Below are 57671 nucleotides of genomic sequence, written 5' to 3' on the forward strand. Positions count from 1 at the left end.
GCATTGCTCCGAGGAGTTATTGACATACCATTCTTCCTCTTTAGGCTGACTAAAATTTATGCGTAATATTTTCTTTCCCCACTATTTATCGGGTGAGCCAATATAACTTTAAAAGTGTGACCCGGAAAAATTTTCAGTGCCAATATTATCCGGCCACAAACTCGCCCGACAAGACACCTTACTGTTGTTACATAAAAAAGATGCAACCCTTAGGCTGCATCTTTTTGTTGGGATACCCGGACTCGAACCAGGAATGACAGGACCAGAATCTGTAGTGTTACCATTACACCATATCCCAATTTTATGTCTGCAATCGTTTTGTTTCCTGATTGCGATTGCAAAGGTACGCATTTTTTTTTAACTGACAACATTTTTACCGACTTTTTTCTAAAAAATCTCAAAATAATACGTTTTTTTACCCGAATTACGATAAATCAGTGTACCTTTGCATAAAATAAAATACATTTTTAGGGGTAAAAACAGAATGAAAATTCTTTTTCCTCAGAGATAAAAAAATTCAGAAAATAAATAACACCTTATTTTATTAATGGAACAAACAAAAAATTTAGTTGAGACAATAACTAAAGGTATTCAAGAGAAGAAAGGGTCAAACATTAACATAATCGACCTGAGCGGCATTGAAGGCACAATTTGTCATTATTTTATAATATGTCAGGGCAATTCGCCTTCGCAGGTAGAGGCGATAACAGACTCTGTTGAAGAATTTGCCCGGGTTCACGCCGGAGAAAAGCCGGTTCACGTTGTAGGACTCAACAATGCCCAGTGGGTGGCAATGGACTATACAGACGTAATGGTTCATATATTCCTGCCCGAAGTGCGCGAATATTACAATCTGGAAAATCTTTGGGAAGACGCAAAACAGACCCGGATACCTGATTTAGACTGATTGGATTTACCCAAAAAATTTTCAAAAACATATTTAAGTTAGTTTAGACGAACAAATTAACAGAAACAACATGGAGCAAGATAAAAACAACAAGATGCCCAAATTCAGCATGAGCTGGATTTACATGCTTGTGATAATCGGCCTCATAAGCGTCTACCTCATGGGAGGAGACTCTATCGGCGGAAGCGCAAGCAAGAAGGTGTCTTACGATGAGTTCAGGGCATACGTCACAAAAGGCTATGCCTCGGAGATTGTGCTCAACAAGGACGAAAGCACCTTGAAGATGTATGTTAAGGCCGAGCACATACGCGACGTGTTTAAGGCTGGAACGAAAGAAGTGGGCAAGACTCCTTTTGTAACCAGCGAGTTCGGAAGCGCCGACAAGGTTGAAAGCTTTGTCGATGCGGAGCGTCAGGCCGGCAAGTTTAAGGGCAACCTTAACTACGAGAACAAGAAAGGGAGCGACCTGCTCACCATTCTTTTCAACATTGCACCTATTTTATTCTTTGTGTTCATCTGGCTGTTCTTCATGCGCCGCATGGGCGGAGGCGGAGGCAACGCCGGAGGCGTGTTCAACGTAGGCAAGAGCAAGGCAAAGATGTATGAAAAAGGAGCCGAGATTAACATCACATTTAAAGATGTTGCCGGACAGGCCGGTGCCAAGCAGGAGGTGCAGGAGATTGTTGAGTTCCTGAAAAATCCAAAGAAATATACCGACCTTGGAGGTAAGATTCCTAAAGGCGCACTGCTCGTAGGTCCTCCGGGAACCGGTAAGACTCTTTTGGCAAAGGCTGTTGCAGGCGAGGCCGGAGTTCCGTTCTTCTCTATGAGCGGTTCTGACTTCGTAGAAATGTTCGTGGGCGTCGGAGCAAGCCGCGTGCGCGACCTGTTCCGCCAGGCAAAAGAGAAATCGCCATGTATCATATTCATCGACGAAATTGATGCCGTGGGACGTGCAAGAAGCAAAAATCCGGCAATGGGAGGAAACGATGAACGCGAGAACACGCTCAACGCCCTACTGACAGAGATGGACGGATTCGGCACCAACAGCGGCGTAATCATCCTTGCAGCCACCAACCGTGCCGACATGCTCGACTCAGCACTGCTGCGTGCCGGACGTTTCGACCGTCAGATCAATGTAGACCTGCCCGACCTCAATGAGCGTAAGGAGATATTTAAGGTTCACCTAAGACCTGTAAAGACCGACCCGTCTGTAGAGATTGACATGCTTGCACGTCAGACTCCGGGATTCTCTGGTGCCGACATAGCCAACGTATGTAATGAGGCTGCGCTGATAGCAGCCCGCCACGACAAAAAGTTCGTCGGCAAGCAGGACTTCCTCGATGCCGTAGACCGTATTATCGGCGGTCTGGAGAAGAAGACCAAGGTTATGACCCAGGGCGAGCGCCGCACCATCGCACTGCACGAGGCAGGACATGCCACGATATCATGGTTCCTCGAGCACGCCAACCCGCTGGTAAAGGTGTCTATCGTTCCGCGCGGAAGAGCGCTCGGTGCAGCATGGTATATGCCTGAGGAAAGACAGATAACGACAAAGGAGGAGATGCTCGACGAGATGTGCGCCACACTTGGCGGACGTGCTGCCGAAGAGCTGTTCACAGGCCACATATCAACAGGAGCTATGAACGACCTTGAGCGCGTTACAAAGAGTGCTTACGGCATGATAGCTTACGCAGGTATGAGCGACAAGTTGCCCAACATCTGCTACTATAACAACAACGAGTATAACTTCCAGCGTCCTTACTCAGAGACAACCGCCAAGATAATGGACGACGAGGTTCTGAAGATGATCAACGAGCAATACGACCGCGCGAAGAAGATCCTTACGGAGCACAAGGATGGCCACAACAAGCTGGCCGAAATGCTGCTTGAGCGCGAGGTGATATTTGCTGAAGACGTTGAGACAATATTCGGCAAGCGTCCGTGGGTTAGCCGCTCTGAAGAGATTATGGAGGAAGAGGGAAAAGACTCTAAGGCTGAAGGCGAAAGCGACAAGGCTCTGCCCGAAAACAGCGAGACTGACAACAACGCCGTAAATCAGGAACCGGCATCTGAAAGCAATGCTGAAACCGGCATTTCTGACGGCAATGACAATTCTCAAGAAACAAAATAGATGAGATATGAGTGACAAGATGAAGAACCTTATTGTAAGAAGCATCACGGGCGTGTTCTTTGTGGCAGCCATCGTGGTATGCTTCATGAGACCCATCGCCATGGAGTTTCTGTTTGCTCTCGTAACAGGACTGACGATATGGGAATACTGCGGACTGGTGAACGAAGTAAAGGGCGTACAGGTAAACCGCTTTATAAGCACTGTTGCCGGTGTATATTTCTTTCTTGCCGTAGGAGGCTTCTGCAGCGGAATGATTCAGAGCGGTGCCGTGTTCATACCATATCTGCTTACAATAGTATATCTCTTCATCAGCGAGCTTTACATGAAGACGGAGAACGCGATAAACGACTGGGCTTACACCATGCTCGGACAGATGTACATCGCCCTGCCCTTCTCTACCATCAACGTGCTCGCATTCAATGCCACTCCCGACGGCAATGTTGCCTACAACTATATGATACCGCTCTGCGTGTTCATATTCCTCTGGGCCAACGACACCGGCGCATACTGCAGCGGCTCGCTCTTCGGCAAACATAAGCTGTTTCCGCGCGTATCGCCCGGCAAGAGTTGGGAAGGCTCCATAGGCGGCGCCATCATCGTTCTGGCCGTGGCATGGCTGATAGGATATCTCGACGCACAGAACGGCAACACATCAGGACTTACCATACCGCAGTGGATGGGCCTTGGTCTTGTTGTAGTTGTATTCGGCACATGGGGCGACCTTGTTGAGTCACTCTTCAAGCGCACCCTTGGCGTAAAGGACAGCGGCAACATTCTGCCCGGTCACGGCGGAATGCTCGACCGTTTCGACTCGTTGCTCATGGCCATGCCTGCTGCCGTTATATATCTTTACTCACTGACGCTGTTCTGATTAGCTGACAAATCAGTTGCGATATAAACATAAACCGGCGTCATGCTTTCATCTGACATGGAAGGATGACGCCGGTTTTAATTTGAAAAACACATATTAATGCTCACAACTGCATGCCATAAAATACAGAATACGACAGACTCTCCATACAAAACATCTGTAAGAAAAGTCACATCTACAAACAACAAAAACATAACAAGCCATGAAACACAAAGTAAACAGAGAAAAGACATTTACAGTTATAACCATTTTGTGCGCAGTAATAATCATCGGAGCAATAGGTCTATGCCTTTATACGGCAATCGGACATCCTGAAGATGCCGTTTATTATGCCATCGTAATCGCCATAATGGCATTTACGATTCTCTATGTCTACCTCATTTCGCCAAAGTCAATAGAGCTTAACGACACTTCGCTCATAATGCACAAAGTTGTAGGAAAAATAATAATACCACTCGAAGACATCAAGGAAATAAGACCATACGACCAAAGCGGACTCCGCCTGTTCGGAAGTGGCGGTCTGTTCGGAAGCATTGGCCTGTTCACCAATAATGACATAGGCAGACACTACGAATATGTAGGCGACTTCTCCGAGGCATTTCTCGTAGTATTAAATTCCGGCAAGAAATATGTTTTCAGCTGCGAAAACAGCGACAAAGTTATAGAACAGGTACGCAGCAATATCCGGAACTGAAAAGATGTGAATGAAATTTATCCGCAAACAAAAATATTAGACAGCATTACAAAGACGGCATTCATATAAGATTCGTTATCATCCCATATAGACTTTTACAGATTTCACACAAATAAGCTCTTTATTTACGCAATACATAAAGTCCCTTCCGTATGCCTCATAAAAGCATTTGGAAAGAACTTTATGTTTACCCAAAATCAGCCATTAGACCGCACATCGCTTTATCCATTTTGTGCATTCATGCTTTCAGACTGAATCCTAATAAACAGATTCGGGGTTATTGAATCCTGTGATGCAGCCGCATTAGCCGGTTGTCATCAACGCCATCAGAGAGAGTATTTTGTTACGGCACAGGCATTACGGTCAATAACCGTCCATTATATCAGAATCGGCTCTTTATGTCGCTGTTGCTGTAGGTCTTTCTCTTGCTGCGTATCTCCTTGCCGAAACTATACGAGAAGCCCAAAGTTACAGACAAAGGCGAATAGTCGTTGTTGAAATGCATGCTCATTCCGTTGTTTGAAATACTTACACCCTTAACATTTCCTGCAAACAAGTTGCTGACTCCCAACTTCATATTAAGGCGTCCTTTAAAACACGAATAAGCCATACCGCAACTCATTGAGAATCTTCCATCAACGGTATGAACCACATTTTTGTCTTTCCCCGAATAAGTGGCGGTAACATATCCTGTAAGATTACGGCGTCTGTCGAAAATAAACCTCAAGTCGCCCATGGCAAAAGCCTTGAGAACATGCTCGCTGCTCAAGCTATAACGGCTGTCGGCAGTGGTTTTACAATAAAACAACTCTCCAAAGACATAAGCCCTCAGCCATGAGAGCTTTGTGAAATAGAGACTAAGGTCCACTCCGCAGCCTTCCTTGTCGTAAGCATTCTGCCATTGCGTGTTCGAAGAGCCGTCGGCAGCATTCATCTGTGTAACCTGTCCTATACAGTCAAACTCCTTTGCAGCCCTCAGCTCCAGCCCGAGTTCAAGTCCGCTGCAAAGCACTATGTTGTTGGAAAATCTTACTCCATACCAGTAGTTTGGCTTTATTGTAGGGTTGCCCTGGGCTGTTGAGTTGGCACTCAGATAAGCCGTAAACGGATTGACCACCTGTATGCCCGGACGTCTTATTCCGCTGAAAATGCTGACGCCAAAGGTTGACCCGTTGCCCGACCTGTACATCACATTCACAGTCGGAAACAGTCTGCCGTAGTTGTCTGTTGCCAATGTCCCGTTGCCGTTTTCCGACTTTGTATGCGTAAGTTCATATCTTCCGCCGAGCACCATGTCGAAGTGTCCCAATGACTTGTTGAGCGACAGATATCCGGCATAGATGTCTTCCGAATATGTAAAGTCGTCATTTTGCACAGGAAGTGTGGAATAGTCATATAGCGAGGAGTTTCTCGTCTCTGTGAGAGACGCCTTTATTCCTGCATAAAGCTTGATGTTCCAGGGCAACAGAGTTGAATAGTCGAGCGCAAAGCTCAGTCCCTTAAGATGCGCGCCCACCTGATTGCGAAGATAGTCAACGCTGTCTGTCTGCACGCTGTTTTCATAATAGTAAGAGTTGAAACTGTAGTCACGGTCGTTATCAAACTTAAAAAGGTCCATTATGAAAGATATCCTGTTGGTGCTGCTCCAGTTTCTGTCGATATAAAAGTTAAGGTTCATGTTTCGCCCGTCACGCAGTTCAAGCGACGGCGAGCGGCTCTCCTCTGTCATCACCCCGGCCATGTCGTATGTGTTCTCAAAGGTCGTGCTTGGATAATTTCTGTATGTATCTATATAATAAGCCTCAATGCCTACTGTTGAAAGCGAATCAATCATAAAGTCCAACGAGCCGGAAATGTTATAGTTGTTGTTTCGCCAGCCCATGTCCGTATGGCTCTTTCGCGTCATGTCTGTAAAATATTTCACATTGCTTTCAGTATATGCAACGCTGCCGTAATTCCAGCTTGCATTAAGCGATGCCGTAACGCGCTTTCTCTGATAATTAAGGTTCATGCGGGCTGCGTTGCTCCACTTGTCGGCATAGGTTACATCGTCGCCTACTTCGCCGCCTATATAGTCGGCACCTCTTTCTGTTATTATGTTTATGATGCCGAAATCGCTTCCTGCATCATACTTTGCGCCTGGCGATGTTATCACCTCTATCTTTGCCACATTTGACGCCCTGTGCGACTTCAGTATATTGATCAGTTCACCCTCAGGAATGGTTTTCATACGTCCGTTAAACATAACCCTTACGCCGTCACGTCCCGGTATTCTGATGTCGTTGTCCGTAACCAATATACCTGGCACATTGCTCAGCAAGTCAAGCAGGTCAGTTTTGCCCTTGCGCAGCCTTATTGCGTCTACTATAAATTTGTCGGCTTCGCGCTTTATCAATTTCTCGCTCACCACTACTTCCTGAAGGTCTATCTCGTCAGACACAAGTGAATCAGACTTATTTACGTTTTGAGCAAACGTATTTAAAGCAGAAAACATTGAAAAGACAAATATCAACTTTATATTTTTCATAGGCTAAGCATAGTTTTATTTCAAAATATATTCAGATATATTCCTTGGAGCCTTTGCACGTCTTAAACCAATAGTAATCACAATGCTCCTCTCCGTATACCTTACAATGTATTGGTGTATCAGCTATTTTTACATCAATCAGATGTGCCTTAATTTCAGCATGCTCCATCTGGGCAACATTATTCTTACCGCCCATATTCAGCTGCCATTTTCAAGGGCACGTCATTTCACAAATTTAATATATCATTATCATAATTTATGACATCGCAAAATAAAAAAAAAAAAAATGAAACCAGCAAACTATTTCGCAAAAATATTCTAAATTTATTCCTTTTTCTAAAGCGATTGTATAAATTCGTCCCACATCTTTGGCTCAGCATCCTTGCCGAAAGCCTTCTTATACAAACGTTTACGCGCTGATGACACCGAATTGCGTTCTTTGTTAGTCAGTATTGATATATCAGCCGGCCTTACTCCTATTTTCAGCAACAGACACAGACGATATTCATATTCGCTTATCTTGCATAATTCTGTCAAACGATCCTTAAAACCTGCATAATGTCTGTTGACCTCGGCATCTAGCATCAGCCAATAGTCTTTAGGTATTTTTTTATCACACCTCTCGCAGGTGTTATCATTCAATACAGCCCTTATCTTTCTACATATGTCAGAATTAGCGAGTTTGCTTTGCGACAGCTCTCTGTTTGCAATCTGCATATTGGCTATTCTGTTCTGATTCTCAAGCTGTTCCCTGCTGGCCTTCAGCTCGGCTGCAAGACTTTCGTTACAGTCTACGACTCTGGCAAGACGGACATTCAGACTTTCTATCTTACGCTTGTTTTCATCAACAAAAGCACTGCTTTGCTCATACTTTTCTTTCAGATACTTTGTCTCATTCTCATATTTTATCCGCTCAGACATACGCTTTTTCTTTAGATGAGATATAAAAGCAAAAAAGGCAAAAATCAACGAAATGCACATAAAAACAAATATATAAACAATATACCTATTTTCAGCCAATTCGTATTTTAACCTGATATTTTCTTTCTCCTTTTCTGTATAATTATAAACTGCATCAATTCTTGCAACATCTTTTGTCTTTATTATATTTTGGACAGAATCTGAATATGTTTCATATTTGTCAAAGAAATATGCCGCCTTAATCAAATCATTTTTTCGTAAATAATAATGTCCAAGCCATTTTGAAGCCCCATATTTGGCATAAACATTATCTAAATCATAAACCTTTTCATACAGATTCACAGCTTCATCTGTTCTGCCGACCTTATCATATATCTTCGCAACAATAACCAAAACAGCCCTGGCATTTATCCTGTTAACACGGCTCAACGCACGGTTAGCATACATCAACGCCTTACCATATTCACTTTGCTTATAATAATGCTTCGCTATTTGAGCAAGGATATCGGTTTCAAGCAAACTGTCATTTGCTTCCTTAGACAAGTTCAAGGCCTGTTCAAAACATTCTGCTGCCTGACTTTCATTTTTAACACGCTGATAACAATACGCCATACCACACAATGAATATGCCTGACTTTTTTTGTTCTCTATTTTTTTATTATACAAATAAGAATGTCTGAACGCCTTCAATCCTTTATAATACAATCCTTGATAAAGAAAGATATATCCCATCTGCGAATAAGCCTTATATCTCAACGGACTAGCCGTGTCAGCCAATTCTATCGTTTTCTGAAAATATGGTAAGGCACGCGTGTCATCGTTCATGTCGTTATACACACGTCCAGCATAATAATATGCCATAGGCAGGAGCCGTTTGTCGCCCTCATTCTCATAATAATCAAGGAGACGAAGCATCAGCGTGTCGGTTGTATGGGCTACATACAACTTATCTTCAGTCTTAATGCGCAGCAGATCATAATAGTTTCGGTCTGCCTTGTCGGCAGCATTTATCTTCGGAACTATGCTGTCGAGCATTGCCAAGGCCCGGTGCGGGGATATATCGGCTACACTGTCTATTGCAGGCAACATTTCATTGTGAGGCGAACGTTCGGCATCACAGCCGGCCGTTATAAGCACGCATAGCACTATTATTATACAGTTAAATATATTCATGAGTTTTAGATGATATCATTCATTACTTATAAAAACAAAAGATTCTGCCGATATTTCTTGCGCTGATGCTTTTTGAGGAGAAGCTGCTCCTAAACCAATAGCCAAAGCTAAAATCAAAAATAATTTCTTCATTTTCTTTTGTTTTTATTAATTACTATTTAAAGTCCGGACTATTTCGTTTTTTATAAACTAAATTCAACCCTCACCATACATTCACGCGGCCTCAGCTTTGTAACGGTGTACATCTGCTGAGTGTCGGTTATCTGGCGGCGCTCATATTCATCCTTTCCCAAAATATTGCTGCATGTCAGGCTCACTTCATAACGTTTGGTGCGATAAGAGACTGATAAGTCGGCAAAATAGGTGAACGAAACGGCCTTATCGTTGCCGTGGTATATCTCGTTGCTTAACTCTATGTTAAAGCGTCCGGGCATGAAGTAGCACTTCAGACTGTGACTGAATGAACTTAGCGACGACGGCAACGAGGCGCCCGAACGGCACTCCTGTCTGACATAGCTGAACTGACTCTGCTCTTCGACAGAGAACCAGCTGCAAGGCTGGAGCGAGACTGTTGCCGTGGCTCCGGCCATCTGCGTCTGAAACGGCGTAAGCACATTCTGCAAGAGCATGTTATAATCACTCCACTGCCATCGCCCCGACAGCGTAGTAACCAGATGAGCCACGTTCCAGCTCTCGCTTACACGGAAGTTTAATCCGTGCATAACGCTGTTTGATGTAAGGTCAGTGGCCCGCGACTCATACACATTGCCGTCCACATTCATTGAGTAAAGCCGCTGATTGCGCATATTGGTAAAGACATACCCGACAGTGGCAAACAGGCCTTTTATAACATTCTTATATTCTATATTAGCGCTTGCCGTGTGCATCAATGTGTTGCTGAGTTTACCCTGTCCTTCTGTCATCGAGATATAGTCGGTAAACACAGGTATATCGAGCACTGACAAAAAGCCTTCGGGCTTCCACGAGTAGTTATACGTTGCCGTTATGCCGAAATCGGAAACTGGCATAGCTCTGAAAAACAGATTAGGCTCAAATGTAATGTTGTCCTTATGCTGTACGCCATACGTCCGGCTTGTCCAGTAAACAGGCGCCGATGCAATAAAATTAATAATGGCGGTCTTATACGACAGCGACGGTTTCATGAAAGTGCGCCATTCGGTGTACTTCCTTACGGCATCCACGTCCTGCCGGCTTACGCCTATATGCTGCGCCTTCAGGTCTGTGCCTATATTATAATTAAGATAAAACGCACCAAGCTTTTGTCCGAAATAGGCGTCACATCCGGCAAGGACGCTGCGCTGGCGAAGGCGCTGCATGGTTGAGTCGGCAAGCAGCAGACTGCCCGGCAGCCAGTTGAGTGAAAGGTAAGCGTTGACAGAAAACGAATAGCGACGGGTGATGTTGCGCACAAACGACAGTTTGTCCGTGATGTAGCCCTGACGCGGCTTAACCATCTCTCTTGTCTCAACGCCGTTCAATACCGACAAACCGCTGCTGCGGTCGAAATCGACATATCCCCTGACATCGTTTGTAAGATACTGTCTTTCGGTGTTCTGCCTGCAAAGCACCTCTGCCGACAAGGCGTCGTGACGGCTCTCAGCCGATATGTCCTGCACAATGGCCGCACCGCCTGCCGCCGTATATACCGTGGTGGATGTCTGGCGCTGTTCAGTCATGTCAGTCATGCCGTCGAGCTGTATCCTCAAATCATTGCCGCCATGCGTCTTCAGCAGCCAATTAGTTGCAAACAGGTGAGTATGGTTAAATCTGCTGCGCGAGGCGTCAATGGCCGGTGCCGGCAGCGATATGTTGCCAAGCATACCATCGTCCACGGGTGCCGAGTCGTCGAGATATGCCGACATAGGCGTTACTTCCTGTCCGATGTTCTTACCGGTATTGTTGTTCTTATACATGCTTATGCTCTGCACCTTGCGCGAAAACAGCATTGAGACGATGCGATTGTCATAAAGCCAGTCTGGACTGTCGGTCAACGCAGCTCCCATTGACAGGTCGAAGGTGTGACTCCACACATTTTTTGCGCTGTCGGTCAGCACGATGTTGAGTGCTGCCTGATCGCTGAACTTTGTATCCTTCAGCGCACGTATGGGCTGATGCCGTTCAAGCACCTGCACCTTTTTCACCTTTCCTGCATCAATGTTATCTGACGCCTGCGCATACTTACCACCAAGCAAATCCATGCCTTCAATATAGAATTTGTTTATCTTCGTGCCCTGATATTCTATCGAGCCGTCATCATTTACGGTAAGTCCTGGCATTTTTCTGATAACGTCGGCTATGGTGCGGTCTTGCTTGCCGCGAAAGGCGCTAACAAGATAGTTGAGCGTGTCACCCTCCTGTCTGATGCGCTGCGACTTAACAACCACCTCCTTAAGTTCTGTGGCATGCTCGCTGAGCACTATAGCCTTGTCGCTGCTGTAATGCCTAAGAGCAATAGACAGTTTAGAGTAACCAATCTTGCGCACCTCCATCGTGTCGCACTGCCGGCCTTTACTGTCTACGGCAAACATGCCTTGCTTGTCGGTGAATCCATAAGCCACTACCGACTTGCCGTTTTTAATATACACAGAAGCCTTGTCGACAGGACTGTTGTCCGAGTTGACAACACGTCCCGTTACCACCTGTCCGTAAGCCGTTGCTGCCAAAAGCCACGCAAACAGGACAAGCGCCATGCGTATGGTTCTGCCGTCACTCACAGTCATTGTCTTCTATAAGTACCGGCGTAACCTTTCTTTGCTTTGTTCTGCCCTTACTGACAGACGGAGCAAGACCCGTCAGCCTCGTCATCAGCCCTACAGGATCGGTAATCTCCATTTCTGTAATCTTTTGCAGCTCTTTCGGCTCAACAGATTTATATTTTGTCTTTTCCATCGTAATGCTTTCTCCCCTGCCCTTTCTTACAGCCGTGCATACAAACGAGAAACAGCCGTTGTCTGTTTCAGCCTTCATTATAAGTCCCGGCAGTCCGCACAATTTCCATGGACCGTCGCTCACGGCGATGTCAGGCGCATACCACACAGTCCATGTCTGTCCGCGAAACTTTGTCCTTGCCTTGTTGCAGTGGAACTCGGCTATTATCGAGTCGCCGTCGGCCAGTTGCCAGTCAAAAGCAGGCATATCTTCTTCAGACTTAAGGGCAAAACCATGCAGACTAAGTGTATAAGTAAGTTTGCCGTCAACAGGATAATTCTTCATCACCATATATTTCTGCCCAAGCCTTCCACTTCCTCTCATCCGTGTGCTTGCAGCCAAAGCCTGTTGCAGTTGTCCACCCGTGGCCTGCACCACGCTGTCAAGCACATGCTGCTGTCGTATGTTTGCCGAAGAATAAAACTTGCTCCACTTATTGCCAATAAGCAGTTCCATCTCGTCTTTCATTGCCGGTCTTTCAACACAAGTCTTAAACCTAGCGTCATAACTGATACGCATGACAGCCGTGTCCGACTGAGCTGCCGACGGTACATGACTGCACAAAGCAAGAAGAAATAAAGACAAATAATGTATAACACAAATTCTCTTCATAAGTTCAAACAGTTTAATTTTATTATTTTTATAAGCAAAATTACTCGATTTAGCACAATGCACAAAAATCTGCTGTTCGCAAAAATGTTCGCAAATCATTCCACATTAAGCCTAAGTCATTAGACCGTATATAATTTTGGTATGCTCATGCTTTCAGCCGTCTTTTTGTCTTTTATTGGCGACTTTTCCTCTGGCCTTTCTTGACATAGCCCGCTATGACTGCGAAAAATCAAACGATAATCCACTTAATATAAAGCAAAAATACAGGCTAAATCATAACGTCTAATCTGGGGTTAAGTCTGTAAATCTGTTTCATTTCGGTTGATGTTTTTCATCATTAGCCGATACAAAATTAGTAAAAATTTCAATACGTTCAACCGGCATGATAATTTTTAGTCGAAAAATCGTAAGCAAAACAGACTCCGTACATAAACATTTTTCAATACAGACATACGCCATAGTGTATACTGTAAGCAATAATAAGGCATTTAGTTATAAATCAAAAGTGACCGAGTTACGGGTCAAAACTCGGCCACTTTTGAGGCGTAAACCGGCCACTTTTTAATCAGAAACGGCCGTGTTATTTTAAGCAAATAAAAGAATTTTATTCAATAGCACATACAACTGCACTAGTGAAGACAGAAATGCCGTGGCAAAATATTCCACACGGGCTATTCGTCGACCTCTTTCTTCAGCAGACGCACCATAATCTCAGCCGCATTGTCGGGAGCTATTCTGTCGCCGAGCCTCCTGCGCACTTCGGCATATCCATCAATCATGCTGCTGCGACAAGCTCCGTCGGGCAGCAGACGCGACAGTTCTGCTGCAATGTTATCCACAGAAAATGTGTCAGCAACAAGCTCCCTGACCACCTCACGGTCGGCAATAAGATTGACAAGCGAAACGTATTTCACCTTCAACAGATGCTTACGGAGAAAGGCGATGACCTTTGGTATAGGGGTTTCGTAGCACACCACCTGCGGCACGTTGAACAGAGCCGTCTCAAGAGTGGCCGTTCCGCTGGTTACAACAGCCGCACGCGAATGGGCGAGCAGTTCGTAAGTCTGTCCGTAGACTATCTTTACGGGCTGTCCGGATATGAACCCGGCATAATAGTCTGCACTTATCGACGGCGCTCCCGCCACCACGAGCTGATACTTGTCGGCAAAACGCGAGGCAGCCTCTATCATGGCCGGCAGATTGTCCTTTATCTCCTGCTTGCGGCTTCCGGCCAGCAAAGCAATGACAGGACGGCGTGAGTCGAGCCCGTTTTTAGAGCAGAACTCGTCGTAAGAATCGGTGTAGGTCTTCAAGAATCCGCTCACCTCGTCGGCCGTAGGATTGCCCACATAGTGTATCTTGTAGCCGTGCTTGCCTTCAAAGAAGGGCACCTCGAAAGGCAGAATGGAGAACAGCTCGCTGACATCACGCTTTATGTTCTTTATGCGGTACTCCTTCCATGCCCAAATCTTTGGCGAGATGTAATAATACGCAGGTATTGAAGTCTTGGCATGCAGAAACTTGGCTATGTCGAGATTAAAACCTGGATAATCAACCAATATCACCACATCAGGGTGCCACTCGATTATGTCGCGCTTACAGAAAGCCATGTTTCTGAATATGGTTCTGAGATGCAGCAGGACAGGCACAAAGCCCATATATGCCAAGTCGCGATAGTGGCGCACACGCATGCCTCCGGCAGCCGACATAAGGTCGCCTCCGAAGAAACGGAACTCAGCCTCGCCGTCGACTCTTCTGAGCGACTGCATAAGCCGCGACGCATGAAGGTCGCCACTCGCCTCACCGGCAATAAGATAATATTTCATCTGTAAACAAATATGATGTTTCTAAATCCACAGCAGGGCACACGACAGATGCCGAAAACCGACAAGACCGCAGCCCCGGCACATCAGCAAAACTCGTCGGCACAATCCTTCAGACGTTCGAACATGGCATAGTCGGTAACGTCGATTGTGGTGGGCGTTATGGCCACATAACCATGGTTGAGAGCCCAGTTGTCGGTGTCGGTTGCTTCAGGCTCATCGTTGGTATATTCGCCCACAAGCCAATAATAGTCGTAACCCCTGGGATGACGGGCGCGAACAACCTCGTTTCCCCATGTACCCTTAGCCATTCGGCACACCTTTACGCCTTTAAATTCAGCAGCCTTGGGGAAGTTTACGTTAAGGCACGTTCCCTTGGGCAGACCTTCGGCAAGCACCTTGGCCGTAATCTTTCTGACGATGCTGCGCAGAGGCTCAAAGTCGGCGTCGTCTCTATAGTCGCAGAGAGAGAAAGCTACTGAAGGAATATACTTCATGCAGCCCTCGCGCGTAACGCCCATAGTGCCCGAATAATGAGAATTGACAGAGCCGTTGTCGCCGTGGTTGATGCCGCCGATGACCATATCGGGACGGCGCGGGCAGAGCTGGCTCAGCGCCAGTTTGACACAGTCGACGGGCGTGCCGTTGCACGACCACACCTCAACGCCCTCGCGCTTGCGGCGCAGCTTGAGCCTCAAGGGAGTGGTTGCAGAGAAGGCTGTGGCAAATCCTGAACGTGCCGACTCGGGCGCGCAGACAAGGATATCGCCTAAATCAGAGAGCATGTCTATCAGCGAGTTAAGTCCCTTGGCATGGTAGCCGTCGTCGTTAGAAATAAGTATTAATGGTTTCATAATTTTCATAAAAATCATTTTCTTTCGGCTACAAAAGTACGAAAAAAGGTTTAAAACAACTATTTCTCACATAAAATATGTATTTTTGCAAAATATTTTTGGAAGGAGCAATTCTAAAACGAGCAAATAAAGACATTAGATTTAGGACACCAATATAAGACAAATGGGAAAAATTATCGCATTAGCAAACCAAAAAGGAGGCGTGGGAAAGACAACCACGACAATTAACTTGGCTGCATCCCTCGCCACACTGGAAAAAAAGGTTCTGGTAATCGATGCCGACCCGCAGGCCAACGCTTCGAGCGGCCTCGGAGTCAACACGAAAGACGTGGACTGCTCGCTGTACGAATGTATCATCGACCATGCAGACGTACATGACGCCGTCTATACCACAGACATTGACGGACTTGACATTATGCCGAGCCACATTGACCTTGTGGGAGCCGAAATAGAGATGCTAAACCTTGAACACAGAGAGCAGGTGATAAAAAACCTGCTGCAGCCGATAAGGGGCGACTACGACTATATTCTGATTGACTGCTCGCCGTCGCTCGGCCTGATAACGGTGAATGCCCTCACTGCCGCCGACTCTGTAATAATACCTGTTCAATGCGAATACTTTGCCCTTGAGGGAATAAGCAAGCTGCTGAACACGATAAAGATAATAAAGAGCAAGCTGAACCCGAAACTGGAGATTGAGGGATTCTTGCTGACTATGTATGACAGCCGCCTGCGCCTGGCCAACCAGATTTATGACGAGGTGAAGCGCCACTTCCAGGAGCTTGTGTTCAAGACCGTCATACAGCGTAACGTGAAACTGAGCGAGTCGCCAAGCCACGGACTTCCGGTTATTCTTTACGATGCCGACTCAACAGGAAGCAAGAACCATCTGGCACTGGCAAAGGAGATTATAAACAGGAACAAGTAAGAATATTATGGCCATTAAGAAAAGATACAGCAATCCGCTCGGACGCGGACTCGACGCTCTGATATCTACCGAAGCCGTGCGCCCGCAGGGCAGCTCGACCATCAGCGAGATATCTATTGAGCAGATAGAAGCCAACCCAAACCAGCCACGACGCGAATTTGACGAGGAAGCTCTCAACGAGCTTGCCAACAGCATACGCGAGATAGGCATCATTCAGCCGATAACGCTGCGACAGGTTGACGACAACAGATTTCAGATTATTGCCGGCGAACGCCGCTGGAGAGCATCGCAGATAGCCGGACTAAGGGCTATACCGGCATACATACGCACCATCAAGGACGAAAACGTGATGGAGATGGCTCTCGTTGAGAACATCCAGCGCGAAGACCTCAACGCGATAGAAATAGCCCTGGCATACGAACACCTGCTGACAAACACAGGAATGACGCAGGAGAAGGTGTCGGAAAGAGTGGGCAAAAGCCGCACAGCAATATCAAACTATCTCCGCCTGCTGAAGCTGCCTGCACAAGTGCAGATGGCGCTGCAGAACAAGGAGATTGACATGGGACACGCACGCGCGCTGCTGGCGATAGACAGCCCGTCGCTGCAGGTGAAGCTGTTCAAGGAGATACAAAAGAACGGCTACTCTGTACGCAAGGTGGAGGAAATGGTGCAGAAGCTGAAAAACGGCGAAGACATAGTCAGCGGCAAGAAGAAGATAGCATCTAACCAGCAGATGCCCGAAGAATTCTCTACACTGAAACAGCATCTGTCTGACTTCTTCAAGACTAAAGTTCAGATGACCTGCTCGGCCAACGGCAAGGGCAAGATTAGCATTCCGTTTGCCAACGAAGAAGAGCTTGTGCGTATAATGAGCATGTTTGACAAACTGAAAGAACAGTAAGATAAAGCTGTGGATACAAGCAGACATCTAACATATTACCTGTCAAGACTGGCAGCGGCCATATGCATGCTTGCCGTGATGATGCCGTGCAGCGCGCTCGGAACGGGCGACAAGGACACCATCACGGTCAACGACACGATCATGACGGTTGCGGCAGAAAACGACAAGCAGATAAGCGACACGATAAACAAGGTTGTGTCTGCGGCCGACTCTGTCAGCATGAGGATGCTGTCGGCAAACGACTCTGTAAAGAAGAAAAAAGAGAAACGCGACTGGAGCACATGGAGGCCAAACGCCAAAAGAGCCATGTGGCTTGCCATCGTGATACCGGGAGCAGGACAAATATATAACCGCAAATACTGGAAGCTGCCTATTGTGTATGGCGGCTTCATCGGATGTCTTTACGCCATAAGATGGAACAACCAGATGTATAAGGACTACTCGCAGGCCTACATGGACATCATGGACAACGACCCAAGCACTGAGAGCTATAACCAGTTTCTGCATCTGGGCAACACCATAACGGAAGAGAACAAGGAACAATACCAAAATCTGTTCAAAAAGCGTAAGGACTTCTACCGCAGATACCGCGACCTGAGCGTATTCTGCCTCATCGGCGTTTACGCCCTGTCGGTAATAGACGCGTATGTCGACGCGTCACTGTCAGAATTTGACATTTCAAAAGACCTGAGCATGAAGCTTGAGCCTACGATAATAAACAACAGGTCGTCACTGAATCCGCTTAAATCATCGTCATTGGGACTTCAGTGCTCTATAACCTTCTGAAAAAAGATTTAAATTATAAGATTCTGTATATAAACATTTTATGAGAAAGAAAGTTTTTATAATCATTGCCACGATGCTTTTCGGAGGTAACTGCGTGATGCAGGCTCAGAACGAAAAGGATGAAATAATTGTGACTGACAATGACGGAAAAGAAGAAACAATTGACTTGCCTGAGGCTATGAACTATGAAGTTGACAGCCTCCTGAACTTATACTATTCAAAAACTTACTTACAGCAGGACGAAGACTGCAACTACCGTGACGAGAACAGAGATTACCCGAAAGAGGTGTACATCGAGCGCCTCAGCAGGCTGCCAAACGTCATGGAAATGCCATACAACGAAATTGTACAGAAATTCATCGACAGATACACAGGCAGACTGCGCCATTCGGTAAGCTACATGCTGGGAGCATCAAACTTCTACATACCTATATTTGAAGAGGCTCTCGAGGCCTACGGACTGCCGCTTGAACTAAAATATCTGCCGGTAATCGAGTCGGCATTAAACCCTAAAGCCACATCTCATGCAGGCGCTGCCGGACTGTGGCAGTTTATGGTGGCAACGGGCAAGCAGTACGGACTGGAAATCAACTCGCTTATCGACGAGCGCAGAGATCCCATTAAATCGTCTTATGCAGCTGCCCACTATCTTAAAGACCTTTATAATATCTTCGGCGACTGGAGCCTGGTGATTGCTGCATACAACTGCGGACCGGAGAACATAAACAAGGCCATACACCGCGCCGACGGACAGGCCGACTACTGGAAGATTTATCCTTACCTTCCACGCGAGACCAGAGGATATGTGCCGGCGTTCATTGCCGCAAACTACGTGATGAACTACTACTGCGAGCACAACATCTGCCCCATGCGCACCACACTGCCGGCCAAGACCGACACAGTGGTTGTGTCAAAGGATGTTCATCTTAAGCAGATTGCCGACGTGTGCGGCATTGACATTGAAGAGCTGCGCACGCTAAATCCGCAGTATCGCCGCGACATCGTCAACGGCAACAACAAGCCGTCGGTGATACGTCTGCCGGCCAACGCCACAAACACATTTATCGCAAACGAAGACTCTATCTACAGATACGAGACTGACGCGCTGCTCACCAGACGTTCGCTGGTGGAAGTTGAAAGCAGCAAGTACACGACAAGCACAAGCAGCACACGCAAGAGCTACAGCAAGAGCAAAAGCAGAAAGAGAAAATCGTCAAGACGCTCAAGAACAAGAAAGAAGAGCGTAACCGTAAGAAGCGGAGACACATTGTCTGAGATAGCAGAAAGGCACCACACTACCGTAAAGAAGCTGCGCCAGCTTAACGGTATAAAAGGAAACAACATACGTGCCGGAAAGAAAATCAGGGTGAAATAAAAAAGGCGCTTCACCTGCATACCTTATTAATAATATCTGGAGAAACCAATTATGGACGAGCGTAACAACATTGACAAAGAGAGAGAAATTGCTGAGGAAAAGTTGGTCGGTGATGCTTTTCAGCGTCTGCTGAACGACTATTTGTCCACACGCCACAGAAAGAAAGTTGACATAATAACTAAAGCATTCAACTTTGCCAAACAGGCACATAAGGGCGTTAGACGCTTGTCTGGCGAACCATATATAATGCACCCCATAGCCGTGGCCCAGATCGCATGCAGCGAGATGGGGCTCGGCTCTACCAGTATAAGTGCGGCACTTCTGCACGACGTGGTTGAAGACACCGACTACACGGTTGAGGACATAGAGAACATCTTCGGCCCTAAGATTGCGCAGATTGTGGACGGACTGACTAAGATTTCAGGCGGAATATTCGGCGACCAGGCGTCGGCACAGGCAGAAAACTTCAAGAAGCTGCTTCTGACCATGAGCGACGACATACGCGTTATCCTTATTAAGATATGCGACCGCCTGCACAACATGCGCACGCTTGACAGCCAGCCGGCAAACAAGCAATACAAGATTGCCGGAGAAACGCTATACATCTACGCACCGCTTGCCAACCGCCTCGGACTGAACAAAATAAAGACCGAGCTTGAGAACCTGAGTTTCAAGTTTGAACATCCCGAAGAGTATAAATCAATAGAATCTAAACTGGCAGACACAAAGGCGTCTCTCGACAGTCTGTTTGACGACTTTACAGGTCCAATAAAGCAGGCTCTCGACAGGATGGGACTTGAATATGAAATAAAAGCCAGGGTGAAAAGCCCCTACTCCATCTGGAACAAGATGCAGAACAAGCACGTAAGCTTCGACCAGGTTTACGACATTCTGGCTGTAAGAATAATCTTCAAGCCCAAGAAACGTGAAGAGGAAGTCAACGAATGCTTCAACATATATGTGGCGATAAGCCAGATCTACAAGTCGCACCCCGACCGTCTGCGCGACTGGGTCAACCATCCCAAGGCCAACGGATATCAGGCTCTGCACGTAACTCTGATGAGCAAGCAGGGCCGATGGATTGAGGTACAGATACGCTCTGAAAGAATGGACGAAGTGGCAGAACAGGGTTTTGCCGCACACTGGAAATATAAAGAAGGCGACGAAATTACTGAAGACGAAGGCGAACTTAACAACTGGCTGCGCACCATCAAAGAGATTCTTGACGACCCGCAGCCCGATGCAATGGACTTCCTCGACGCTATAAAGCTCAACCTTTTTGCATCAGAGATATTTGTATTTACCCCCAAAGGCGAGATAAAGACCATGCCGGCAGGCTGTACGGCCCTCGACTTTGCATTCCAGATACACACATTCCTCGGCAGCCACTGCATAGGCGCAAAGGTAAACCACAAGCTCGTGCCGCTGAGCCACAAGCTGCAAAGCGGCGACCAGGTGGAAATTCTCACCTCAAACTCGCAGCACGTGCAGCCATCATGGATAAACTTTGCATCAACGGCAAAGGCAAAGGCTAAGATACAGGCAATATTACGCCGCGAAGCCCGCGAGATACAGAAGCAAGGCGAAGAGATTCTGTCTGAATTCCTTAGCAAGCACTCACTGGAAATCAACTCGTCTGTAATCGACAAGCTATGCGAATTCCACGAGGTGCAGAAGCCGGACGAACTGTTCAAGGCCATAGGAAAGAAGAATATCATACTCAGCGATAAAGACATCGACGAGATTAACGGTAAGAGAAAGCAGAACTCGGCCGTAACATGGCGAAAGTTTGTGCCGTTTCTGGGCAAGGAAAAGAAGAAAGGCAACGAGAACAAGAAGCCAAACTACTTCATCGTAAAAGAAGGCTTCAACCGCAAAAAGCCTATATATATCACAGACGACAACATAAACCAATTTATCTTCCCTGACTGCTGTCACCCCATACCCGGCGACGACGCGCTAGGATTCATCGACGGCAAGAACCGCATTGAGATACACAAAAGGTCGTGCCCCGTTGCAGCAAAACTAAAATCAGGATACGGCAACCGCATACTCGATGCCAAATGGGACATGCACAAGAAACTGCTCTTCGATGCAGTAATAGAGATAAAAGGAATAGACAGAATCGGCATGCTCAACGAGGTTACCCAGGTTATATCCGACGAGCTTAACGTAAACATACACAGAGTGACGCTGTCGTGCGAAGAAGGAATATTTGACGGAACACTCGAACTGAGGATACACGACCGCGACGACGTCAGGACTATAATGGGAAAACTGAAGAAAGTAGAAGGACTACAAGAAATAAAACAAATATTATAAACAACTTCCGGCTGGCCATGCACAGCCGGCGTTACAGCCGGCTGAGGCAGTCGTGCCCGTATGGCACAGCCTGTCAAAAAGCACAACTATGAAAAAACTATTCATCACTATCATTGCGGCACTGGCCGCATTTACGGCAAACGCAGCCAACCCTTATGACAATCCCGACACACTGGTGGTTTCGAGAGACGGCACCGGCCAGTTCAGAACCATCAACGAGGCCGTTGAAGTGTGCCGCGCATTCATGGAATATCACAAAGTAATATACGTAAAGAAAGGCGTATATAAGGAGAAAGTGATAATACCGTCGTGGCTCACCAACATCGAAGTGTGCGGCGAAGATGCTGAAAACACCATAATAACCTACGACGACCATGCCAACATAAGGCTTGAAGACACCAACAAGCCCATGGGAACATTCCGCACATACACCGTCAAAGTGGAAGGCAACTATATCACATTTAAGAATATCACGATAGAAAACAATGCCGCAAAGCTTGGACAGGCCGTGGCACTTCACACAGAAGGCGACCATCTCGTGTTTGTAAACTGCCGCCTGCTGGGCAACCAGGACACAGTATATACAGGTCTGGCCAACACCAGACTATACTTTAAGAACTGCTACATCGAGGGAACAACCGACTTTATCTTCGGTCCGTCTACGGCATGGTTTGAGGGCTGCACCATACACAGCAAGCAAAACTCTTACGTCACAGCAGCCTCAACGCCTGCAGACGTGGCTTTCGGCTACGTGTTCAACCGCTGCAAGCTTACGGCAGCCGAAGGCGTTACAAAGGTATATCTCGGACGTCCGTGGCGCCCTTACGCCTTCACCCTGTTCATGAACTGCGAGCTTGGCAGCCACATTCTGCCTGCTGGATGGCACAACTGGGGCAAGGCTTCGAACGAAAAGACAGCACGCTACATGGAATACAACAACAGCGGTGCCGGAGCAACAACGAAAGAAAGGGCACCATGGAGCAAGCAACTGACAAAAAAAGAGGCTGCCAAGATAACAGTTGACAACGTCTTCAAGATGGACAACAGCTGGATACCTGAAATATAATCAAACAGACAGATACAGCGGCAAAGATCAAGACAATCTGCCGCGAAACTTATATCACACAACATGATAAAAGCCAGACAGCAACAACAATCCGTTGCGATGTCTGGCTTTTATTTTTATGCAATCAATACCACCCAACAAAACAGCCTGACACAAAAGCCTCGGCAGAAAAACCTTTACAAAATTTATGTTCAGAGTTTTCTGCAAAATAGAAAACATAATTATAATAATTGTTAAGCCAATAAATATAACGCACCAATTTCTATAACATTTATTTGCATATCAGACACTTTCTTGCCCTCAAAACAGCAATTTAAGACGCCAAAACTATTGCTTCAGGCATGAAAAATGTACCACCTGCGGTGCATAAACCTATGGTTTTTTATGTGCAAACGGCCCAGTTAGCTTTTTTAACAATCGAGAAGCATCTGTAATAACGACATAAACCACTAGGGATCAGCACTTTAGCAAGTGCGAACGAATTTACGGCCTTTTTCAAAAATAATCCTATTCCGTTAGAAAAAAGCCAGTCTGAAAGCGTCAAAATCAAAAAGTTTTCTGTTTTATATCCTCCCTAAAGGGCTCAACTTCACAACCATGACATGGCGACAAGCCAGAAACAAATCCGGCACTACGTTTTACTTTGCCGATCAACAGCAACAACAGTTTCCTATTCTGAATCAACTCAACATCCGTAGCCCATACCCCATATTTGTTACATAAGCAGCAGCCCACACGTTAACTTTTATTATGAATCAGACAAAGTCTTAACCGGCCCATCCTGACACCAAGCCCACCTACCATAATATATAATACAACCTAAAGAATTGCCAAAATACAACATTATTTAAGCAAAAAACTAAATACAAAAGCATTAAAAAACAAGCCAATAAATCAAATATTAAGGTTATATAACAAAATAAATTATCCGACAAACATCAAAAAAAGTGTTTTTATTTGTCTTGAATTTAAAATTATTGTATATTTGCACATAACAAATCTGCTTTAACCGGCAGAAATCTACTTGGCCTACTGATAAAAATACCATGAAAACGGCCATGAAAAAATAGAGCAAACATATAATCATATATAGAGAAACACTAACTACTAACAATTAAAAATAAAACATTTATGCATTTACTAACAAGAAGAATCCTATTGGCATCAATGCTGCCTGTAATATGCCTTTCTGCATTTGCGCAAAAGGTAATTACCGGTACGGTGAGAGACGCTAACGGGGAACCAATGATCGGCGTTACAGTCCTTGTCGACGGAAAAGCAGGTGCTATAACTGACATCGACGGTAATTTTAAGATTCCTAATGCAACAGAGTCGACCAACCTTAAAATTACCTACATCGGCTATAAAGACCTGAATGTAAAAGTAGGCAACAGTTCCACACTAAACCTTGTCATGCAAGAAGACAACCAGGCACTTGACGAGCTTGTTGTTGTAGGATACGGAACCATGAAAAAAAGCGACCTCACAGGATCAGTGAGTTCACTAAGCACGGAAGACGTAACAGCCAAAGGAGCCGCAACTGTCATGGAAGGTCTTCAGGGTACCGTTCCTGGTGTCAACATTACAAAGAACTCAAGCCGTGCCGGCGGAGACTTTGATATTGAGATTCGCGGAAAATCATCTACAAACTCTGACACAAAACCTATTTATGTTGTTGACGGAATAATCTGCGACGACATCAACTTCCTTAACCAGCAAGACATTGAGCGCATCGACGTTCTGAAAGACGCATCGTCAACCGCGATATACGGTTCACGCGCCACAGCCGGTGTGATTATGGTTACAACCAAAGGAAGCCTTAACATCGGCAAGAAAATGAGCAAGCCGACCATCTCATACGACGGCTATTACGGCGTATCAAAAGTTGCACGTATGCCTGAATTCCAGACCGGACAGCAATTCTACAATTACCGCTTCCTGAAGTTCCTTTCTTATGGACAAGGACAGACCAACCTGGCCAACCCGATGTACATCATGGGCAATTTTGATCAAATGGCACTGGTTGACGGAGACGGAAATTCTATCCTAAAACAGATTATTGCAGGAGGACAGACCACTGACTGGGCAGATCTGGCAACACGCAACGGAACACAGCAAAACCATTACGTGGCCATAAGCGGAGCGTCTGAAAGAGTAAACTATCATGTCGGACTCGGCTACAACCAGGAGAAAGGTATCTATGTAGGCGACAGCAGAGACCAGTTCAGCTTCAAGGGCAGTCTTGACGCACAGATCAACAAGATTATCAGCGGCGGATTCACCGTAAACATGGCTTATATCAGAAACGAATATGCAAACGATGACGCCATAGAGCTTGCCTACAGGCTCAATCCGTTCTGCCAGCCATATTCAACACAGCCGGACGAAAGAAACGGATATATCTATGATGCCAACGGAAACATTCCGGAGGAAGGATACACCGGCTACTATTACAACCAATACGGACAAATATATAAAAACTACTATCCAGGCAACTCTGTAGCCATGGGTACGGCCTCGTCAACAGGCCACCAGTTCTCAGGACAGTACAACCCGCTCTACCTGATGGACGTATACACACACAAACGTCAGACATGGCGCATGCTCGGCAATGTATATCTGCAAATCAAGCCGATAAAAGAACTTACGTTCAAGACAACATTCTCGCCAAACTTCACTTATTACCGTGACGGTGTTTTCACCGACTATGTGCTCGACTATGCAGGAGCAACAGTAGTAGGTACAACCGACACCAACGGAAACCCTGTAAACACGGCAAGCCTTGCAACGTCACGCAACATACAATGGACATGGGACAACATCCTTACATTCGACAAAGTGTTTGCAAAGAAACACGCCGTTAACCTCATGGGACTGTTCTCTATGATGGCAAGCGACACCGAAGCCACCAATCAGGCAGCACAGGGTGTGCTCGACGGCTCACTTTGGTACAATCTGTCATCAGGAACCATTGACCTTACCAATACGAACAACTCTTTCAGTGAAAACAGTATGATTTCATACGCTCTTCGCGCCAACTATACCTTCGACGAGAGATATATGCTTACCGCAACTGTGCGTTGGGACGGCTCTTCAAAATTTGAACCAGACAAGCGCTGGGGATGCTTCCCGTCTGTTGCCGTTGCATGGCGCGCGTCACAAGAGAAGTTCCTTCAGAACGTAAAATGGCTCTCTAACTTAAAGGTAAGACTTTCATACGGTGTAACAGGTAACAACACCGGCGTAGGAAACTATGCTACAAGAACAACAGTAGCCGGTCCGGTTTACTATCCCTTCGGAAGCACTTACGTAAACGCTTTCTATCCGAGCAGCATCGTAGACAGATTCCTGACATGGGAAGAGTCTAAGGAAATCAACTTCGGTATCGACTTCGGCTTCCTCAAGAACCGCATCTTCGGTAGCGTGGATCTGTATCAGAAGACCTCAGACGACCTTCTCTACTCTGTAGAGCTTCCGCTCGAAGCCGGAACAGACAGCGACGGCAACCCCATGAAGCTTAACACAAACGTAGGAAGCGTGCAGAACAGAGGTATCGAATTTGCTGTAACCGCAATTCCTGTCATCACAAAAGACTGGCGCTGGGACATCTCTTTAAACTATGCACGCAACATCAACAAGGTGAAAGAAATCAACGGTTCAGGTGCAAACCTGCCTAACGACAACCTTTTCATTGGATGCTCTATCAACAACGTATACGGATATCACTGGGCCGGCATCGTAACCGACCGCGACATGATTGTGCCTAACACAGAAATCGCCTTGGCAAAAGGCCTTACACCAGGCTCAACAATGAAAGAATATGACTATTACAACATTTGCTACGGACTGCAGGAAGGCAACCCGATTATAGAAGATGTCAACGGCGACGGAACTATCGACGACAAAGACAAGAAGGTTTACAGGTCAGACCCGTCATGGACAGGAAGCCTCACAACATCTCTGTCATACAAGAACTGGGACTTGTCTGCATCACTTTACACCAAGCAGAACTATAAGGTGTACTCTGACTTCTATGCACAATATCTCGACTATAAAGACCGTGGATGGATGCACCTGAATGTTGACTATTATATCCCGGCAGGAACACTTATCGACTGCGACGGTATTAATCCCGACGGAACATACATCAACCCGGTATACCAGCAGACCACACACTACGGTGCATATCCTTTCCCGAACGACGGAAACACTGCAGGTCTTAACGGAACACATGCCTTCAACCGTGACGGCTCACAATGCCAGGCCATCACAGACGCGTCTTTCGTAAAAGTCAAGAACATTACTCTCGGATATACGTTCCCGAAGAAATGGATCAACAAGATCGGCATCAGCCATCTGCGCCTTTATTGCACAGTAACCAACCCGTTCGTATGGACCGACTACAAAGGATTTGATCCGGAATGGGCCGGAGGCGGTGCAGAAAACGATGGTCCTAGCACCGTTACATGGGAATTTGGTGCAAGTCTTAAATTCTAACTTCAATAATCAAGAAAAATGAAAAAAATATCATATATCATAACAATGGCTCTTCTGGCACTGATGTCGGCCACAAGCTGCTCGGACTTCCTTGAAGCAGAAAACAAGACAGCCGGAGGAGACAAAATGGATCCTGAAACATATTTCAGGACAAAAGAAGGACTGGAGTCTTTCAGGGCATATGCATTCCTTTCTTTAAAGAATCTGGCTACGGCATTAAACATCAACGATGACGGCACAGACCTCTATATGCCTTGCCGTGGTCAGGGTGCATCAGTATTCCAGGATTATTCGCTGACCGCTGAGACAGACGAAGTTAAAGACTACTACGTTGCATGTACAGGACTTATAAATAATGCCAACGGTCTTATCAACTACAGCGGAGAAGAATACAAGAGATATCGTGCAGAAGGCCTATTCCTTAGAGCTTACGGATATTATCTCATGACACAGCAGTTTGGAGCAGTGCCCTACTCTGACACCTACATTCAGAGCGCAAGCCGCGACTATCCGCGCACAGACCTCGAAACTATTTACACCAACTGTGAAAACGACCTTCAGGAAGTTATCAACTCAAGCGAAATTCCTGAAATAACACATGACGGCTCCGTAAATAAAAAAGCTGCACAAGCCCTGCTCGCAAAAATATATCTTGCACACGGCTGGGACTGCAACACTACTCTCACTGACGAAAATGCCGGCACATACACCATAACATCAAAAGAAAACTTCGAGAAGGCAGCACAGGCTGCCGAGGCTGCCATCAGCGGCATACCGCTCACACAATCGTTCGAAGACAAATGGCTGCCGTCAAATGAGGACACCAATCCCGAGACATTCTTCGCAGTTCAATATGACAAGGCAGGATGGCCCGGAGATATAAGCGACGGCGGACACGAACTCGACATCTACTACTGCCACTATTACGGCGACGTAGCTCAGGGACAGAAGTATTCAACCTCTAACAAGGCTCTCAACACACGCTCTCTGGCACTGTGGGAGAAAGGAGACACACGCTGGGACGCTACATTCATGACAACAATGTATCAGTATGACAACAGCGTGGCCGACTGGACTAAATATGGATACTTTGCATACTACAACACAAGTGTTGACAAAAACACATTGCCAATATTTGCATACTATGCTCCAACTTATGTTTCTCAAGCCGAATTTGAGGCATATCTAACAGCGCACAAATCGCAGTTTGTACGCGACCCGAACAAGCATCCGAAGGAGCCTCATGCCAACCTGCTCCACGACGGACAGATATTTGTCTACAAGTTTGACGCAGAAGGCAACTTCCTTACACCGACGATAACCAATCAGAACCTCAATGACAACAACAGAGGAACATCTTTGGAAACAACGCCGTGCGTTAAGAAATGGGACGACCCGACCGCATCTATGGGCGGAAAGACCATCAGCTACCGCGACATCGTAGTCCTCCATGCATCTGAAACATATCTTACTGCTGCCGAGGCCTATTATATGGCAGGAAACGAAACTGCGGCCCTTGAGAAAATCAACGCAGTGCGCGACCGCGCCGGAGCACCTCATCTTAACAGCCTCGCTGACTATGAAGTAAGCGTCATGCTTTCAAACTTCACTCTGCTTGACTTGATTCTGGACGAGCGTGCACGTGAATGTTACGCAGAACAGACCCGCTGGGTTGACCTTCGCCGTACACGTCAGCTGGTTCGCTACAACGTGGCATACAACTATTTCGTTACAAGTGCCGAGGATATGAAAAACATTAAAGGAGAGACAAAATGGTATCGTCCTATCCCGACATCTGAAATTTCAGGTAACGACAGCATGACTGAAGAGGACCAGAATCCCGGCTATTAATAGATTGACTTTAATAACATAAAAAATGAAAGCAATGAAAAAGAAAACATATTTATTCTTAACACTGATAATGGCCTTGATGACTTTCAGCGCATGCAGCGATGACGACGATGAAGCTGTAGGGACACAAAACCCGGAACAGGAAGTTGCAGGAACATATATCGGCACATGGAACCAGAAGCTCACAAACTCATCTGGTGAGCTGCAAGATGAAAACGAAGCTACAGGAACAATAGAATTGTCTGCCAATAGACAGTGGGTTGCCAATGTAACACTGAAACAGGCCGATCCTGTTGTCAAAGAAGAAATATCAGATGTAGCAAACTGTTCGGGAAACAGCACTTCGGGATATATCCTGACAAATAACAAAAGTGCAAACCTCGGCAATTTCAGCGCCAAGGTAACTAACGGCGAAATTACATTTATATATGTAACGACCATAACCGAAGGCAGAAAGACCTACACTTCGACAAATACGTTTACAGGAACGCTCACTACTGCAGAATAGCCAAAAGAAAATGTATGCTGCAAATTCAAGGTTTGCAGCATACATATAACAAATATTTAAAAGAAAACTTTATAATAACTTTATTAATCACTAAAATTAAAACTTATGAAAAAAATTTTATCTTTATCACTTGCCCTTATGGCAGGAATTTGCGCCAGCGCGCAGAACGTTTGTACAATTGACGCCAAAGCATGGCTGACTGAAAAGGGCGCAGCTGACCCTACAGCACTGACAGCCATCGACGCAAACTCTGTTATAGTTGACAACGAAGACGTTACAGTTTCAACAGGTGCTGCTGATCAGTACAAGGCTGTGGATATCGCATTCAACGGTTACAACAAAGTACGCTTTGGTGCAGACAAAGACGTTGACTGCTCTGACTTAGGTCTTCAGGGAAACAGCAACCCTAAAGGAGCCGGCGGTGAGGATCCTGCAAAGAACTTCGTACAGCCTGGAACAGGCGCTTACTATGTAGTAAAGGCTAAGAAGGACGGTTATTTCTATGCTGTTTTAAAGGCTTCTTCAAACAAGGCATACACTGTATTTGAAGAAGGCAAATGCCTCTCTTACACTCTTGCTATGAACATTGCTGATGACGCTGACAAGAACGCAGACCCTATAACAAACGGCGTGCTTACATACACTCTGCCAGCTGACGAGGAAGGTTTCTATGACCAGAGCAACGGTACAATCCTTTGGCCTATTCAGATTTATCACAACAACAATGCTGAAGCTACATCTGCCGGCAATGGTCTTGGCGTAATCATGTTCAAGGTTTATGCAGACTGCAACTATGTATTCAACGCAGTTGGTTCAAAAGCTTCTTTCAAAGGCTTCTGCTACAGCGAGAATCCTGTTGACGTAAGCATCGTTGCAGAAGACGGTTCTACTCTTAAGTTGCTCTCTGGCGGCAGCACTGACATCACAGAGATTAACACCGACAAGAATGACGTTGATGCTCCTGCATACAACATCGCCGGACAGCGTGTTAACAAAAATGCAAAGGGTATCGTTATAATCAATGGCAAAAAATACGTTAATAAATAAAGAGCCAGACTAAAATTCAAAGTTAATAATTTGATTTTATGTATTGAAAGGATGCCAGGACACTGTGAAGTCTCCTGGCATCTGCTTTTATTCCAAATTGCTTTCATTAAGATCCGGCAGGATTATTGTCTTAAATTGAGCGTATAGTCATTTGCTTTTTCAGAGGCATAGCGGTCTATTTCTACAAAAAGCAGACGACAGGACAATAACAGGAAACAACATGACATATGAAGGCATCAATATTTTTGTAGATTTAAATCATGTACGGAATAATGATTTAATGGGATTTCCTAATAAAGAATTTATTTTTCGGTATACTACTTCATGTCGGATAACAGCCTGTATCCACTACAAACACAGCAAACCTCAACGCATACCCTCAAGATGTACAATTAGGTGTATATCAAGATATACAAGCAACTGAAGACATATGCAGAAAGCAAAGCCGGAAAGTTATCTTGCGAGGTATTGCAAAAACAATACTACTCAAGATAATCAAGCTGTTTCTTGAGCAACTTCAGTTCGTCGCGCACCTTTATCAGACTCTCCATAACACGCGCATTGCCGTCAACAGCCTGTTTGTTTTCGCGCAACATCTTACGCGCAGCCGACAGCTTAAAGCCCCTGACCTTGACAAGATTATACACGGCCTTTACATTCTCAATGTCGGTCTGCGTATACTGGCGCACATTGTTACCGGTTGTTTTCGGCCGCAACATCGGTATCTCCTTTTCCCAAAACCTCAGCATGCTCTCGGGCACGTTGAGCATGGCTGCCACTTCCTTTATCGAGTAATAAAGCTTAAGATTCTTTTCTGTGTTCAATGCCATAATTCGTGGAAATTAAAATATGTAACGTCTGATGTTGCAAATTTATCATTTTTTTTTCATTTTCATGCTGTCAACCGAAAAAATAATACATTTCTTCAAGTTGCAGATAAAGACGCTGCCGACAGGCTCATGCCGTCCTGCGACACAATAATTTGCCGCACAGACAACAGAATTGTATGTTTTACACAATTATTTAATGATTTATGGGATTTATTTTATAATTTTGCTCCCAAATAGGCATTTTGCCTTTATCGTGAAAAGAACAAAAACAAAATATAAAGAAAATGATGACAGCTAACGAAATCCGTGAATCGTTCAAAAAGTTTTTTGAATCGAAAGGACATCAGATTGTTCCGTCGGCACCGATGGTGATTAAAGACGACCCGACACTGATGTTTACTAACGCAGGCATGAACCAATGGAAGGACATCATACTGGGAACACGCGACCCCGAACCAAGACGCAGGGCCGACTCGCAGAAGTGTCTCCGCGTGAGCGGAAAGCACAACGACCTTGAGGAAGTGGGCCACGACACATACCACCACACCATGTTCGAGATGCTCGGCAACTGGAGCTTTGGCGACTACTTTAAAGAAGGCGCCATAGACATGGCATGGGAATATCTCGTTGACGTACTTCACCTCGACCCGGCCGACCTCTACGTAACCGTGTTCGAAGGATCTCCCGAAGAAAACCTCAGCCGCGACGACGAGGCTGCTGCCTTCTGGGCAAAGCATGTTCCGGCTGACCACATAATCAACGGAAACAAGCACGACAACTTCTGGGAAATGGGCGACACAGGTCCCTGCGGACCTTGCTCAGAGATTCACCTCGACTCTCGTACTCCCGAAGAAAAAGCAAAGACACCGGGCCGCGAACTTGTAAACAAAGACGACCCACAGGTTATCGAGATATGGAACCTCGTGTTCATGCAGTTCAACCGTAAGGCCGACGGCTCTCTCGAAAAGCTGTCAATGAACGTAATAGACACCGGCATGGGCTTCGAGCGCCTTGTGCGTGCCCTGCAAGGCAAGCATTCTAACTACGACACCGACATCTTCCAGTCTATCATCAAGGAAATTTCACGCCTTTCAGGCATGGAATACGGCAAGGAAGAGAAAACCGACGTGGCAATGCGCGTGGTTGCCGACCACCTGCGTGCCGTAGCCTTCTCAATAGCCGACGGCCAGCTGCCGGGCAACGCAAAGGCAGGCTACGTTATACGCCGCATACTGCGCCGCGCCGTAAGATACGCATACACCTTCCTCAACCAGAAAGAGGCATTCATGTTTAAGCTCATGCCTACGCTGATACACGAGATGGGCGAGGCTTATCCCGAACTTACCGCACAGCGCGAACTGATAACCAAGGTGATAAAGGAAGAGGAAGAATCGTTCCTGCGCACGCTGTCCAACGGCATCAACATGCTGTCTGACGCCATGCAGGAAGTTAAGGCCGAAGGCAAGACCGTGCTCGACGGCACAAAGGCATTCCGCCTGTTCGACACCTACGGATTCCCGCTCGACCTCACTGAACTCATCTGCCGCGAAAACGGACTCAGCGTTGACGAGAAACAGTTTGACGAAGAAATGCAGAAGCAGAAGGCAAGAGCGCGCAACGCCGCTGCCGTTGAAAACAGCGACTGGACCGAGCTGAGCCAGGGCGAGCAAAACTTCGTAGGCTACGACTACACTGAATACGAATGCCACATACTGCGCTACCGCAAAGTGACACAGAAGAAGAACACCTTCTATGAGCTCGTGCTCGACAACACACCATTCTACGGCGAGATGGGTGGTCAGGTTGGCGACTGCGGAGTGCTGGTAAGCGAGAACGAAACAGTGAACATCATAGACACCAAGCGCGAGAACGGACAGTCGATACACATCGTTAAGGAGCTGCCAAAGAATCCTGAGGCTGACTTCATGGCATGCGTAGACACCGACAAGCGCGAGGCAAGCGCCGCAAACCACACGGCTACCCACCTGCTCGACTATGCCCTGAAGCAGGTATTGGGCGACCACGTTGAGCAGAAGGGTTCATTCGTATCACACGACACGCTGCGCTTCGACTTCTCTCACTTCCAGAAGATGACCGACGAGGAGATACGCAAGGTTGAGATGCTTGTCAACGACATGATACGTCAGGACATACCGCTCGACGAACACCGCGACATGCCGCTCGACGAAGCCAAGAAGATGGGTGCCATTGCCCTGTTCGGTGAGAAATACGGCGACAAGGTACGCGTGGTTAAGTTTGGCCCGAGCATTGAGTTCTGCGGCGGTATCCACGCCCACTCTACAGGCCGCATCGGCATGTTCAAGATAATATCAGAGAGCAGCGTTGCCGCCGGAGTTCGCCGTATAGAGGCCAAGACCGGAAAAGAGTGCGAAATGCTGATGTACGACCTTGAGGACGGAATGAAGGCAATAAAGGCTCTGTTCAACAACACCAAGGATCTGCTCGGCGTGATAGAGAAATATATCGAGGAGCACGACTCAATGAAGAAGAGTATTGAGCAGTTCCAGGCCGAGAGAGTTGAGAGAGTTAAGGAGAAGCTCATATCTCAGGCCCGCATCGTAAACGGAGTGAAGGTCATCGCTTCCACACTGATAATGAAGCAGGACGCAGCCAAAGACCTCGTGTTCAAGATACGTGCAGCCGAACCTGAGCGCATGCTCTGCGTTGTGGGAAGCACCTTTGACGGACGCCCCACCCTCAGCGTCATGATAAGCGAAGACCTCGTGAAGGAACACGGACTCAACGCCGGACAGATGGTGCGCGAAGCAGCCAAGCTGATAAAGGGCGGCGGCGGCGGACAGCCTCACTTCGCAACTGCAGGCGGAAAAGACATCGACGGACTGTCTGCTGCAGTAGACAAAGTGATAGAGTTGGCTAATCTTTAACAAGACCACAAGCCTGCTTTGCAATAAATACATCCGGCAAAGCCACTGGGCACAGCTGAAAATAGCTGCTGCAATGCAGGCTAAACCATAAAACGACATATGCCCCGACAGCAAAACATGCTGCCGGGGCATTTTCTTTTTACCGGATAATCACAAAAAATCACCTGATAATCACTCCTGTGTCAGCCTCACTCCAACACCGGCAAAACAGCACTTGCACAATATGATTCTTTGGCTTAACTTTGTATACGTAAAAAACAGGCCGGCAGCTTACGGACATGAATGTGCCGGCAGAGAGATAAGTAAGAAAAAGGGAACCACACCACCAATACATATAAAAGGAAATGCAAGATACCAAAAAGACAAACACAGATAAGACAACAATAGGCCTGCTGATAAAGGCCAAGCTAAGAGAAAGAAAACAGTCTGTGGTGTGGCTGGCCGGCCAGTTGGGATGCAGCCGGACCAATGTTTATAAAATATTTGGAAAAAAGTCGATTGACACTGATGAGCTTATGAAAATATCAAGAATACTGAACTTTGACTTCTTTAAACTATATAGCGACAAGCTCAAAAACGGATAAAAAAAGACTTCTTAAACTTTCAGATAAATAAAACCGACACGAGGTGGGCGCTTCTGCTTGATGCAGGGGCGCCCATTGCTTTATTTCAAATCGGTCATTCGGTCTGAATATTTGCTCTATATTAAGCTGATTTTCGTTAGATTTTTTGCAGGAATAACGGGCTTTGCCAAGAATAGCGAACAAAAAGACGCAAACATGAACAATAAAGACAGGCTGAAAACATGAATGCACAAAACAGATAAAGCTATGTGCGGCATGATGACAGATTGGGGTTAATATGGGCAGCACACACTCAAGCCACCAACACGGCAGACAACGCAGCATGGCGTCAGCGCTGGCTGATGCCTGCCCGCGCCCGGTCTAAAGGCTTCATTCTGCCCGTAAGCTCGGCAAACATGTCTTTGCCTACAATGCGCCCGCGGGGAGTCCTCACAGAAGGAAACGAACTGAAAAAGTCGTCGTCTGACACATACCAGTCATATCTGACAATGCCACGCGCACGGCTCATAGTTCTGTCTATCGCCGGCACATAACGCGGACTAACCACAGAGAGCAGGCAGCGCCCGTCGGTCATAGCCACTGCCAAAACCACCCTCATGCGCTTACGCGCCTTGCCGGCAGACCTCTGTACGGCGTCCATCTTTGTAGAAACGCTTATGCTCCAGCCGTCGGCGTTTATGGCGCGCATCATCCTGCGGAACACCTCGCCGTGCGGCGACGTGTCCTTTATCCGCCTCGACGTTATGCACAGATGTATCATCTCGTGCAGCAGAACGTTCTTAAAATGGCGCTCGTCGGCATCATAATAGTTGCTCAGGCGTATTGTGTAGTCGGTGTACGACTTTGAAAACATCCTGCGCCTCACCTTGCACGACATACATCCGAGCTGCGTGCGCGAGCGCCCCACTGCAAATGCGGGCACGGGCAGACTGCCGCCGAAATAGCGCACATTAAAGTCGGCAAACCATTCTTTAAGAAGTTCTACGCTTACTTGCATGGATGCAAAGTTAGCACATCTGCGACACAAGAGCAAGCGCTGCGGCAACTTTTTGCATAAGCCCAAATCGGTCATTAGACCGCATATTACTTTCTCAATTTTGTGCATTGATGCTGAATCACAATGCCCCAAATAGGGTTAAGGTGGGTTCTATAAATTCCCACGTTTTATTTTTTCTTTCAATGGGCTTATGACTTTTTTCATCTTTTTGTTTTTATGCGGCTCATTTTTCAAGTTCATTCAGTCGTATAGCCCGCTACACTCCTTTATTCACTTACAAAATCTTCTCGCCTAAAATCAAAAATCTGAAAAAGCGAATTTATAGAACCCACCTTAAGCACGAAAGAATATTCTCTCCCCGACCGACAACAAACAAACCTGCACACCAACGCCGCAGCCATAAATATAATAGCCATGCCTTGCTCTATAAAAATTGTCAGCAGCATGACAGTTCATACTGCTGACAACAATATCTGTTTTTACGCTGATGTCAATCAGACTTGCACCGGCATACAGCCTTATCTGTCATACTGATACGTTACAGGCACGCTGAACTTTAATCCAGACGACATCTCTACAGTAAGGTCAAACCAGAATGTGCCGTGACCTTCAGGTCGCTTGGTAAACCATAAAACTGTCTTACGCGCGTTAAGCAGCTTGGTGTCGGCATAAGATATGTTTTTAAGGGTGTCTGACACAACTGTTGCCCACGGATCGGCTATATCATTATCGTCAGAAGGACTCCATCTTGCCTCGACAAATTTGCACAAGTTCTCGTTTTCAGGCTTATTCTTTTCTGCATCCACAATAGTATATCCGTTGTGGATAAAGTTGTAATAAGAATGTCCGCAGAACAGCACAATGTCTGCCAGCGACGTACCCTTGGGATGCTGTGCATCATAATCTGACCTACATGTTACGTCTATCTTTTTTATTGAGTCGCTGACAACAGGTCCAACAAAATAGCTTCTAATTTTATTGCCGTTATAGGTAGTGTCGCCGTACTCTCTTGACAGTTTTTCCAGTTCATCATCACTACAACTTCTACCAACAAGCCAAAATTGTATATGTGGATCGGTCGGTATACTATCATAAGTGTCGCTCATATAAAAATATCTCAACTGATCAACAATTACATAATTTGATATGTAAGCATTTTCAAGCTTTTTTGGAGGCTTTCCGGGAATGATGTTATCATCATTATTATCACACCCATAAAAAAGAGCCACTGACACAACTGCACAGAAAAGCAGTTTAATATAATTGAACATTAATCTCTTCAACCCAGTTTCTTTTCGTGTCTTTTCCATAAAAATCCTCCTTCTGATTAAAATCAACAAAACAAACTTATATAATAAAAAATGAATAAATAACCGCTAGTTTTCTCCAAAGATAAGAAAATAATGCTATATATACAACTCAGAAGTCAAAATATTAACAAAAAAAACACACAAATACATATAAATTTACACTGCAACAAATCACCAGAATAGATAAATATAACAGCCCAAAAACAATACTGGCGCGCACATGATTGCACGCACAAAGCCCTTCAGACAAAGGTTTTGCACAGATAACACTCTGCAACACATTCTGGGCTTTACGCTTACACTCTGACTTTTGCTGACGCTCTCATACTGCGATATTCTGAAAATAAAATTATCCGGCCGTAAAAACCGGCAAAAATCGTGTGCAAACATAAGCTGCGACGCATCAGAACATTACAGACAATCTACAGCGTTGTGTGCAACGATTTTGCCTGAAAAACGGGCAAAAACCACTGCTTTTTGGCACCAAAACCTGCCAGTTAAAGATGAAAAAACAGTGCATTAACGCACAAAAAGTGGCATATTAATCAGACAAAAACATGCCTTTAACGATGTTTTGTAAATATTGTTTACCTGCAAAACCATATTTCTGCCTAAGCGATTTCTATTTTGCATGAAAATCTTGACATAAACACGATGACAAAATGAAAGGCAATAAAGCGTTGCAAGTTTCAAAAATAAAGAGCCATGCAAGACATATGACAGATAACCGTAGGGACGTACCCGAGGTACGTCCGGATGATAAAGGCACATGATTTATAACGCGAATAAGTTCGATATAATAAAATTATGTGACAAGCATTCTGAATGCTGAACTCATCAGATTATATAGCCAAGAATACATATGATAGGTAATGCATAACCAATAATTGGAAAAACTATTGACAATATATCAGTAAATGTATAAAAAATCAAGATAACTAAACCTCATTTCCATACTTTTTCTTGTTATATAGAAAAGACTCTGGAGATTTATTCAAAGTAGGCGCAAGTATCCAATCTATAAAGTATAAAACAGCATCATGAATACACTCTTCTACTTTATCTATCTTGCCATCCATACTATCAACAAGTCTCTGATATGCATTTTCATTAACATTAGGTTGGCCACCATGTAGGAATTCAATCACATCAGCTGTTATTATTTTCTCTCCTTCTTTGATTGTATCTATAAACTGCTTAACATCACATCCTTTAGAAGGCATCAAATGAGCTTCCCATAAAGTATGAATAGGATCCATAATTCCCCCTAAACCGCAAGAAATAAGTGGCCATGAACTACTTTTATAAAAATTATTCATAGCCTCTTCATCTTTTATATGCATAATTACCTGTGGTATCATACTTGTAAAATATATCGCGACACTAGGAAAAAATGTATTTTCGTTAATCATTCTTTTAACGAGCAACGAATTTGCCCTCAAACCAAATAATTCTGATACATCTACCCAAATGACCTCACCTACATGTATTTGGCGGAATTCATGATGGTATGAATTGTTACGAATAGATTGAAATAAATCAATTTTAAAATTATTATAGTAATAGTCTTTAAACATAATAAAGTCAAGATTAAGTTAAATTATTCAGACCTAAAAAATGCGTATTCATTAAAAATATACAATCCGTATATCTTTACCTTATATTCTAAATGCTAAATATAATGATATTCAAAATCATAGCTATAATTATCTTTATAAATTTTTATCCCTTGCAATTCATTTTAAATTAAATATTCATATTTGTAGGTTGTTAATCCTCATGCACATTCCATATAATATTAACGTGATTTTGGCATAATTATTTTATACAATAATCTTTATTTACACTAAAACTGAAATGCGTACACACCCAGTGTGTGTCCCTACAGAACATAAAAAAATCCGGCACAGACGCCGTTGCGCCCATGCCGGATGTATATTCAAAAATCTTTATAACACAAGACAGACGGCGTATTACTCCACGCTGTCTGATATAGCCTGCATTATCAGTGCCTCAATCTCCTCGCACAGTTCAGGATTGTCTTTCAGCAGAGTCTTGGTTGCGTCGCGTCCCTGAGCCAGCTTGCTTCCCTGATAAGAGAACCATGAACCGCTCTTCTGTATTATGCCATACTCAACGCCGAGGTCAACAAGCTCGCCAACCTTAGAGATTCCGTCGCCGAAGGTAATCTCAAACTCAGCCTTGCGGAACGGAGGAGCCACCTTGTTCTTAACCACCTTTACGCGAACCTGATTGCCGATAACCTTGTCGCCGTCTTTTATGCTCGTAACGCGGCGTATGTCGAGGCGCACGCTGGCATAGAATTTCAGCGCGTTACCGCCGGTTGTCGTCTCGGGGTTGCCGAACATAACGCCTATCTTCTCGCGCAGCTGGTTGATGAAGATGCACGTTGTGTTGGTCTTGCTTATAGTAGACGTAAGCTTTCTGAGCGCCTGACTCATCAGTCGTGCCTGCAGACCAACCCTGTTGTCGCCCATATCGCCCTCAATCTCGGCTTTCGGAGTGAGCGCAGCCACTGAGTCGACCACCAGGATGTCTATCGCTGAAGAGCGTATAAGCTGGTCGGCTATCTCGAGAGCCTGCTCACCGTTGTCCGGCTGAGATATCAGCAAGTTGTCGACATCCACTCCGAGCTTAGCAGCATAGAAGCGGTCGAAGGCATGCTCGGCGTCGATAAAGGCTGCAATGCCGCCCGCCTTCTGAGCCTCAGCAATGGCGTGAATGGCGAGAGTAGTCTTACCGCTGCTCTCAGGACCATAAATCTCTATTATTCGTCCGCGCGGATATCCGCCCACACCGAGAGCGGCGTTAAGACCGATGCTTCCGGTGGGAATGACCTCAACCTGCTCGATGTTCTCGTCTCCGAGCTTCATTATCGAGCCTTTGCCGAAGTCTTTTTCTATTTTGGCCATGGCAGCCTGCAAGGCTTTCAGTTTGCCTTCCTGTATGCTCATGCCCTCTGTATCTTTTTCTTTTGCCATATAAAAGCGTTTTTTAGTAATTGAGAATGGAGAATTGAAAATGGAAAATTATGATTTGCATTGTTGCAATGCATTTAATCTCCAATGTCTGTCTAAACAGTTCCACTCGAATTATTTAATTGAGAATGGAGAATGGAGAATGGAAAATTATGATTTGCATTGTTGCTATGCATTTAATCTCCAATGTCTGTCTAAACAGTTCCACTCGAATTATTTAATTGAGAATGGAGAATGGAGAATGGAGAATTATGATTTGCATTGTTGCAATGCATTTAATCTCCAATGTCTGTCTAAATAGTTATGAACATCAAATTCTCCTATCCCATTATGAATTATAAATTTCAAAACTCACCATTCCAATTATGAATTATGAATTGTGAATTATGAATTAAATTACAGTTCCAGGTCGCCGTCGAACACTTCGTGCCAGGGCAGTCCCTGCTTGTTGAGCTGCTCCATGAATGGATCCGGATCAAACTCCTCTACGTTCCATACGCCCGGCTTGCGCCACAGACCTTTGAAGAACATCATTGCGCCAATCATGGCGGGCACACCCGTTGTGTAGCTAACGCCCTGCATGCCAGTCTCCTTGTAAGCCTCCTGATGCGAGCAGTTGTTATAAACATAATATGTGCGTTCCTTGCCGTCTTTCAGTCCGCGGATACGGCAGCCTATGCTTGTCTCGCCGTCATAGTTCTCGCCGAGATCCTGCGGATTAGGCAACACGGCCTTGAGGAACTGCAGCGGAACAATCTTAACCTTGGCAGTCTTGCCTGAGCCGTCGGCCAGCGGTGCTTCGTACTCGATTTCGTCGATGCGAGACATGCCGATGTTCTGAATAACGTCGAGATATGTAAGATACTGCTGTCCGAAGGTCATCCAGAAGCGTGCCTGCTTGATTGTAGGATAATTCTTAACGAGGCTCTCCAGCTCCTCGTGGTGCATCAGATAGCTCTCGCGCGGACCGATGTTAGGATAAGTGAGCGCCTTGTGAACCTCGAGCGGCTCGGTTTCAAGCCACTGACCGTCCTTATAGTAAAGTCCCTTCTGAGTAATCTCGCGGATGTTAATCTCAGGGTTGAAGTTTGTTGCGAAAGCCTTGTGGTGGTTTCCGGCGTTGCAGTCAACGATGTCGAGATACTGAATCTCGTCGAAATGATGCTTTGCAGCATAAGCTGTGTATATGCCGCTCACGCCCGGGTCGAAGCCGCAGCCCAGAATGGCTGTAAGTCCTGCCTGCTCGAAGCGCTCCTTGTATGCCCACTGCCAGCTGTACTCAAAGTGAGCCTCATCCTTAGGCTCATAGTTTGCGGTGTCGAGATAGTTGCATCCGCAAGCCAGACAGGCGTCCATTATGGTAAGGTCCTGATAAGGCAGGGCAAGGTTGATAACCAGCTCGGGCTTATAGTCGTTGAACAGAGCCTTGAGCTGCTCAACGTCGTCGGCGTCAACCTGCGCCGTCTTTATATCCATGTTAATTCCGGCCTTGTGGATGGCGTCGACAATCTGGTCGCACTTCTCCTTACGGCGACTTGCAATCATGAACTCGGTAAACACGTCAGCATTCTTTGCTATCTTGAACGCTGCAACGGTAGCTACGCCACCGGCTCCAATCATTAATACTTTTCCCATTTTAAAAATTTATTTTGCTTGTTTTTTGTTATTAGTCTTATAAAATTATTGGGGATGGGACTTATGGGAGGAATGGGAGTTATTGGGCGGGTAATTGGCGATGACAGACATCTGGCAGCCAAGGCTGCCGCTCCGCCATAATCCCTGCCGCTCCCTATTTTATCTCATCAGCCCTTATGCCCAGCGCGCTCATCAGCGAGTAGCCGAGTATCTCCTGACGGAAGTTGCCGCCCTGCATGGGCTGCATGGCAAACACGGTTACGCGCTTTTCGTCGTCAACATTTCTCAGGGCATGGCGCACACGGTCGTAGATGCGCTCGGCATCGGGCACAACCATAACACGCTTCACTTCTTTCTGTGCGCATATAAGCTCCACCGTCTCAACGAAGAAATCGTCCTTGCTGACAATGTCCTCAACGGGAAGCGCACTGATAAGGAACTCTCCAAGGTTGTCCTTAAACGCCATGCCGTCAAGTTCATGGGCATATTCAGACGGCTTGAAATTGTCAAGTCTGTCTCTATTCTTGCCGTGTATCAGAATCACCTGCGTCTGGTGTTCACCCTCGCGCAGTCCTCCGTCAAGACCGATGCAGTCAATCCAGCGCGCCATGTCGGCCTGCGGGATGCGCCGCTCTATCATCCTTTCAAAATTAACGATAAGGTCGAACGCCACTTTATCTATATAGTCGGCGTCTACCACCATAACATTCTCGCACCATTTTGCGGTGCCTGCCAAATTGTTATTCATGTATGCAAACTTACACAAAAATAATGAGAATACACACCGTTAGACAAAAAAACTGACTTTTTGATATTCTTTGTAATGTGTCTTTCAAAGCGAAAGACACATTACTCATGTTTTCAGACTAAACTATTATAGTTTTTGCACATTCTGCGGCATTATTCTGCCGGCTCAGCCCTTGCTATACGCCTTCTGCTGCCGTCGCGCTGTCCTGAAATAATCAGCGGCACACGCTCCACCACAACCACCGACGTGTCGAGACCGAGCGCCTTAGGCTCGTCTACGCCAATGCGTCTTATTATAGCATAGAGGCTCATCAGCAAGTTCTGACGGCGGTCTGACGAATCTTCGGGATAATATATGCGGTGGATTATAATGAAGCGGAAGTCGCCGGCAATGCCCTTGCTGCGCAGCGAAGGATAAGAGCTGGTAAGATCTACCTCGCCTGAAGCCACCAAGTCTTCTATTATCTGACGGAGATACAGGCTGACGCGCGGCTCAATTCTGAATCCGATGCGCAGGTTTATGCTGAACAGCGTGTCGGGCACGAGTGCCTTGCAGGTGTATTCGAGCGTGTCGGGCGCGTCAACAAACTCAATGTGCAGCAGCCAGTAATGGTCGGCACGCTTGGGCTGCTTGTTTATTATCGAATAAAGCAGCTTGTCGTCCACTCCGCCTTCAGTCGGTGCATGGTTTACATACACAAGGTTTGAGGCATACTTGGGTATGCTGTTGTCTGCCTTTATCGCAGATATTATGTCGTGATAGTCGCTGAGTTTCTTTATGCGCAGATAGCGGCTGCGTATCTTGCGTGCACTTATCCACACAAACATAATGAAGCAGAGCAAGCCGCCTATGAGCAGGGTGAACCATCCGCCGGCAACAAACTTAGACATGTTGGCAGCAAGGAACAGTCCTTCGAGCACACAGTAAAGACCGAGAAAAATGATTACGACTAAACGCGGAGCTGACATCTTGCGCAGATAGAAGCCCAGAAGCAGCGTTGTCATCAGCATGGTTATGGTGATAGCCAGTCCGTAGGCTGCCTCCATGCGCGAAGAATCGCCGAAGAGAAGCACCGTAAACACCACGGCCACATACATAAATCCGTTTACCGTAGGAATATATATCTGTCCCTTCACGTTGGTAGGGTGCTTTATCCTCATGCGGGGCCAGAAGTTGAGGTTCATCGCCTCACTCAATATCGAGAACGAACCGCTGATGAGCGCCTGGCTCGCCACGATGGCCGCACCCGTTGCCATAAACACGGCAAAGAGCAGCATGCCGTCGGGCATGATGGCATAAAAAGGATTGTCGTTGCCGGCTGCACGCACCGGATTGGCAAGCACCCACGCACCCTGACCGAGATAGTTGAGGATGAGCATAATCTTGACAAAAATCCAGCTGATGGCGATGTTGTGCTTACCGCAATGTCCAAGGTCGGAATAAAGGGCCTCGGCACCCGTGGTACAGAGGAAAACGGCTCCGAGCACGAGGAACCACACAGGCGACTCTATAAGCAGACGCGCCGCATAATATGGATTAAAAGCCTTGAGAACCTGCGGACAGCCTATAAGCCACATAAGGCCAACGACACCGAGCAGCATGAACCACAACAGCATGAATGTGCCGAAAGAACGGCCTACATGCTCCGTACCAAAACGCTGCACGAAGAACACAACAGTGATGACGGCAATGGCAACAGGCAGCACGGGTATATCGGGATTGATGCCGCGCAGTCCCTCTATGGCTGTGGTAATGGTGATGGCAGGCGTTATCACGCCGTCGGCCAGCAGCGTGCTGGCTCCTATAACGGCTATGGCATAAATCCAACGCCGCTTATGCCGGCGCAACAGTGCGTAGAGAGCCAATATTCCGCCCTCGCCATGATTGTCGGCACGCAATGCTATGAGCACATACTTTATGGTAGTCTGCAACGTAAGCGTCCAGATTATGCACGAAAGCGCTCCCAGCACGTAATTTTCTGTCAGAGCTTCGCCCGTGTGTGTTATTGCTTTCATCACATACAGGGGTGACGTTCCGATGTCTCCAAAAACAATTCCCAGCGTCATGAGTATTCCGGCAAATCCGGCTTTGCTCACTCCCGCCGTAGCATTTACCTTAGATGTTTGTACCATATTGAATATATTTTATTTCGCCTGCAAAATTATAACGATAAAATGAAAGAAATGCTTATTTTTACATTTTATTTTATGCAGTGAGAGAAACGGCCGACTCCTTCACGCACAACAAAAGGATGCGCCTACAGAATAATATGAATAAACATGAGACAGGAAACGTCTGTAAATAACAGCGATATAAAAGAACACAAAATCTGCTGATAAGGAGGCAAGAAAAAACCGGAAGAGTAGGCATAAAGCCTTGTCTTCCGGCAGCTTATAATAACTAAACCATACAACTTTCATAAAGTGAGTCTGACGCAGGCCGCAATACTTTTAATCCCAACCGGTCTTTATAAGTCAGAATTAAAGAACATCATCAGGACCTTGCGCTGACCGGCATAACGCCTATATCAGCCGTTAGATCAGAACTCAACAAGAATACGGAAAATCTTTCCGGGATTCTCGCTCCAGTCTTTCATTGCATCAGGAGTTTCCTCGGGAGTAACGACCTTAGATATAAACTTCTCGATGGGATAACGTCCTGTGTTAATGCAGTTGATAACGGCTCTGAAGTCAGACGGAGTTGCATTGCGAGAGCCGCGTATGTCAAGTTCCTTCTGAACGAACAGCTTTGTCTGGAAAGCCACTTCGCTCTTGGCATATCCTATGCAAACCACACGCCCGGTAAAGCCAACCTCGTTGACAGCCATAACGTAAGTGGCAGGACTGCCTACAGCCTCGATGACAACATCGGCACCATAGCCTCCGGTTATCTCCTGTATGCGCTGATGAACATCCTCTGTCATGGTGTTAACAGCATATGTTGCTCCAGCCTCCTTGGCAAGCGCAAGTTTCTCGTCGTCAATGTCGGCAGCAATGACTATTGCACCGCGCAAAGACGCACGCATAACAGCACCAAGGCCCACCATTCCGCAACCGATAACCATTACGAAGGTGTTGTCTGTAACCTCGGCACGCGACACGGCATGGAAGCCGACGCTCATAGGCTCTATCAAGGCGCAGCTGCGCACAGGAATATCGCCTGCCGGTATGACCTTTGTCCAAGGCAGAGCTGCATATTCGCACATAACGCCCTGACGCTGCACGCCCAAAGTTTCATTGTGCTCACAGGCATTATAGCGTCCGTTGCGGCAAGAGGCGCAGTTGCCGCAATTTGTGTAAGGGTTAAGCGTAACAACCATTCCCTTCTTCAGTGTGTCGGGAACGTCGGCACCAACTTCCTCAATAACGGCACCCACCTCGTGTCCCGGAACGACAGGAAGCTTCACCATTGGGTTGTTGCCGCGGTAAGTATTAAGGTCGGATCCGCAGAATCCTACATATTTTATTTTCAGTAAAACCTCATCAGCCTTTATCACCGGCTTTTCTATTTCAGCCACACCAATCTCCTGAGGTGCGGCAATACGAACTGCTTTCATTTTTTCTACGTTTGTTTTTATTTTAATTTATCACTTTATATCCTTTCCAGCCATAATATGCGCAAAAAGCGAAACATATCATTGGCACAATGTATGCGATGTAGTACATCTCTTCGTTGGCATGCATGAAATATGCCGTAAGCTGCGGCAGACAGGCGTTGCCGACAATGGCCATGACAAGAAATGCCGAACCGCTCTTGGTCTGGTCGCCCAATCCCTGCAGGGCCAAGGAGAACTGTGTGGGATAGATAATAGACATGAAGAACGACACGGCAAGCATGGCATAAATGCCTACATGTCCGCCAAAAGCGCAGATAACGCCACACAGGATTATCAGCAAGATTGAATATACCATAAGCATGTGCGACGGCTTAAACTTTATCATCAGCGCAGTGCCCACCCAGCGGCCTACCAGAAACGCCAGCATGTAGAATCCGAAGAACGTTGTGGCTGTGGCCTCATCAAGTCCGGCATACACACAGCAGTAAACGAGGAAGAGGCTGTTGATGGCCGTCTGTCCGCCGTTATAGAAGAACTGTGCGATGACGCCCCAGCGCAAGTGTGAATGTCTAAGCACGGAGAAGTCGATAAGCTTGCCTTCGCCGCGGGCCTCGCCCGACTTGCTTTCATCTGCTATTTTAGGAAATTTCGTAAAGACGAATATCAGCGCCACGACAATCAGCAGCGTGCCCAGAAGCAGATACGGCAGACGCATCGACTCGGTTTCGTGCTGAATGTATGCCTCCCAGCCGCCTTCATAGCTCAGGGGCAATGTCTCACGCGTGTAATTATTGCCGCTCAGCACCAGCTTGCTCAAGAACATGGCAGAGATAAACGCGCCAAGACCGTTGAACGACTGGGCCAGGTTAAGACGCCTTATTGACGTCTCCGGCTTGCCCAATACTGTTACATACGGATTGGCAGCCGTCTCAAGGAAGCACATACCCGTGGCTATAATGAAGAAGACACACAGATAAACCCAGTATGACTTGATCATAGCTGCCGGGAAGAACAGGAAGCCGCCCAGCGAGGCAAGGCACAAGCCAAAGATGATGCCGGCCTTATAGCTGTAACGCTTCATGAACATGGCTATTGGTATAGGGAAGATAAAGTAGGCCAGCCAGTAAGCCGTCTCTGTAAACGAAGCCTCAAAAGTGTTGAGCTCGCAGGTCTTCATCAGCTGCCTTATCATCGTCGGCAGCAGATTGCTGCTTATCGCCCATAGAAAAAACAGGCAGAATATCAGCGACAAAGGCACTATATAGCTATTTTTTTTCATAACGACATCATATTATTTACTCCGACATATTCTTTACGTATGGCAGGTCAGGCAGGTTGTTGAAGCCATAGAACTTTTCAGCGTTCTCGCCGAGGAACAGTCTTTTTTCCCTGTCTGTCAGGTCATTGGTCTTTAGGATAAAGTCATAAGACATCTTATAGGTTATGGCCGTTATGGTGCGCGGATAGTCTGATCCCCACATCAGCTTGTCGGCACCAACCATGTCGATGGCCTCCCTGATAGCCCTGACGGCTCCGTTAAAGGGATAGAACTCTTTATTGAACAGCCATGTTATGCCGCCCGACTCTATCATCACGTTGTCGTTAAGGGCGAGTTTTATCTGGTCTTCCCAGCCCGGGGCGGTAACCATGCCGAAATGTCCTATAGCAATCTTCAGGCGCGGACACTCCTCTATCACCTCCTTGATCTCGCCGTTCTGCAAGTTGTTTTCAGCCAGACATAACGACAGGATGACGCCCTTGTCCTCCATCAGATGAAACATCTTCATCATTTCGGGAGAATTCAGGTTTACTCTTCCGTCGCTCAATATCAGCCTGTGGCCAGGTATGGCAATACCCTTGAAGCCGCTATCGATAAGCGAAGCTGCAGTGTCATAGAATCCGGGCTTGAAGTAATCGCACATACCGAACACAAAGAAGCGTTCGGGATAGTCGCTCTTCACCTTTGCCAGATAGTCGTTCTGTATGCCGTCGATAAACTCCTGCACGACAACAGCTCCGCCCACCTGTGCGTAGTTCATGTTAGAGAGGAACACCTCGGCGCTGTTTACGCCGTCTATCATAAATGGCGGAACCATCTGCACCTCTTCCGTAAGAAAGAACGACCGGCCATTCTTCAATGTCCTGACCGGCATTCCGTTCCAAGAAGTATCCTGGCGCAGCCACAAATGTGAATGCGCATCTATAATCTTATAGTCCATGTCTGCCCTGCGATATTATGTGTTAGCCCAGCGCACACGCATCTGGTCGCCAATTATCTTCTGTACTTCCTCAACCAAGCTGCTGTCCATCGGCGAATTTACATAGTCGATGTTCTTCAGCACATTCTGAGGATTAGCCGAGCTGAACAGCGTGGTGGCGATGCGCGGATTGCTTGTAGAATACTGCACGGCGAGCTTTTCTATCGGATAGCCGTGTTCTGTGCAGTAGTCAGAAGCACGCATGCAAGCCTCCTTAAGAGCCACCGGAGCCGGATGCCATGCCGGTGCACCGCGCTGCGACAACAGTCCCATCGAGAACGGCGAAGCATTTATTATGCCCACATTGTTTGCCTCAAAGAAGTCGAGATAGTCGAGCAGCATCTCGTCGTTGAGGCTGTAATGGCAGAAACACAACACAGACTCAACCGTTCCGGCCGGAACATGCTCTATCACCCATTTAAGGTTTTCGGGCTGCAGGTCGGTGATGCCCACATGCTTCACCACTCCTTCCTCGCGGAGCTTCACCAGTGCGGGCAGAGTCTCGTTGACAACCTGATTGAGGTCGGCAAACTCAACATCATGAACATTAATCAAGTCGATGTAGTCAATGTTGAGGCGCTCCATGCTCTCGTAGACACTGTCGGTTACGCGCTTGGCAGAATAGTCCCAGGTGTTGACGCCGTTCTCGCCGTAGCGTCCCACCTTTGTCGAAAGATAATATCTGTCACGCTGTATTTCCTTCAAGGCTTTTCCCAATACCATCTCGGCCTTGTAATGACCGTAATATGGAGATACGTCTATAAAGTTAATTCCGTTGTCAACTGCCGTATGGACTGCTTTTATGCCCTCTGACTCGCGTATGTCATGAAAGACGCCGCCTAAAGAAGAGGCGCCAAAGCTGAGATTAGACACACGCATTCCTGTTTTTCCTAATTCATTGTAGATCATAGTAGAAATATTTATATCTTACGATATGACGCAAGGCAATGGAAAATGTCATATTAAAATTGTTTAAATTATTATGTCTTTCTTCACTCAACCTGCCAAATCATGCTTTTTTAAGCACTTTCAGCCACCGCATCACAGGCATTGCCACACCTTATAAATACACGGATAAAGCCATAATACGCATGTCAATGCTTACATTTTTGACAAAAATTATAGGTTGTATCCATAGATTTTCAAGAAAAAGAACGTATATTTGCACATCGCTTGTGAGCGAAAACCGCATGGCGCGGATTATCTCTCCGCAGACAGGCTTCCATCAGGAATACTTTACTAAACACATCGTCATGTTCGAAAAATGAACATCCGGATTCAGAATCATGGTTACATACGCTGAAAGGCAAGAAAAAATCATCCGTCAAAAATCCGAGTTTTAATATCAAATCACGAAGTGGTCATTATGTTCAATTTTGTAAATTTGCGCAGTCAAAATAATCAAAATATGAAAAGTATACTTGACGGACGTCCCGCATTGAAAAAAGAAATTGACAAAGTGGCTGAAGTAGCCGGTTATCTTTGGCAGAAGGGATGGGCTGAAAGAAACGGAGGAAACATTACAATAAACATCACAGAGCTGGTTGACGACGAAATAAGACAGATGCCGGCCATAAGTGAAGTGAAGCAAATAGGAGTAACGCTGCCTCATCTTAAAGGCACATACTTCTTCTGTAAAGGAACAAACCGCAGAATGCGCGACTTGGCCCGCTGGCCAATGGAGAACGGAAGCGTAATCCGTATACTTGACGACTGCGCAAGCTATGTGATCATAGCCGACAACGTGGTTAATCCCACGAGCGAGCTGCCTTCGCATCTCATGGTGCACGACCATCTGATTGAGAAAGGCTCTCCTTACCGCGCATCGCTGCACACTCACCCGATTGAGCTTGTTGCAATGACACACATACGCAAGTTCTTGGGCAAAGACGTGCTAACGAAGCTGCTTTGGAGCATGATTCCGGAGACAAAGGCTTTCTGTCCGCGCGGATTGGGCATCATTCCTTATCAGTTGCCCAGCAGCGTTGAGCTTGCAGAAGAAACTGTAAGACAGCTTGACGACTACGACGTGGCAATGTGGGAGAAGCACGGAGTGTTTGCCATCGACAACGACATCATGCAGGCATTCGATCAGGTTGACGTGCTGAACAAGAGCGCCCTGATATACATCGCTGCCAAGAACATGGGCGAAGAGCCTGAAGGCATGAGCGACGAGCAGATGGCTGAAATGTCTAAGGCATTTAACTTGCCTAAATAAAGTTTGAATAAAAATCTTATCATTCTCAGATAATATTAGTTTAAGAGTCTATTTAGACGGCGGAATCCTGATGCTGTGAAGCATTGGGATTCTGTTATTTTATGGGGTTTCAATATCAGGCAGGACCATATTTGCGGCTGAATAGACATGCTGACACACCATAAAATTAAACCTCAATCGGCATCAGGCCGCCATAGCTTTATCTATTTTGTGCATTCATACTTTCAGCCCGTCTTTATGTTCACTTTTTCTTGGCATAGCCCGCCATGCCTGCGAAAAATCTAACTAAAATCCCCTCAAAATAAAGCAAAAATACAGACTGAAAACTAATAACGATTTGGATTGAAACCACAGGCCAACAGGACGTAGCTACATAAAAGTTTATGTTACGGCTGATTTTACAGAGACGATTATCCACACCTCATGACGGCAGACTTATCCTGAAACAGCAAGATTTGTAAAAGACGGCATTCTGCCCTGTAAAAGGTGGCTTTTTACAGGCTGATATGCGGCTTTTTACATTGCGAAAAGCCACATATTGCATGCCATGAAACAGCACTGATAAATACAAGAAGTTTTTTAAGCCAAATCAGACCACTTGCGTTATACAGCCAAACAATATATTTTTTCAGAAAAAACTCGTCACTCATCACATCTGCACGCAACCCTCTGACAGACAGAGACATAACGTGTGACGAGTTGAATAAGCAAAACGTCACCAAACATCACGCCCAAGCAAGGCAGGTGATATATGGTGACGTTTTACAGCTGCAACTCATCACGCCACAAGTCAGTAAAAATCAACAAGTTACACGCTGATGTGACGAGTGATGAGTTTTCAGGAAAAACTTTTTTACCTTATTTGCGTCATTCGCCCGACTCACTTCAACAGCTGGGGAAGGAACGAAGACACAACAAGTATGATAATGCCGGCCACGAGCACGGCGATGGTCTTCTGCGAACAGCCTTTCCACTCTTTCAGTATTATTCCCCATACATTGCTGAAGGTTACGTTGAGGGCCATCAGTATGCACCATGAGAATGTGAGCAGCACGGGCGAATCGGTCAGGAATCCCTTGCCAAGGCTAAGGCCGAAGAACTGGCTGTACCACAGCAGTCCGGCAAGGGCGCAGAACACGATGTTGTTAAGATAAAGGCTTGTCTGCGAATAGTCGCCCCATGTGCGGTTCTTGCCGTTCTGGTAGAAACAGTATACCGCGTTGGTGACAAAGCCGCCCAGCGTAACGAGGAACGTTGCGGGCAGCGTGCGGAACATCGGGTCGGTGGCGTCGCCGAAGTTGAGATGCTCGCCAAAGCCGAGACCTATGCTGAAGCATGCGCTCATAAATCCTGCAAGCAGCGCAACGATGATGCCCTTGGTGAAGTTGAAGTCCTTAACGGCCTTCTTCTTCTCTTCGTCACTGAGCGACTGCGACTTCATGTTGCCAGCTACGCCAATAACGCCAATACCTATCAGCGTAACCACCACGCCTACGATAACGGGCATCGTAAGGTCTTGTGTGTTGCCCGTAAATATGGGGGTGAGTATGGTTCCGAGTCCGGCGCATGTGCCGAGAGCGATGCTCTGTCCGAGAGCCACTCCGAGATAGCGCATAGAAAGGCCGAACGTAAGGCCGCCGATGCCCCACAGTACGCCAAAGAACATTGTCCACAAAGCCGCCACGGGGTCGGCCATATACACTTCAGCGAGACTGTGGCCTGAAGGCACTGCCAGCAAGGCGCCGAGCAGCGGGAACACGAGCCACGCAAAGACACCCTGAACAAGCCAATAAGACTCCCAGCTCCATTTCTTTATTTTGTTGATGGGCACATAACAGCTCGACTGGCAGAATGCGCCCACAGCTATTATTATCAGTCCTATTATTATTTCCATCAGAAGAAACTGAAAAGATTATAAACTATGGATTATTAATTAAAAAAGAGTTGAGAAATATTTCTCGATTCTCAACTCTTTTCATTTGTCTTTCTGTCTACTATATTAACCTCTTTTTGATGTTACGTCTTTTTCATACTGCTCTACGTCGGCAATGAAAGCCTGACCAACAGGCACATTGTTGCGCAGACAGAACTCGTCGTAAACAGCGTTCCACGGAAGAGCCTTAGCCTCCTCGAGCAGAGCCAGACGCTCAAAGCCCTTGCCCTCGTCTTCATACTTGCGCAGTGTTGCCAGCGGCTCGAGCAGGGCGCGCAGCATGCACTTCTGTGCGGCACGGCTACCTACGACATAAGCACCGATGCGGTTGATTGAAGCGTCGAAGTAGTCGAGGCCATAGTGTACGCGGTCGAGAGCACCTGCACGTACAATCTCGCTGAAGAGGTCGAGTGTCGGGTCGTCCATGATTGTAACGTGGTCTGAGTCCCAGCGGATCGGACGGCTTACGTGCAGCATCAGCTCAGGCACATAGAGCAGCATGGCCGAAACCTTGTCGGCAACGCTCTCTGTAGGATGGAAGTGGCCTGTGTCGAGTGTAATCATCTTGTTGTTCTGCGCAGCGTAAGATGTGTAGAAGTCGTTTGAGCCTACAGTATAGCTTTCAAGACCTATACCGAACACCTTGCTCTCTATGCAGTCCTTCATGTTGTCATATTTTGTTGCGAAGATCTGGTCGAGAGAGTCTTTAAGCAGTTCGCGGTATTTCAGCTTGTTCACTGTCATGTCCTTGCTTCCGTCATGCACCCAGAGGTTCATGATACAGGGATCGCCCTGTGCCTTACCCATTTCCTCGGCAATGGCACGGCAACGCTTTGTGTGCTCAATCCAGAAGTTGCGTATGCCTTCGTCAGGATTTGCCAGAGAAAGGTTGCCGCTCTTTGGGTGAGAGAATGAAGTAGAGTTGAAGTCGAGCTTCATGTTGTTCTCCTTACCCCACTCTATCCAGCTTGCAAAGTGCTTAGGCTCAACCTGGTCGCGGTCGACAGTCTCGCCCTTGAAGTCGCCGTATATTTCATGAAGGTTCAGACGGTGAGTTCCGGGGATGAGCGACTTAGCCTTTATTATGTCAGCTCTTACTTCGTCTATGTTGCGTGCGCGTCCGGGATAGTTACCGGTTGTAGCGATACCGCCGCTCAGCGAACCTGTAAGGTTCTCGAAGCCGATAACGTCATCTGTCTGCCAGCAATGCAGGCTGAGATGAAAGTCCTGCATCTGATTCAACACCTTCTCTGTATCAACGCCAAGCTCGGCATAGCGCTCTTTGGCTATCTCGTAAGCCTTATTTATCATTTCTTCTTTCATAAGTTATAAGTTTTATAATTTTTTGGTTTATTCGTTTTATTATTTATTTTCTTTTGACTCTACCACTTTCAGGTATTTCTCGTAAACAGCATCCCACTCAGCCTTGTCCTTAGGCTCGAAGCGCTTCATGCTCACGCTGTCGGCTATGATGCGGCGCATGTCGAAGATATCCTCAACGGCTCCGGCAGCCTTAGCCTGCAGCATGATGTTGCCAAGAGCGGTGCATTCCTGCGGACCGGCAAGCACGGTGACGCCTGTGGCGTTGGCCGTAAACTGGTTGAGATACTCGTTGAGCGAGCCGCCACCGATAATATGAAGAGTGTTTATCGGGAACACCGACATTTCTTTAAGATAGCCGAACACCTGACGGTAACGCAGCGCCAGACTGTCGAGTATGCAGCGGCATATCTCGGCATAGCCTTCGGGTACGTGCTGACCTGTCTCTGCGCAATACTGCTTTATGGCAGCCTGCATGTCGGCAGGATTGGCAAACATCTCGTCGTCAGGGTTTATGATGCTCTGAAAGGCAGTAACCTTCATTGCGTCTGCCAGCAGCACGCCATAGTCAGACGGAGCCTCGTCGCCCCACTCCTTGCGGCAGCGCTCAAGCAGCCACATGCCGCAGATATTCTTAAGGAAGCGTGTGGTGCCTTCCACTCCGCCCTCATTGGTGAAGTTCAGCTCATAGCTGCGCCCGTTAATTATGGCGTTCTTGGTCTCAATGCCCATAAGGCTCCATGTGCCGCTGCTGAGATAGGCAAACTTCTCGTCGGCAGCAGGTACGGCAGCCACGGCACTTGCCGTGTCATGACCGGCAACGGCTATCACCGGCACGGGGCCAAGCCCTGTCATCTTCTGCACCTCATCAGTGAGCACGCCTATCTTGTAGCCGGGAACAACCATCTTGCCAAACTTGCCGCGCGGAAGTTCGAGACTCTCGAGCAGCATCTCGTCGAGCTCTTTCGTAACCGGATTGAGCATCTGGCTTGTTGAAGCTATGGTATATTCGCAGACAGCCTCGCCCGTGAGCATCCAGCTGAGCGCATCAGGCATGAAGAGTATCTTCTCGGCATTCTTCAGAGCCGAATTGCCGTCGCGTTTCATGGCATAAAGCTGAAACAGCGAATTGAAGTTCATAAACTGTATGCCTGTGGCGCCATACACTTTCTCCTTTGACACTTTCTTTTCGAAATACTCCTCCATCGCACCAAACGTATGAGGGTCGCGATATGAGAACGGATTGCGCAGCAGCGCGCCGTCGTCGCCCACACATACGAAGTCGACGCCCCATGTGTCGATGCCGATGCTGGTTATCTCGACGTTACGTTTTGCCACAATCTTCAAGCCTTTTATTATCTCGAAATAAAGAGCGTAAATATCCCAGTAAAAATGTCCGCCGGTCTCTATCAGGTTGTTAGGAAAGCGTGTAATCTCCTCTAACTTTATCTTACCGTCTGAAAGAGTGCCGACGATAGTCCTGCCGCTTGTAGCTCCAAGGTCGACAGCAAAGAAACATTTTGAATTGCCCATTTAGTATATTAGTATGTTTTTAGCGTATTAAATTAATTTCTGCAAAGATAAAGATTATTTCAAATAAGTGAATATAACAATTTGATTTTTAGACAATAAGATTTGAGAATAAAACTTAGCTTAACATTATGAAAGCATCTGTGCATCACTTCTTTGCAAACGTTTTCGTAAGGACAAGCATATCGTCCAGAGGGCAAAATCACGGCTCACGGAACGGACAGACATATTGTTACTGCCGACGGGATGACTAACGGCACAAACAGACAAAGATGAAGAAAACAAGCATAACAACACGTCACAAAAAGGCAGAAAACAGGACCAGATTATAACACAAACAAAGTATTTTTCGGTAAATATTTTATTGGAGTAGAAAATAATTACTAAATTTGCACGATAATATGAACTAATCTTAAATAATTAAAAATGTCAACTTTAACATTAGCTATCGTAACCGTATTTATCATCGGTTATCTGTGTATTGCCCTCGAAAGCTTCACCAAGGTGAACAAGGCTGCCATTGCGCTGCTTATGCTGGTGGGCTGCTGGACAATATTTATGTTCGATCCGGGAAGCTACCTGCCCGGTGTTGCCGGCGATAAGATATCGCTTGCTGTAAATGAAATAATTGAGAAGCATCTGGGAAGCACTTCAACCACACTGTTCTTCCTTATGGGTGCAATGACCATCGTTGAGGTGGTTGACCAGAACGGCGGCTTCAACTTCGTCCGCGACATGATGAAGACGAAGAACAAGAAGACTCTCTTGTGGCGAATAACGTTCATGACGTTCTTCCTTTCGGCCATCCTCGACAACCTGACGACCAGCATCGTTATGATAATGATTCTGCGAAAGCTGATTCAGGAACGTAAAGACAGACTCATATATGCGTCGCTCGTGATTATAGCGGCCAACTCAGGAGGTGCCTTCTCGCCTATTGGTGACGTTACGACAATCATGCTGTGGAACAAAGGTCTGATAACGGCTGCAGGAGTTATAAAGGAACTTATTGTGCCGTCACTTGTTTCTGTGGCTCTGCCTGCCTACCTGCTGTCGCTGTCGCTCAAAGGCGAAATAGCTGTTCCGGCAATAGCCGGAGGCAAGACGGCTGAAACCAACGAACTGACAAAGAAACAGCGCAAGACGGTGTTCCTCATCGGTGTGGGCGGTCTTATCTTCGTTCCTATATTCAAGTCGATAACTCATCTGCCTCCGTTTGTAGGCATATTGCTGGTGCTCGGCGTGCTGTGGACCGTAACCGAACTGTTCTATCGCCATCTGCACAAAAATGAGGAGAGGGGTGCAATGCAGAAAAGAGTTGTAAACATCCTTTCACGCATCGACATGAGCACCATTCTGTTCTTCCTCGGCATACTTATGGCCGTTGCCTGTCTTGAGACAATAGGCGTGCTGGCCACTCTGGGCGAAGGCCTCAACACAACATTCAACGGCAACCATTATATCGTAACAGGCATTATCGGCGTGCTGTCGAGCATCGTTGACAATGTGCCTCTCGTAGCAGGATGCATGGGTATGTATCCTATTGCCGAAGTGGGCGACATGGCACAGGACGGCATATTCTGGCAGCTCCTGGCCTACTGCGCCGGCGTGGGCGGCTCTATGCTCATCATCGGATCTGCCGCAGGCGTTGTTGTCATGGGTCTCGAAAAGATTACTTTCGGCTGGTATATGAAGAGGATTTCTCTTATAGCATTTGCAGGATATATGGCCGGAATATTGATCTATTGGGTAGAAAAGACATTCATCGGACTATAACATAGTCATCCGTCGATAACGGCACGCATCTCATGACGTAACCGTGCATGGGGTGCACAAAATACAAAAAAAGAGGAAATGCATCATAAGCGTGCATTTCCTCTTTTTATATATCCACTTGCTCTGCCTAGGCAGAATTTATCCCCCAGCCGGTCATATAAAATTTCCGTTTTGACATTGAGCAGATTGTCATGGAACGGGCATATAATAAAAAGGTATGCCGCAATAAAAAATCGGCCATTAGACATTGATTATGACTAATGACCGATTCTATTCTAAAGAGCCTTCTGCCGCACTGTCATCTTGTGCCGGCTCTATATTC

Annotated in this window: 40 protein-coding genes and 1 tRNA gene (1 of these 41 running past the window's edge); 18 read left to right on the forward strand and 23 right to left on the reverse strand. The window is 46.5% G+C overall.

Annotated elements, in window-relative coordinates:
• Positions 1–227: 227 nt before the first annotated feature.
• Positions 228–298, reverse strand: a tRNA-Gln gene (locus tag ACZMIG_RS12925).
• 249 nt (positions 299–547) lie between these two features.
• Between ACZMIG_RS12925 and rsfS the strand changes: the two genes are divergently transcribed.
• The 4 genes from rsfS (at position 548) to ACZMIG_RS12945 (ending at position 4606) form a co-directional block, all read left to right on the forward strand.
• Positions 548–907, forward strand: coding sequence for a ribosome silencing factor (rsfS, locus tag ACZMIG_RS12930; RefSeq protein WP_021853618.1), 360 nt, complete (start codon positions 548–550; stop codon positions 905–907).
• A 70-nt stretch (positions 908–977) separates the two neighbouring features.
• Positions 978–3041, forward strand: coding sequence for an ATP-dependent zinc metalloprotease FtsH (gene ftsH, locus ACZMIG_RS12935; RefSeq protein ID WP_302698765.1), 2064 nt, complete (start codon positions 978–980; stop codon positions 3039–3041).
• A gap of 7 nt (positions 3042–3048) precedes the next feature.
• Entirely contained in the window at positions 3049–3912 is an 864-nt protein-coding gene (locus ACZMIG_RS12940; protein ID WP_302698763.1) for a phosphatidate cytidylyltransferase, read from the forward strand.
• Positions 3913–4114: 202 nt separating this feature from the next.
• The gene (locus ACZMIG_RS12945; protein ID WP_418874821.1) at positions 4115–4606 is read left to right on the forward strand and encodes a PH domain-containing protein; all 492 of its coding nucleotides are present in this window, start codon (positions 4115–4117) and stop codon (positions 4604–4606) included.
• Between the two features lie 382 nt (positions 4607–4988).
• Here ACZMIG_RS12945 and ACZMIG_RS12950 read toward each other — a convergent pair whose 3' ends face one another.
• The 6 genes from ACZMIG_RS12950 to surE form a co-directional block, all read right to left on the reverse strand.
• Positions 4989–7133: an outer membrane beta-barrel protein gene (locus ACZMIG_RS12950; RefSeq protein ID WP_487889666.1), complete on the reverse strand. Its 2145-nt coding sequence runs from the start codon at positions 7131–7133 to the stop codon at positions 4989–4991.
• Between the two features lie 336 nt (positions 7134–7469).
• Entirely contained in the window at positions 7470–9227 is a 1758-nt protein-coding gene (locus ACZMIG_RS12955; RefSeq protein WP_487889667.1) for a tetratricopeptide repeat protein, read from the reverse strand.
• Between the two features lie 182 nt (positions 9228–9409).
• Positions 9410–11968, reverse strand: a complete 2559-nt coding sequence (locus ACZMIG_RS12960; RefSeq protein WP_487889668.1) for a carboxypeptidase-like regulatory domain-containing protein — start codon at positions 11966–11968, stop codon at positions 9410–9412.
• Entirely contained in the window at positions 11955–12788 is an 834-nt protein-coding gene (locus tag ACZMIG_RS12965) for a GLPGLI family protein (protein ID WP_487889669.1), read from the reverse strand. Before ACZMIG_RS12965 ends, ACZMIG_RS12960 begins: the two co-directional genes overlap by 14 nt.
• A gap of 671 nt (positions 12789–13459) precedes the next feature.
• Complete coding sequence (gene lpxB, locus ACZMIG_RS12970) at positions 13460–14614, reverse strand: lipid-A-disaccharide synthase (protein WP_487889670.1); 1155 nt, start codon at positions 14612–14614, stop codon at positions 13460–13462.
• Positions 14615–14697: 83 nt separating this feature from the next.
• The gene (gene surE, locus ACZMIG_RS12975) at positions 14698–15474 is read right to left on the reverse strand and encodes a 5'/3'-nucleotidase SurE (protein ID WP_287601759.1); all 777 of its coding nucleotides are present in this window, start codon (positions 15472–15474) and stop codon (positions 14698–14700) included.
• A 154-nt stretch (positions 15475–15628) separates the two neighbouring features.
• On the opposite strand from surE, the gene ACZMIG_RS12980 reads away from it, so the two are divergent.
• From ACZMIG_RS12980 to ACZMIG_RS13025, 10 genes are all read left to right on the forward strand, one after another.
• Positions 15629–16393: a ParA family protein gene (locus tag ACZMIG_RS12980; protein ID WP_021853630.1), complete on the forward strand. Its 765-nt coding sequence runs from the start codon at positions 15629–15631 to the stop codon at positions 16391–16393.
• A gap of 7 nt (positions 16394–16400) precedes the next feature.
• Complete coding sequence (locus ACZMIG_RS12985) at positions 16401–17297, forward strand: ParB/RepB/Spo0J family partition protein (RefSeq protein WP_021853631.1); 897 nt, start codon at positions 16401–16403, stop codon at positions 17295–17297.
• Positions 17298–17375: 78 nt separating this feature from the next.
• Positions 17376–18083, forward strand: a complete 708-nt coding sequence (locus tag ACZMIG_RS12990) for a DUF5683 domain-containing protein (RefSeq protein ID WP_370799489.1) — start codon at positions 17376–17378, stop codon at positions 18081–18083.
• 40 nt (positions 18084–18123) lie between these two features.
• Positions 18124–19458, forward strand: a complete 1335-nt coding sequence (locus ACZMIG_RS12995) for a lytic transglycosylase domain-containing protein (RefSeq protein WP_021853633.1) — start codon at positions 18124–18126, stop codon at positions 19456–19458.
• A gap of 51 nt (positions 19459–19509) precedes the next feature.
• Complete coding sequence (locus ACZMIG_RS13000) at positions 19510–21780, forward strand: RelA/SpoT family protein (protein ID WP_021853634.1); 2271 nt, start codon at positions 19510–19512, stop codon at positions 21778–21780.
• An 88-nt stretch (positions 21781–21868) separates the two neighbouring features.
• Entirely contained in the window at positions 21869–22846 is a 978-nt protein-coding gene (locus ACZMIG_RS13005) for a pectinesterase family protein (protein WP_021853635.1), read from the forward strand.
• Positions 22847–23977: 1131 nt separating this feature from the next.
• Positions 23978–27343: a SusC/RagA family TonB-linked outer membrane protein gene (locus tag ACZMIG_RS13010; RefSeq protein ID WP_487889671.1), complete on the forward strand. Its 3366-nt coding sequence runs from the start codon at positions 23978–23980 to the stop codon at positions 27341–27343.
• 18 nt (positions 27344–27361) lie between these two features.
• A complete protein-coding gene (locus ACZMIG_RS13015; protein ID WP_487889672.1) occupies positions 27362–29194 on the forward strand; it encodes a RagB/SusD family nutrient uptake outer membrane protein in 1833 nt (610 codons plus the stop codon).
• 34 nt (positions 29195–29228) lie between these two features.
• A complete protein-coding gene (locus tag ACZMIG_RS13020; RefSeq protein WP_021853640.1) occupies positions 29229–29702 on the forward strand; it encodes a hypothetical protein in 474 nt (157 codons plus the stop codon).
• Positions 29703–29807: 105 nt separating this feature from the next.
• Entirely contained in the window at positions 29808–30749 is a 942-nt protein-coding gene (locus ACZMIG_RS13025) for a hypothetical protein (RefSeq protein WP_021853641.1), read from the forward strand.
• A 482-nt stretch (positions 30750–31231) separates the two neighbouring features.
• On the opposite strand, the gene ACZMIG_RS13030 is transcribed toward ACZMIG_RS13025, so the two are convergent.
• Complete coding sequence (locus ACZMIG_RS13030; protein ID WP_125104678.1) at positions 31232–31579, reverse strand: MerR family transcriptional regulator; 348 nt, start codon at positions 31577–31579, stop codon at positions 31232–31234.
• 284 nt (positions 31580–31863) lie between these two features.
• On the opposite strand from ACZMIG_RS13030, the gene alaS reads away from it, so the two are divergent.
• Entirely contained in the window at positions 31864–34485 is a 2622-nt protein-coding gene (gene alaS, locus ACZMIG_RS13035; RefSeq protein ID WP_487889673.1) for an alanine--tRNA ligase, read from the forward strand.
• A 344-nt stretch (positions 34486–34829) separates the two neighbouring features.
• Positions 34830–35069 (forward strand): helix-turn-helix domain-containing protein, encoded by a 240-nt coding sequence (locus tag ACZMIG_RS13040; protein WP_053399048.1) that lies wholly within the window; start codon positions 34830–34832, stop codon positions 35067–35069.
• A 328-nt stretch (positions 35070–35397) separates the two neighbouring features.
• Here the strand turns inward: ACZMIG_RS13040 and ACZMIG_RS13045 are convergent, their stop codons facing one another.
• The 11 genes from ACZMIG_RS13045 to ACZMIG_RS13095 form a co-directional block, all read right to left on the reverse strand.
• Positions 35398–36066 (reverse strand): SprT-like domain-containing protein, encoded by a 669-nt coding sequence (locus tag ACZMIG_RS13045; RefSeq protein WP_487889674.1) that lies wholly within the window; start codon positions 36064–36066, stop codon positions 35398–35400.
• A 518-nt stretch (positions 36067–36584) separates the two neighbouring features.
• Complete coding sequence (locus ACZMIG_RS13050) at positions 36585–37172, reverse strand: hypothetical protein (RefSeq protein ID WP_443982448.1); 588 nt, start codon at positions 37170–37172, stop codon at positions 36585–36587.
• A gap of 1142 nt (positions 37173–38314) precedes the next feature.
• Positions 38315–38953 (reverse strand): hypothetical protein, encoded by a 639-nt coding sequence (locus ACZMIG_RS13055; RefSeq protein ID WP_487889675.1) that lies wholly within the window; start codon positions 38951–38953, stop codon positions 38315–38317.
• A gap of 396 nt (positions 38954–39349) precedes the next feature.
• Positions 39350–40378: a recombinase RecA gene (gene recA, locus ACZMIG_RS13060; protein ID WP_053399045.1), complete on the reverse strand. Its 1029-nt coding sequence runs from the start codon at positions 40376–40378 to the stop codon at positions 39350–39352.
• Positions 40379–40771: 393 nt separating this feature from the next.
• A complete protein-coding gene (locus ACZMIG_RS13065; protein WP_021853179.1) occupies positions 40772–42010 on the reverse strand; it encodes a saccharopine dehydrogenase family protein in 1239 nt (412 codons plus the stop codon).
• 154 nt (positions 42011–42164) lie between these two features.
• Complete coding sequence (locus ACZMIG_RS13070) at positions 42165–42758, reverse strand: DUF6621 family protein (RefSeq protein WP_287601792.1); 594 nt, start codon at positions 42756–42758, stop codon at positions 42165–42167.
• Between the two features lie 152 nt (positions 42759–42910).
• On the reverse strand, positions 42911–44890 hold the full coding sequence (locus ACZMIG_RS13075) for a KUP/HAK/KT family potassium transporter (protein WP_487889676.1): 1980 nt from the start codon (positions 44888–44890) through the stop codon (positions 42911–42913).
• Between the two features lie 407 nt (positions 44891–45297).
• Positions 45298–46314 carry a zinc-binding alcohol dehydrogenase family protein gene (locus tag ACZMIG_RS13080; protein WP_021853652.1) on the reverse strand — a complete coding sequence of 339 codons (1017 nt, stop codon included), beginning with the start codon at positions 46312–46314 and terminating at the stop codon, positions 45298–45300.
• A 22-nt stretch (positions 46315–46336) separates the two neighbouring features.
• The gene (gene fucP, locus ACZMIG_RS13085; RefSeq protein ID WP_053399041.1) at positions 46337–47593 is read right to left on the reverse strand and encodes an L-fucose:H+ symporter permease; all 1257 of its coding nucleotides are present in this window, start codon (positions 47591–47593) and stop codon (positions 46337–46339) included.
• Positions 47594–47609: 16 nt separating this feature from the next.
• A complete protein-coding gene (locus ACZMIG_RS13090) occupies positions 47610–48533 on the reverse strand; it encodes an amidohydrolase family protein (protein ID WP_298455834.1) in 924 nt (307 codons plus the stop codon).
• 15 nt (positions 48534–48548) lie between these two features.
• On the reverse strand, positions 48549–49481 hold the full coding sequence (locus ACZMIG_RS13095; RefSeq protein ID WP_021853654.1) for an aldo/keto reductase: 933 nt from the start codon (positions 49479–49481) through the stop codon (positions 48549–48551).
• Positions 49482–49980: 499 nt separating this feature from the next.
• Between ACZMIG_RS13095 and rhaD the strand changes: the two genes are divergently transcribed.
• Positions 49981–50790 (forward strand): rhamnulose-1-phosphate aldolase, encoded by an 810-nt coding sequence (gene rhaD / locus ACZMIG_RS13100; RefSeq protein WP_021853656.1) that lies wholly within the window; start codon positions 49981–49983, stop codon positions 50788–50790.
• An 880-nt stretch (positions 50791–51670) separates the two neighbouring features.
• Here rhaD and rhaT read toward each other — a convergent pair.
• The 3 genes from rhaT to ACZMIG_RS13115 all read right to left on the reverse strand — a co-directional run bounded on the left by rhaT (position 51671) and on the right by ACZMIG_RS13115 (position 55576).
• A complete protein-coding gene (rhaT, locus tag ACZMIG_RS13105) occupies positions 51671–52684 on the reverse strand; it encodes an L-rhamnose/proton symporter RhaT (RefSeq protein WP_021853657.1) in 1014 nt (337 codons plus the stop codon).
• Between the two features lie 105 nt (positions 52685–52789).
• Positions 52790–54046, reverse strand: a complete 1257-nt coding sequence (locus ACZMIG_RS13110; protein WP_418874032.1) for an L-rhamnose isomerase — start codon at positions 54044–54046, stop codon at positions 52790–52792.
• 39 nt (positions 54047–54085) lie between these two features.
• Entirely contained in the window at positions 54086–55576 is a 1491-nt protein-coding gene (locus tag ACZMIG_RS13115; RefSeq protein ID WP_487889677.1) for a rhamnulokinase, read from the reverse strand.
• Between the two features lie 423 nt (positions 55577–55999).
• Here ACZMIG_RS13115 and nhaD point away from each other — a divergent pair, with 423 nt between their 5' ends.
• Entirely contained in the window at positions 56000–57349 is a 1350-nt protein-coding gene (gene nhaD, locus ACZMIG_RS13120) for a sodium:proton antiporter NhaD (RefSeq protein WP_418874030.1), read from the forward strand.
• Positions 57350–57647: 298 nt separating this feature from the next.
• Here nhaD and ACZMIG_RS13125 read toward each other — a convergent pair whose 3' ends face one another.
• On the reverse strand, positions 57648–57671 hold the 3' portion of the coding sequence (locus tag ACZMIG_RS13125) for a helix-turn-helix transcriptional regulator (RefSeq protein WP_021853663.1). Its footprint extends 852 nt past the window's final position; only the last 24 of its 876 coding nucleotides appear in the window; its start codon lies beyond the right edge, outside the window — the gene reads right to left on this strand; its stop codon occupies positions 57648–57650.

The organism is Xylanibacter sp., assembly GCF_057607445.1.

Excerpts from the sequence above, each read along its gene's own strand:
- ACZMIG_RS13015 (WP_487889672.1), top strand. The coding sequence starts at position 27,362 with ATGAAAAAAATATCATATATCATAACAATGGCTCTTCTGGCACTGATG.
- ACZMIG_RS13005 (WP_021853635.1), top strand. The coding sequence starts at position 21,869 with ATGAAAAAACTATTCATCACTATCATTGCGGCACTGGCCGCATTTACG.
- ACZMIG_RS13025 (WP_021853641.1), top strand. The coding sequence starts at position 29,808 with ATGAAAAAAATTTTATCTTTATCACTTGCCCTTATGGCAGGAATTTGC.
- ACZMIG_RS13090 (WP_298455834.1), bottom strand. The coding sequence starts at position 48,533 with ATGGACTATAAGATTATAGATGCGCATTCACATTTGTGGCTGCGCCAG.
- ACZMIG_RS12950 (WP_487889666.1), bottom strand. The coding sequence starts at position 7,133 with ATGAAAAATATAAAGTTGATATTTGTCTTTTCAATGTTTTCTGCTTTA.
- ACZMIG_RS12940 (WP_302698763.1), top strand. The coding sequence starts at position 3,049 with ATGAGTGACAAGATGAAGAACCTTATTGTAAGAAGCATCACGGGCGTG.
- rsfS (WP_021853618.1), top strand. The coding sequence starts at position 548 with ATGGAACAAACAAAAAATTTAGTTGAGACAATAACTAAAGGTATTCAA.
- ACZMIG_RS13030 (WP_125104678.1), bottom strand. The coding sequence starts at position 31,579 with ATGGCATTGAACACAGAAAAGAATCTTAAGCTTTATTACTCGATAAAG.
- ACZMIG_RS13070 (WP_287601792.1), bottom strand. The coding sequence starts at position 42,758 with ATGAATAACAATTTGGCAGGCACCGCAAAATGGTGCGAGAATGTTATG.
- ACZMIG_RS12945 (WP_418874821.1), top strand. The coding sequence starts at position 4,115 with ATGAAACACAAAGTAAACAGAGAAAAGACATTTACAGTTATAACCATT.
- rhaD (WP_021853656.1), top strand. The coding sequence starts at position 49,981 with ATGAAAAGTATACTTGACGGACGTCCCGCATTGAAAAAAGAAATTGAC.
- ACZMIG_RS13000 (WP_021853634.1), top strand. The coding sequence starts at position 19,510 with ATGGACGAGCGTAACAACATTGACAAAGAGAGAGAAATTGCTGAGGAA.
- nhaD (WP_418874030.1), top strand. The coding sequence starts at position 56,000 with ATGTCAACTTTAACATTAGCTATCGTAACCGTATTTATCATCGGTTAT.
- ACZMIG_RS12980 (WP_021853630.1), top strand. The coding sequence starts at position 15,629 with ATGGGAAAAATTATCGCATTAGCAAACCAAAAAGGAGGCGTGGGAAAG.
- ACZMIG_RS12995 (WP_021853633.1), top strand. The coding sequence starts at position 18,124 with ATGAGAAAGAAAGTTTTTATAATCATTGCCACGATGCTTTTCGGAGGT.
- ACZMIG_RS13075 (WP_487889676.1), bottom strand. The coding sequence starts at position 44,890 with ATGGTACAAACATCTAAGGTAAATGCTACGGCGGGAGTGAGCAAAGCC.
- recA (WP_053399045.1), bottom strand. The coding sequence starts at position 40,378 with ATGGCAAAAGAAAAAGATACAGAGGGCATGAGCATACAGGAAGGCAAA.
- lpxB (WP_487889670.1), bottom strand. The coding sequence starts at position 14,614 with ATGAAATATTATCTTATTGCCGGTGAGGCGAGTGGCGACCTTCATGCG.
- ACZMIG_RS13010 (WP_487889671.1), top strand. The coding sequence starts at position 23,978 with ATGCATTTACTAACAAGAAGAATCCTATTGGCATCAATGCTGCCTGTA.
- surE (WP_287601759.1), bottom strand. The coding sequence starts at position 15,474 with ATGAAAATTATGAAACCATTAATACTTATTTCTAACGACGACGGCTAC.
- ACZMIG_RS12965 (WP_487889669.1), bottom strand. The coding sequence starts at position 12,788 with ATGAAGAGAATTTGTGTTATACATTATTTGTCTTTATTTCTTCTTGCT.
- ACZMIG_RS12955 (WP_487889667.1), bottom strand. The coding sequence starts at position 9,227 with ATGAATATATTTAACTGTATAATAATAGTGCTATGCGTGCTTATAACG.
- ACZMIG_RS13080 (WP_021853652.1), bottom strand. The coding sequence starts at position 46,314 with ATGAAAGCAGTTCGTATTGCCGCACCTCAGGAGATTGGTGTGGCTGAA.
- fucP (WP_053399041.1), bottom strand. The coding sequence starts at position 47,593 with ATGAAAAAAAATAGCTATATAGTGCCTTTGTCGCTGATATTCTGCCTG.
- ACZMIG_RS13050 (WP_443982448.1), bottom strand. The coding sequence starts at position 37,172 with ATGAGCGACACTTATGATAGTATACCGACCGATCCACATATACAATTT.
- alaS (WP_487889673.1), top strand. The coding sequence starts at position 31,864 with ATGATGACAGCTAACGAAATCCGTGAATCGTTCAAAAAGTTTTTTGAA.
- ACZMIG_RS13020 (WP_021853640.1), top strand. The coding sequence starts at position 29,229 with ATGAAAAAGAAAACATATTTATTCTTAACACTGATAATGGCCTTGATG.
- ACZMIG_RS13110 (WP_418874032.1), bottom strand. The coding sequence starts at position 54,046 with ATGAAAGAAGAAATGATAAATAAGGCTTACGAGATAGCCAAAGAGCGC.
- ACZMIG_RS13115 (WP_487889677.1), bottom strand. The coding sequence starts at position 55,576 with ATGGGCAATTCAAAATGTTTCTTTGCTGTCGACCTTGGAGCTACAAGC.
- ACZMIG_RS13065 (WP_021853179.1), bottom strand. The coding sequence starts at position 42,010 with ATGGGAAAAGTATTAATGATTGGAGCCGGTGGCGTAGCTACCGTTGCA.
- ACZMIG_RS13095 (WP_021853654.1), bottom strand. The coding sequence starts at position 49,481 with ATGATCTACAATGAATTAGGAAAAACAGGAATGCGTGTGTCTAATCTC.
- ACZMIG_RS13055 (WP_487889675.1), bottom strand. The coding sequence starts at position 38,953 with ATGTTTAAAGACTATTACTATAATAATTTTAAAATTGATTTATTTCAA.
- ACZMIG_RS12960 (WP_487889668.1), bottom strand. The coding sequence starts at position 11,968 with ATGACTGTGAGTGACGGCAGAACCATACGCATGGCGCTTGTCCTGTTT.
- ACZMIG_RS12985 (WP_021853631.1), top strand. The coding sequence starts at position 16,401 with ATGGCCATTAAGAAAAGATACAGCAATCCGCTCGGACGCGGACTCGAC.
- ACZMIG_RS12990 (WP_370799489.1), top strand. The coding sequence starts at position 17,376 with ATGATGCCGTGCAGCGCGCTCGGAACGGGCGACAAGGACACCATCACG.
- ACZMIG_RS13040 (WP_053399048.1), top strand. The coding sequence starts at position 34,830 with ATGCAAGATACCAAAAAGACAAACACAGATAAGACAACAATAGGCCTG.
- ftsH (WP_302698765.1), top strand. The coding sequence starts at position 978 with ATGGAGCAAGATAAAAACAACAAGATGCCCAAATTCAGCATGAGCTGG.
- ACZMIG_RS13045 (WP_487889674.1), bottom strand. The coding sequence starts at position 36,066 with ATGCAAGTAAGCGTAGAACTTCTTAAAGAATGGTTTGCCGACTTTAAT.
- rhaT (WP_021853657.1), bottom strand. The coding sequence starts at position 52,684 with ATGGAAATAATAATAGGACTGATAATAATAGCTGTGGGCGCATTCTGC.